This window comes from Streptomyces sp. NPDC029151, assembly GCF_055564315.1.
Window position 1 is genome coordinate 1 of record NZ_JBVHWQ010000009.1, and the last position, 57,671, is coordinate 57,671.

The following is a 57,671-nucleotide window of genomic DNA, read 5'->3' on the forward strand; positions in this document are numbered from 1 at the left end:
GTACTGCAGGGGGGACCCTGTGGGAGAGTAGGACGCCGCCGAACAATCTTTGGGAAAACCCCCGCATCGGGTCGATGCGGGGGTTTTCTGCGTTCAGGGCTCCTTGAGGCCGTAGAGGCGTAGAGGGCATGAGACGGCGGACCGCGCCTTTTCAGAGGCGGCCCGCCGCTTTCAGTGCCAGATAGGCATCCGCGAGTGCCGGCGCCAGATCCTCCGGAGTCGCGTCCACCACTGTCACCCCGTGACGGCGGAGTTGTTCCGCAGTACGACGGCGCTCGATGTCGGCCTGGGCCGCAGCCGCCGCCTCGTACACCGCCTCCGCGGTGCCCCTGGCCTGTGCCATGCGGGCAATGTGCGGATCCGCTACCGAGGCGACCAGAACGGTGTGGCGTTGAGTGAGTTGAGGGAGCACCGGGAGCAGGCCCTGCTCGACCGGAGCGGCGTCCAGAGTGGTGAGGAGCACGATCAGCGAACGCCGCGGGGCGGTCCTGAGGGCGGTGGCGGTCAGGCCGCGGGCGTCGGTCTCCAGCAGTTCCGGTTCGAGCGACGCCATCGCGTGGACCAGGGAGGGCAGCACGTCGCCTGCTGAGCGGCCCTGGACCAGGGCGCGTACCCGGCGGTCGTAGGCGAGCAGGGCCACGCGGTCGCCTGCGCGGGAGGCGAGGGCGGCCAGCAGCAGGGCAGCGTCCATCGAGGCGTCCAGGCGTGGAGCGTCGCCCACGCGGCCGGCCGAGGTGCGGCCGGTGTCCAGGACCAGGAGGATGTGCCGGTCGCGCTCGGGCCGCCAGGTGCGGACGGCGACGGAGGACTGCCGGGCCGTGGCGCGCCAGTCGATCGAACGGGTGTCGTCTCCGGCAACGTACTCGCGCAGGCTGTCGAACTCCGTTCCCTCGCCGCGGGTCAGCACGCTCGTGCGGCCGTCGAGTTCACGCAATCGTGCGAGTTTCGACGGAAGGTGCTTTCGGCTGGTGAACGGGGGCAGAACTCGTACGGTCCAAGGCACCTTGTGGGCGCCCTGGCGGGAGAACAGGCCGAGGGGACCGTAGGAACGGACGGTGACACGGTCGGCCTGCCGGTCGCCGCGGCGGGTGGGGCGAAGGCGGGTCGTCACGCGCCGGCGTTCCCCCGGGGGGACGGACAGCCGGTGCCGGGAGGATTCGATCTCGGTACCCGGTTGCCAACTGCTCGGTGGCCACGCGTCCCGCACCTGGGCACGCAGCGGGCGGCGGGACGGGTTGGTGATCGTGAGCGTGACGTCGGCGGTGTCACCGAGACGGGTGGAGGTGTCGCCGGAGCGGGTCAGTAGGAGACGGCGTACCGGGGCGGCCAGTGCGTAGTCGCAGGCATAGGCCAGCGCCAGGGGGCCGTTGACCGCGAGGAGTCCCGTCCAGCCCGGTTCGAGGATGCCGACGGGGATCGAGCCGAGGGCCGCGAGGAGGGCGGCGCGTCCGGTGAGTGCCATCAGCGGGGGACCGGGACGTGAGCCAGGATCGCGTTGATGACCGAGTCGGCGGTCACGCCTTCCATCTCGGCCTCCGGTCGCAGTTGGACGCGGTGACGCAGGGTGGGCAGAGCGAGGGCCTTCACATCGTCGGGGATGACGTAGTCGCGGCCGGTCAGCCAGGCCCAGGCACGTGAGGTGGCCAGCAGGGCGGTGGCGCCGCGCGGGGAGACGCCGAGGGTGAGGGAGGGCGACTCGCGCGTGGCGCGGCAGATGTCGACGACGTAGGCGGTGATCTCGGGAGACACGGTCGTCCTGGCGACCGCGGCGCGGGCTGCTTCGAGGTCCGCGGGGCCGGCGACCGGGCGTACGCCGGCGGCGCGCAGGTCGCGCGGGTTGAAGCCCGAGGCGTGCCGGGTGAGGATGTCGATCTCGTCCTGCCGGGACGGCAGAGGGATCGTCAGTTTCAGCAGGAACCGGTCCAGTTGGGCTTCGGGCAGGGGGTAGGTGCCCTCGTATTCGACCGGGTTCTGCGTCGCGGCGACGAGGAACGGTTCGGGGAGTGGGCGCGGGGTGCCGTCGACCGTGACCTGGCGTTCCTCCATGGCCTCCAGGAGGGACGACTGCGTCTTGGGCGGGGTGCGGTTGATCTCGTCCGCCAGGAGCAGGTTGGTGAACACCGGGCCCGGCTGGAAGGAGAACTCCGCGGTGCGGGCGTCGTAGACGAGGGAGCCGGTGACGTCGCTCGGCATCAGGTCGGGAGTGAACTGGACCCGCTTGGTGTCGAGTTCGAGTGCGGACGCGAGAGTGCGGACGAGCAACGTTTTGGCGACCCCGGGGACTCCTTCTAGTAGTACGTGTCCGCGGCAGAGGAGGGCGACGACGAGGCCGGTCACGGCGGGGTCCTGGCCGACCACGGCTTTGGCGATCTCGGCGCGCAGGGCTTCCAGGGAGGCCCGGGCGGCGCCGGGGTCTCCGCTCTGCCCGGCGGTGTCGGTGGTCGGGTCCATCATGAACGGCGTACCTCTCTTTCGAGGGCGTCGAGTTGGTCGGTGAGTGCGATGAGGGCCGCGTCGTCGCCGGGCGGCGGTCCGAAGAGGAGGGAGTGCGGGGTCTGTCCGACACCGGAGAGGTGGGCGGGCAGGGCGGGAAGCAGCGCCTCGGGCGTGTGTGCCTGTGCGGCGGGGACGCCGACGAGGGGGGCCAGGCGGGTGCGGGTGGCGGCGCGGAGAGCGGCGGCGGCGCGGTCGCGGGCGTCGGCTTTGCGGTAGAGGCGGGCGCGTCCCTCGGCGGTCTCCGAGGCGCGGATCGCGACGGGGAGTCTCTCGGGCACGAGGGGGCCGAAGCGGCGTGCCCGCCAGAACGCGGCGAGGACCGCCGCGATGAAGAGTTGCAGGGTGGCCCAGAGCCAGCTCGAGGGGAGCAGCTCAAGGACGCTCTTCCGCTCACCGGGATCGGTGGCGGCGGAGTCGGACAGCGAGGGGAGGTACCAGACCAGATGGTGGCGGGAGCCGAGGAGTTGGAGGGCGAGCGACGCGTTGCCCTGCTCGTCGAGGCGGTCGTTGTAGAGGATGTCGGGCGCGCCCAGGACGACGGTGTCACCGCCTCCGGAGGACGCGGGGACGCGCAGCAGGGTGGCGAGGCGTGCGCTGGGGTAGCAGGAGTCGGCGTCGAGGCGGGTGGTGGTGTAGCGGATGCCGCCGGTGTCGGCGGTGCCGGCCCGCCGGGCCTCGGGCAGGGTGCAGCCCGGGGCGAGTGTGTCCGCGCCACTGGTGGCGGGGTCCGCGGTGACCCCGGGGGCGAGCCGTTCGACGGACCAGCTGCCGGGCGCGACGAGGACGGTGCGTCCGCCGGAGGAGGCCGTTGCCGCGTGCAGGTCGGTCTGCTGACGGCGGCTCAGCAGGTCCGGTACGGCGACCAGGAGCGTGGTGTCGGGGCCGGCGGCGGCCCGGGCCGCCCCGAGTGTGGTGACCACGCGGGTGGAGACGCCGCGTTCGCCGAGGAGGTGGGCGACGGCGCGGCTGCCGTAGGGGTCGGCGGAGCGCGGGTCCAGTTCGCCGTGCCGGGCGGTGGAACGTACGGCGGCCATGGCGACGGCCGCGGCCAGGAGCAGTACGGCGGCGAACGCGATGCCGCGTGTGCGGGTCCAGAACCGGCGGCCGGCGGGCGCGAGGGAGGTGCCGGCCGACGTGGCCTCGGTGGTCACTCGGCTGCCCCCTGGCGGGTGCTGCGGTCCGTGCCGGTGGTACCGGCAGGGTGGTTGGCGAGGGTCGGCTTGGTGCGTTCCACGTCGCGGTCGAGTTCGGCGAGCCGGTGGTACGCCTGCTCGCCGGCCCGGCGCCCGCCGTATGTGACGTCGTCGAACGCGCCGGCGGCGGCGCGGAGCCGGTCCGCGTGCGCGGGCAGGACGCGGCCGGCCTCGGCGGCTGCCTCGTCGGCGGTGCGGCCGGGGCGTACGTCGAGGAGGGCGCGTTCCTCCAGGGAGCGAACGAGGGCGCGCATGCGCTCCTGGACGGCCTGGTTCCAGTGGCCCTGGGCCGCGTGTGCCTCGCTGGCGGCCCGGTGTTCGGCGGCGCTGCGGGGGCGTTCGCCGAAGAGGGGGGCGGCCGAGGAGGGCCGGCGGCGGGGCGTGCCGAGGCGCCACCACAGGGCGGCGAGCACGGCGACGACGAACAGGATGACGACGAGCAGGCCGACCGTGCCGCCCGGGGTCGCCGAGGCCGCCGTGCCGAACAGCCGGTCGACCCAGTTCCAGAAGGCGTTCAGGGCGCGCTGGAGCAGGCTGGGGTCGTTCTCGTGGTACATCCGCTTGGACAGCTCGCGCCGGGCCGCCTCCCTGGCGGGATCCCGCGGGATGGTCACCGGCGGTTCGTCTCCGGAGCCGCCGGCCGCCAGGAAGGCCTGGTCCGATACGTGCAGCAGCCCTCGTACGACGGTGGCGGCGGCGCCCGACGAGGACGCCGCCGTGAGAACTTCCCCCGTGAGGCTCACCGCATCAGCTCCCGGGGACGGGCCCGGTGGCGCCGGTGCCGTAGTCCTGGACGCCGGCGGCGCGGGCCAGTTCGAGGTCGAGGGCCTCGCGGCGGATGCGCTGGTCGATGTAGAGGAGCACGGTGACGCCGGCGCTGATCGGAAGGGTGAGTGTGGTGCCGATCAGGGAGCCGATGCCCCGGATGATCAGGAAGCTCCAGCCGACGGGTTCGCCGCTGGTGCCGAGGAAGTTGCCCATGCTGTCGCCGCTCACGGCCGTCCCGATCAGGGCGAACGGGATGGTGATGATCGCGGAGATGATGTTGGCGATGAGCCAGGCCAGCAGCTGGATGCCGAAGACCCGCCACCAGGCCCCGCGCACCAGCTTGGCGGAGCGGCTCATGGACTTGGTGATGCCCTGGCGTTCCAGCATGAGGGCGGGGGCGGCCAGGTAGTAGCGGATGGCCAGCCACACCGCGACGATGACGCCTGCGAGGATGCCCAGCGCGAACAGCGCGGCTCCGCCGGCGTCGCTTCCGCCGGACAGCAGGACCAGGAAGCCGGGCAGGGCGCCGGCGAGGACCACGCCGACGGTGATCAGGCCGAGCAGGACCAGCAGACCGGCCAGCTTCGGGATCTGCGGGCGTGCCTCCCGCCAGGCCTCGCCGGTGCTGACCGGCTTGCCGAGCACGGCGCGGCTGGTGATGGTCGTGAGCAGGGCGGTGGCGACGATGACGGCGGCTGCGGAGATCACCGTGACGATCCCGCTGCCGATCATGGACTCGCGCAGGGCGCGGTACACGTCGTCGGGGGTGGCGGTCCGGCTGTCGAGCTGCGCGGTGCTGAGGGCGTCGTTGAGGAAGAGGCCCTGCACGAGGACGAGGCAGGTGTCCGTGACCACGGCGACGGCCAGCGCGATGCCGAGGACCGTCCGCCAGTAGGTGCGCATGGTGGACACGGCGCCGTCGAGGATCTCACCGACGCCGAGCGGACGCAGCGGGATGACACCGGGCTTGGCCGCGGGCGGCGGGCCGCCCCAGCCGCCCCAGCCGGGGTGGCCGTAGCCGCCGTGGCCGGGCGGAGGTCCGCCGTAGCCGCCGGGAGGGCCGTATCCGCCGCCGTAGCCGCCGGGGCCTGGGCCGCCGGGGTGCGGGCCGCCCCAACCCGGGCCGGGCGGTGGGGGCGGCGGGGCGTGGTGGGGGCCGGGGGCACCGGTGGGCGCCGACCACTGGCCGGGTGGCGGCTGCTCCTTGGACCACTTCCCGCCTGGGTTCTGCGGTTCCGTGCCCGGCTGCGGCGCGGGCTCGGTGGGGCCGGGGCGGTCGGCGGGTTCGGCGGGGCCGGACGCACCGGTTTCCCGACCCTCGGACGACGGGTCGGATCCGGGCGAGGCCCAGCCCGGAGTGTCTGTCATCGAAGCTCCTTCACGGTGCCCGTCCGCGGTCGCGGCGGCAGGTTGGCAGCCATCGTGCCATGGGCTGGTGGCCCGGTGATCGGCCGCGGTGGGCGGCGGCCACCTTCAATTGTCCGCCGTATCCGGGGCAGACTGACGGCATGGCTGATCAGCAGGCGCGAACCAGCAGCGGGGACAAGCGGCCGACCGACATACCTGCGATCCGATGGGAGGAACCACCAGAAGGTCCCGTACTGGTCCTTCTTGATCAGACGAGGCTCCCGGCCGAAGAGGTCGAGTTGGTGTGTACGGACGCGGCGGCGCTGGTGGAGGCGATCCGTTCGCTCGCCGTGCGCGGGGCGCCGCTGCTCGGGATCGCGGGCGCGTACGGCGTCGCGCTCGCCGCCGCGCGCGGCTTCGACGTGGCCGAGGCGGCGCGGGCGCTGGAGGAGGCCAGGCCCACCGCGGTGAACCTGTCCGTGGGGGTCCGCCGGGCCGAGGCCGCCTACCAGGCGGCGCTGGCCGGGACCGGTGACCCCACGGCCGGCGCCGTGGCGGCACTGGCCGCGGCGCGGGCGCTGCACCGGGAGGACGCCGAGGCCAGTGCCCGGATGGCGGCGCACGGTCTGGCGCTGCTGGACGAGCTGCTGCCGGGCGGCGGGCACCGGATCCTGACGCACTGCAACACCGGTGCGCTGGTGTCGGGCGGGGAGGGCACGGCCTTCGCGGTGGCTCTCGCGACGCACCGGGCGGGCCGGCTGCGACGGCTGTGGGTGGACGAGACGCGGCCGCTGCTGCAGGGCGCCCGTCTCACGGCGTACGAGGCGGCCCGCAACGGCATGGCGTTCAGCCTGCTCACCGACAACGCGGCGGGTTCGCTGTTCGCGGCGGGCGAGGTGGACGCGGTGCTGATCGGGGCGGACCGGATCGCGGCCGACGGTTCGGTGGCGAACAAGGTCGGGAGTTATCCGCTCGCCGTGCTCGCCCGGTACCACCATGTGCCGTTCATCGTGGTGGCGCCGGTGACGACGGTGGACCTGGACACGCCGGACGGGGCGTCCATCGAGGTCGAGCAGCGTCCCGGCTTCGAGGTGACCGAGGTGATGGCGCCGCAGGTGCCGGTGGCGGGGCCCGGCGGCGGGGTTCCGGTGGCGCCGCTGGGGACGCAGGCGTACAACCCGGCGTTCGATGTGACGCCGCCCGAGCTGGTGACGGCGATCGTCACCGAGGAGGGAGCGGCCTCACCCGTGACGGCGGAGTCCCTCGCGGAACTGTGCGCCACCTCGCGCCGGGTGACGACGACCTGATCGACGAGGTCCTGATCCCATTCGCAGACAGCGGGGCGGGGAGGGGGGACGGGCGGGGGCGCGGCTGTCGGGCCTGCCCGTCACGCTCTGCCGCCCTGCCGGCCGGAGCCCGAGGAGTCCGGTGATCGTCGGGGAGGGGCAGACAGTGACGGCCCCGTACGACTATCGTCACCGGCCAGTGACCTCGCTCACCAGCGCCTCTGTCACTGTTACGAGAATGGGATGATGTCGTTTATGAAGGGACGAGTCCTTGTCGTCGACGACGACACCGCACTGGCCGAGATGCTCGGCATTGTGCTGCGTGGTGAAGGTTTTGAGCCGTCTTTCGTAGCCGACGGCGACAAGGCGCTGGCCGCTTTCCGTGAGAGCAAGCCCGATCTGGTGCTGCTCGACCTGATGCTGCCCGGACGGGACGGCATCGAGGTGTGCCGGCTGATCCGGGCGGAGTCCGGTGTGCCGATCGTGATGCTCACGGCCAAGAGCGACACCGTCGACGTGGTCGTGGGCCTGGAGTCGGGCGCCGACGACTACATCGTCAAGCCGTTCAAGCCGAAGGAGCTGGTGGCCCGGATCCGGGCGCGGCTGCGGAGGTCCGAGGAGCCGGCGCCGGAGCAGCTGACCATCGGTGACCTGGTCATCGATGTCGCCGGGCACTCGGTGAAGCGGGACGGGCAGTCCATCGCGCTGACGCCGCTGGAGTTCGACCTGCTGGTCGCGCTCGCGCGCAAGCCGTGGCAGGTGTTCACCCGCGAGGTGCTCCTGGAGCAGGTGTGGGGTTACCGGCACGCGGCCGACACGCGGCTGGTCAACGTGCACGTCCAGCGGCTGCGCTCCAAGGTCGAGAAGGACCCGGAGCGGCCGGAGATCGTGGTGACCGTCCGTGGTGTCGGTTACAAGGCCGGACCGAGCTGACATGTCCGGGGACAGTGCCGCTTCGGCCCCCGGCGGTTCCGGGGCCCGTCCGGGGCGGCCTGTCGGCCGGCCGGCGGCGGGTGCGCGCCTGCGGGGCCTGTTCGACGGCGGCCTGCTGGAGGGCGGGGTCCAGGGCAGCCCGGTGCTGCGCCTGTTCCTGCGCTGGGTGCGCCGTCCGCTGCTGCCGGTGATGCGGCTGTGGCGGCGCAACATCCAGCTGCGGGTCGTGGCGACCACCCTGTTGATGTCGCTGGGGGTCGTCCTGCTGCTGGGCTTCGTCGTGATCGGGCAGGTGCGCAACGGCCTGCTGGACGCGAAGGTGAGGGCGTCGCAGAGTCAGGCCACGGGCGGGTTCGCGGTGGCCAAGCAGAAGGCCGACGAGGCGGCGAGCGGTACCGGTGGCACCGGTGACGGCGCGTCGACCGAGGACGGGCGGCAGTCGCAGAACGTCATCCCGTGGATGAGCGACCTCGTGGAGTCGCTGTCCAGCGGGGGTGCGGGCGCCTTCGACGTCGTGACGCTGCCGGTGGGCGACGACAGCGGCGGCGGCCGCAGCCCGCGCGGCTCCGGGAACGTCAACCCGACCTCCAGCGTGCCCGCGGCCCTGCGCGAGCGGGTGAACAGCGGTACGACGGCCGTCCAGAGCAACACGCGGATCGTCTACTACGGCGGCAAGGAGTCGCAGCCGGGGCTCGCCATCGGCAAGCAGGTCAACGACCCCAACGGCCGCCCGTACGAGTTGTACTACCTCTTCCCGCTCACGCAGGAGGAGAAATCCCTCAGCCTGGTCAAGGGCACCCTCGCCACGGCCGGGCTGTTCGTCGTCGTCCTGCTCGGAGCCATCGCCTGGCTGGTGGTGCGGCAGGTCGTCACGCCGGTCCGGATGGCGGCCGGGATCGCGGAGCGGCTGTCCGCGGGGCGGCTCCAGGAGCGGATGAAGGTCACCGGCGAGGACGACATCGCGCGTCTGGGCGAGGCCTTCAACAAGATGGCGCAGAACCTTCAGGTCAAGATCCAGCAGCTGGAGGACCTGTCGCGGATGCAGCGGCGGTTCGTCTCCGATGTCTCGCACGAGTTGCGCACCCCGCTGACGACCGTCCGGATGGCCGCCGACGTCATCCATGAGGCGCGGGAGGACTTCGACCCGGTGACCGCGCGGTCGGCCGAGTTGCTCGCCGACCAGCTGGACCGGTTCGAGTCGCTGCTCGCGGACCTGCTGGAGATCAGCCGTTTCGACGCCGGCGCGGCGGCGCTGGAGGCCGAGCCGATCGACCTCAGGGAGGTCGTCCGGCGGGTGGTGAGCGGTGCCGAGCCGCTCGCCGAGCGCAAGGGCACGCACGTACGGGTGGTCGGCGACCAGCAGCCCGTCGTCGCCGAGGCGGACGCCCGGCGTGTGGAGCGCGTCCTGCGCAACCTCGTGGTCAACGCGGTCGAGCACGGCGAGGGCAAGGACGTCGTGGTCAAGCTGGCCGCGGCGGGCGGGGCCGTGGCCATCGCGGTACGGGACTACGGCGTCGGGCTGAAGCCCGGCGAGGCGACCCGGGTCTTCAGCCGCTTCTGGCGGGCGGATCCGGCACGCGCGCGTACCACCGGCGGTACGGGCCTCGGGCTGTCGATCGCCCTGGAGGACGCGCGGCTGCACGGGGGCTGGTTGCAGGCCTGGGGCGAGCCGGGCGGCGGTTCCCAGTTCCGGCTGACGCTGCCCAGGACCGCGGACGAGCCGCTGCGGGGCTCGCCGATACCGCTGGAGCCCAAGGACTCGCGCCGCAACCGCGGCCTCGACGACACCGGCGCGTCCCGCGACGGCGGGGAGAAACGGGCGACCGTTCCGGTGCAGCAGGCCGGCGCCCAGACGCCCGCGCTGCCGCCGCGGACCCCGATCGCGCCGCGGCCGGCCGCGACACCGGCCGCCGACCCGACCGCCCTGCCCGGCAACGGCAACGGCGCGCGCGTGGTGCCCCGGCCCACCGGTGGCGCCCGGCGCACGGGCGAGGGGCCCGCCGCTCCCGCCTCGTCCGCGGCACCGGCGGCACCGCAGGCGCCCGGGGCGGACTCGGGCCGGCCCGGTGCGCAGGGGCCGCAGGACTCGACAGCGGCGCAGGACTCGACAGCGGCGCAGGACTCGAACGAGCCAGGGGAGGCATTTCGTGGCCGCTGACCGCAAGGGGGGCGCACGGCGGCGGTCGGGGCGCGTGGCGGCGTACGCCGCCTTGGGTGTCGTACTGCTGGCCGGTTGTGCCTCGATGCCCGACAGCGGGGATCTGCAGGACGTGGAGTCCACACCGCGGCAGGACACCGGGGTCCGGGTGTTCGCCATGCCGCCGGCCGACGGCGCCGGACCGGGCGAGATCATGCAGGGCTTCCTGGAGGCTTTGACCAGCGACGACCCCGGGTACGACACGGCGCGCAAGTACCTGACGGCCGACGCGGCGGGCAGGTGGCGGCCGGAGCAGTCGACCACCGTCCTCGCGAACGGGCCGACCATCGAGACCGACTGCCGCCCGGGCGGCCGGGAGGAGACCAACAGCGTCACCTGCCTGCTGGCCGGCACCCGGGTCGCGACGGTCGACGCGCAGCAGGCTTACCAGCCCGCCGACGGCTCCTACCGCAAGAAGCTCCACCTGACGAAGGACGCCAAGAGCGGGCAGTGGCGCATCGACGGGCTGCCCGACGGGGTCGTCATGGGCAAGTCGGACTTCCAGCGGAACTACACCTCCGTCGACAAGTACTACTTCGCCTCCGACGCGTCGGCCGGAGCGGGCGGGCAGCCGGTGGCGGTCGCCGATCCGGTGTTCGTGCGCAGCAAGGTCGACCCGATGACCCAGATGGTCCGCTCGCTGCTGCACGGGCCCACCGACTGGCTCCGTCCGGTGGTCAGGTCCAGCTTCCCGACCGGTACGGCGCTGCGTAAGGGTGTGTCCGATCTGGCGCCGGACGACCAGAACAAGCTGACGGTGCCGCTGAACCTGAAGGCGTCCCGGGTCGCCGCGGGCAAGTGCACCGAGATGGCGACGCAGGTGCTGTTCACGCTGCGGAACCTGGCGCCGACGCTGGAGTCCGTCGAACTGCGCGGGAGCGGCGACGACCGGCTGTGCGAACTGACCGAGGAACGCGCGGAGTCCGGCGCCTGGCGCGGGTCGACCAAGCACCCGGAGTACCTGTACTTCCTCGACGGCAAGCGCCGGGTGGTGCGCATGCCGACCGGGAGCACCGGCACCGGATCCGTACCGGTGCCGGGGCCGCTGGGCGAGGGCGGCAAGGCGCTGCAGTCGGTGGCGGTGTCGCGGGACGAGCACACCGCGGCCGGGATCGGCGACGAGGGCAGGTCGCTGTACGTGACGGCGCTGGCGTCGGGCGGTTCGCTCGGTGATCCCAAGGTGACCAGTGTCGGTCCGGTTCCCGAGCAGCGGCTGACCACGCCGAGCTGGGACGCCCGAGGTGACCTGTGGGTGGCCGACCGCGACCCGCACCGGCCGCGGCTGTTCGTCCTGGACCAGGGCGTCGGGAAACCGGAGCAGGTCGCCGTCCCCGGCCTGCCCGGCCAGATCACGGACGCCCGGGTGGCCGCGGACGGCGCACGCATCGCGCTGGTCGTGGCCGCGAAGGACGGCAGGCAGTCCCTGTACATCGGCCGGATCCAGCGCGACGACGGGACCGGCCAGGGCATCTCGGTGGACGGACTGCGGTCGGCGGCACCGGACCTGGAGCAGGTCAGCGCCATCTCCTGGGCCGGGGACAGCAGGCTGCTCGTCGTGGGCCAGGAGCAGGGCGGTGTGCAGCAGATGCGGTACGTCCAGGTCGACGGCTCCACGCTCGACGGCCCGGCTCCGGGCGCGCTGACCAGCGTGAAGGCGATCGCCGCGGCCGAGGACGAGCGGGTGCCGCTGGTGGCCTTCTCGGAGGACGGGATCGTACGGCTGCCGTCCGGGGCGCAGTGGCAGAAGGTCGACAAGGACGGGACGGCGCCGGTCTATCCGGGCTGACGGGCCTGGACTGGTGGCTTGGGGCCGGCGGGGCTGACGGGCCGGGTCGAGGCCGGGGTTGCCGCGTCCGGGGTTGCGGGCCGGTTCGCGGGCCGGGGACGAGGGACCGGAGGGGCCTTCGCCGTACCCGTGACGCGCGGCGCGCCGGGTTGTCCACAGGGCGTTGTCCACAGGGGTGGCCGTCCGGCCCCGGCGTCGGCACAGTGGTGGTCATGCGGGGGTGGTGGCAGGACCTCACCGACCTGGTGCTGCCGGCCGACTGCGCGGGCTGTGGTGCACCTCGTACGGCGCTCTGCCCGCGGTGCCGGGCCACGCTGGACGCGGGTGTGCCCCGGAGGGTGCGGCCGGTGCCGGAGCCGGCCGGGCTGCCGGTGGTCAACGCGGTGGCTCCGTACGCGACGGAGGTGCGGGCTCTGCTGCTGGCGCACAAGGAGCGGGGCGCGCTGCTCCTCGCCGGAGTGCTGGGCAAGGCCCTGGCGGGGGCCGTTCGGGTGGGCCTCGGTGAGGGCGGAGCAGGCTCCGCCGCCGGTGCCCGGCCGGCCGGGGCGCCGGGGTGGGAACCCGTGCTGCTGGTTCCGGTGCCGTCCAGCCGGTGGGCCGTTCGGGCGCGTGGGCACGATCCGGTGCGGCGGATGGCGCTCGCGGCGGCCGCGGAGCTGCGGCGCGGCGGGACACCGGCCCGGGTGGCGGCCGTGCTGCGCCAGCGGCGGGCCGTGGCGGACCAGGCCGGGCTGGACGCGCGGCGGCGCCTGGAGAACCTCGCAGGGGCGCTGGAGGTGAGCCCGGGCGGTGGTCGGCTGCTCGGCTCGGGCCGTGTCGTGGTCGTCGACGACCTGATGACGACAGGTGCCTCTCTCGCGGAGGCCGCGCGTGCGCTGCGGGAGGCGGCGGTATCCCGTCGGAAGGGTGGATCGGCCGTGTATGAGGCCTTAACTCGGGAAGGAAGGGAGGAACGACGGATCGGTGAACGGCGGGAGCGGAGGGAGTGGGTGCACGATGCACCGGGAAAGACGGCCCCGAACGACCTCGGCGGGTTGCTCCGTGCCGCAGTGATCGCCGCTCCGCGCGATTCTTTCGAAATGAACAGGAACTGACCGCCGACCTGCATCGTTGCAGGTCGTGAGAGGACTAATTCATCTGAACGGAGGTACGCCGCAGTAGAGGGTGACGACATCCGTCCGGGCGAGATATGTTCGGGTGTGAGGAAAGGCGCAGGCCACACCTCGCATATCCGAATGCCGTGCAGCGGGTTTTTCTGCAATCACCCGCGCCGGTGGGGTGGAGCTCTCGCCCATGGGGGAGGAGGAGGTGGAAGTCACCGAGTCCGAGGTCCGGTGATCACCGGACCTGGTGCAAAAGGGAGATGCTCCGCCGATGCAGCGGAGCGATCCGGGAACGGAGTTCTGCGTGGACATCGTCGTCAAAGGCCGCAAGACCGAGGTGCCCGAGCGGTTCCGCAAGCACGTGGCCGAGAAGCTGAAGCTGGAGAAGATCCAGAGGCTCGATGCCAAGGTGATCAGCCTCGACGTCGAGGTGTCCAAGGAGCCGAACCCCCGTCAGGCGGACCGCTGTGACCGAGTGGAGATCACGCTCCGCTCCCGCGGTCCGGTGATCCGGGCGGAGGCGGCGGCCAGCGACCCGTACGCGGCACTCGACCTGGCGGCGGAGAAACTGGACGCCAGGCTGCGCAAGCAGCACGACAAGCGGTTCTCGCGCCGAGGCGCGCGCCGGATCTCGGCGGCGGAGGTCCCCGACCACGTCCCCGACGCGGCGACGCTGAACGGCAGCGGCCTCCCCGTCCACGAGGAGGAGACCGACGGTGTGCCGACCAAGAAGATCGGCTCGCTGGAGATCAAGGGCGAAGGCCCCCTCGTCGTCCGCGAGAAGACCCACGTCGCCTCCCCGATGACTCTCGACCAGGCCCTCTACGAGATGGAACTGGTCGGCCACGACTTCTACCTCTTCGTCGACTCCGAGACGAAGGAACCCAGCGTCGTCTACCGGCGACACGCCTACGACTACGGCGTGATCCACCTCAGCACGGACCCGATGGTCGCCGAGGCGCAACCCCCCGCGGCGGGTGGCACGCTGGGCGGCTGACCCACCCGGCTGAAGCTGAGCCGGTGCCCCTGGAGCGCGCGTGCGCCCCCAGGGGCACCGGTGTGCGACCACTTCGCGCCCCGCACGTCGCCTCGGTGCCGTCCGAGCATGAAATCATGGCCGTACCGGCCCAACCGGTGGGCCGCTGCCTTGGGTTGGCGATGGCACAGGACCACAGGCCACAGCCTTCAGGGGGAGGAACGATGGCGGACACCTTCGGACCGATGCGGGACGGGGACGCCGACGACGAAGTCATCGGCAGGGGCCCGGACGCGGGCTCGTCGCGCGACGAGCCGATCAGGGTCCTGGTCGTGGACGACCACGCCCTCTTCCGGCGCGGCCTGGAGATCGTGCTCGCGGCCGAGGAGGACATCCAGGTCGTCGGCGAGGCGGGCGACGGGGCCGAGGCGGTCGACAAGGCCGCCGATCTGCTGCCCGACATCGTGCTGATGGACGTCCGCATGCCCAAGCGCGGCGGGATCGAGGCCTGCACCTCCATCAAGGAGGTCGCCCCCAGCGCCAAGATCATCATGCTGACGATCAGCGACGAGGAGGCCGACCTCTACGACGCGATCAAGGCGGGGGCGACCGGATACCTCCTCAAGGAGATCTCGACCGACGAGGTGGCCACCGCCATCCGCGCGGTCGCCGACGGGCAGTCGCAGATCAGTCCGAGCATGGCGTCGAAGCTCCTCACGGAGTTCAAGTCGATGATCCAGCGGACCGACGAGCGCCGGCTGGTGCCCGCGCCCCGGCTGACCGACCGTGAGCTGGAGGTCCTCAAGCTCGTCGCCACGGGGATGAACAACCGGGACATCGCCAAGGAGTTGTTCATCTCCGAGAACACCGTGAAGAACCACGTGCGCAACATCCTGGAGAAACTGCAGCTGCACTCCCGGATGGAAGCCGTGGTCTACGCGATGCGCGAGAAGATCCTGGAGATCCGCTAGGGGCTATCCGAGCAGCCCGGCGAGCTCCCTGCCGAGGGGCTCGCGCAGCCCGGGGGCGTCCACGCGCTCCACGCGGACGTTCGTGCAGTTCACCCAGGTCGCCGCCTCGGCCAGGGCCTGGGCGACCGCCGGGACCGCCTTCGGACCGTCCAGGGTGACCTGCCGGGCCACCAGCGTGCGGCCCTCCCGGGCCGGATCGACACGCCCGACCAGCCGGCCGCCCGCCAGCACCGGCATCGCGAAGTATCCGTGGACCCGCTTGGGCTTCGGGACGTACGCCTCCAGCCGGTGGGTGAAGCCGAAGATCCGCTCCGTGCGCGCCCGCTCCCAGATCAGCGAGTCGAACGGCGACAGCAGCGTGGTGCGGTGCCGGCCCCGCGGCGGCGTCGCCAGGGCCGCCGGGTCCGCCCAGGCCGGCCTGCCCCAGCCCTCGACCTCGACCGGCACCAGACCCGAGTCCGCGATCACCGCGTCGACCTGCTCGGCCTTGAGACGGTGGTAGTCGGCGATGTCCGCGCGCGTGCCGACCCCGAGCGACTCGCCCGCCAGCCGCACCAGACGACGCAGGCACTCGGTGTCGTCCAGCTCGTCGTGCAGCAACGCGTCCGGAACCGCGCGCTCGGCGAGGTCGTACACCCGCTTCCAGCCGCGCCGCTCGACGCACACCACCTCGCCGTACATCAGCGCACGCTCCACGGCGACCTTCGTGCCCGACCAGTCCCACCAGTCGTTCGTCTTCTTCGCCCCGCCCAGTTCCGTGGCGGTCAGCGGGCCCTCGGAGCGGAGCTGCTTGATGACCTGGTCGTAGGCGCCGTCGGGGAGGTCGTGGTGCCAGTGCGGGCGGTCGCGGTAGGCACGGCGGCGGAACGCGAAGTGCGGCCACTCCTCGATGGGCAGGATGCAGGCCGCGTGCGACCAGTACTCGAAGGCGTGGGTGTCCGTCCAGTACGCGGCCTCCACGGTCTGGCGGCCGACCGCGCCCAGCCGGGCGTAGGGCACCAGCTCGTGGGAGCGGGCGAGGACCGAGATGGTGTCGAGCTGTACCGCGCCGAGGTGGCGCAGCACCCCGCGGACGCCCGCCCGCCGGTCGGGCGCGCCGAGCAGGCCCTGGGCCTTCAGAGCGATCCGGCGGGCTTCGTCCGCGGTGAGCGTGGTGATGGGGCGCGGCTGGGTCGTCATGTGCCGGACGATAGAGGGTGCCACTGACAGCCCGCGAGGACCTGCGCGTTCACCAGGACCGTCCCGGGTGCCGTGGGCGGGGGCTCACGAACGCGCGGGCAGGTAGGGGGCCGTGGAGGGCAGGCCGAGGTCCGAGGGGAGCAGGGAGCCGACCCAGCAATCCCGGCGCACCCCCTTGTTGTTGACGCCCGAGCGCAGGGTGCCCTCGACGGTGAAACCCGCGCGCCGTGCCACCGCGCGGGAGGCGTGGTTGCCGACCTCGGCCCGCCACTCGACACGGTCGACACCGACCTCGGTGAAGACCCACCGGCAGGCGGCGAGGGCGGCCTCCGCCACGTACCCGTGGCCGCGGTGCTCCTTGGCCGCCCAGAAGCCGATCTCGGCCGTGCCCAGCGAGCGCATGGTGAGTGCGAGCATGCCGGCCAGCTCCCCGCCGCCGAGGAAGAGGCCGAAGGTGAACATCGACCCCTGCGCCCAGCCGTCGGGGACGATCTGCTCCGTGAAGCCGATCGCGTGTTCCGGCAGATAGGGAGAGGGGACCGTCGTCCAGCGCTGGATGTCGGGATCCTGCACCGCCGCGTACACCGCGTCGGTGTCGGCGGGGCCGACCGGGCGCAGAAGGAGACGGTCCGTGGTGAGCGTGACGGGTTCCATCGGCCGATTCTGCTCGCGACGTCCGCCGGGAGCCATGGATTTTCGCTATGCGTGAGCGCGTGATCACATTTCGCGTAATTCCGTGCTTCGATGCGGCACTATCCGGATGCGCCGTCCGTTGTCCTGGGTGAAGCAGCCGTCGGGCCGCCAGGCCTCCCGGCGCGGCCGGGTCCTCGCATACGATGGCCGTTGCTCAGTACGTCAGAAGGAAAACCGACCGTCCCAGGCCCGACCGGCAAGGAGACCAGCCCCCGTGTCCGTCCTCTCGAAGATCATGCGTGCAGGCGAAGGCAAGATCCTGCGCAAGCTGCACCGCATCGCGGACCAGGTCAACTCCATCGAAGAGGACTTCGTCGACCTCTCCGACGCCGAGCTGCGCGCCCTCACCGCGGAGTACAAGCAGCGGTACGCCGACGGCGAGAGCCTGGACGACCTGCTCCCCGAGGCGTTCGCCACCGTGCGCGAGGCCGCCAAGCGCGTCCTCGGCCAGCGGCACTACGACGTGCAGCTGATGGGTGGCGCCGCGCTCCACCTCGGCTATGTGGCGGAGATGAAGACCGGTGAGGGCAAGACCCTCGTCGGCACGCTGCCCGCGTACCTGAACGCCCTGTCCGGGGACGGCGTCCACCTCATCACGGTCAACGACTACCTGGCCGAGCGCGACTCCGAGATGATGGGCCGCGTCCACAGGTTCCTGGGCCTGTCCGTCGGCTGCATCCTCGCCAACATGACGCCGGCCCAGCGCCGCGAGCAGTACGCGTGCGACATCACCTACGGCACGAACAACGAGTTCGGCTTCGACTACCTGCGCGACAACATGGCGTGGTCGAAGGACGAACTGGTGCAGCGCGGCCACAACTTCGCCATCGTGGACGAGGTCGACTCCATCCTCATCGACGAGGCCCGTACGCCGCTGATCATCTCCGGCCCGGCCGACCAGGCCACCAAGTGGTACGGCGACTTCGCCAAGCTGGTCACGCGCCTCAAGCGCGGCGAGGCCGGCAACCCGCTCAAGGGCATCGAGGAGACCGGCGACTACGACGTCGACGAGAAGAAGCGCACGGTCGCCATCCACGAGTCCGGCGTCAGCAAGGTCGAGGACTGGCTGGGCATCGACAACCTCTACGAGTCGGTGAACACCCCCCTCGTCGGCTACCTGAACAACGCCATCAAGGCCAAGGAACTGTTCAAGCGCGACAAGGACTACGTCGTCATCGACGGCGAAGTCATGATCGTCGACGAGCACACCGGCCGTATCCTCGCCGGCCGCCGCTACAACGAGGGCATGCACCAGGCGATCGAGGCGAAGGAAGGGGTGGACATCAAGGACGAGAACCAGACGCTCGCCACGATCACCCTGCAGAACTTCTTCCGCCTCTACAAGAAGCTCTCCGGCATGACCGGTACGGCGATGACCGAGGCCGCCGAGTTCCACCAGATCTACAAGCTCGGCGTGGTCCCGATCCCGACCAACAAGCCGATGGTCCGCAAGGACCAGTCGGACCTGATCTACCGCACCGAGGTGGCGAAGTTCGAGGCGGTCGTCGACGACATCGCCGAGAAGCACGAGAAGGGCCAGCCGATCCTCGTCGGCACCACCTCCGTCGAGAAGTCGGAGTACCTCTCGCAGCAGCTCAGCAAGCGCGGCATCCAGCACGAGGTGCTGAACGCCAAGCACCACGAGCGCGAGGCGCAGATCGTCGCCCAGGCCGGCCGCAAGGGCGCCGTGACGGTGGCCACGAACATGGCCGGCCGTGGTACCGACATCAAGCTCGGCGGCAACCCCGAGGACCTCGCCGAGGCGGAGCTGCGCCAGCGCGGCCTCGACCCGGAGGAGCACATCGAGGAGTGGGCCGCGGCCCTGCCCGCCGCTCTGGAGAAGGCCGCGCAGGCCGTCAAGGCGGAGAAGGAGGAGGTCGAGGAGCTGGGCGGCCTCTACGTCCTCGGTACCGAGCGGCACGAGTCGCGGCGCATCGACAACCAGCTGCGCGGCCGTTCCGGCCGTCAGGGCGACCCGGGCGAGTCCCGCTTCTACCTCTCCCTCGGCGACGACCTGATGCGCCTGTTCAAGGCCCAGATGGTCGAGCGCGTGATGTCGATGGCCAACGTGCCCGACGACGTGCCGATCGAGAACAAGATGGTCACGCGCGCGATCGCGTCCGCTCAGTCGCAGGTCGAGACCCAGAACTTCGAGACCCGCAAGAACGTCCTGAAGTACGACGAGGTGCTCAACCGGCAGCGTGAGGTCATCTACGGCGAGCGCCGGCGCGTCCTGGAGGGCGAGGACCTGCACGAGCAGATCCGGCACTTCATGGACGACACGATCGAGGCGTACGTCCGCGCGGAGACCTCCGAGGGCTTCCCGGAGGACTGGGACCTGGACCGGCTGTGGGGTGCCTTCCGGCAGCTGTACCCGGTGAAGATCACCATCGACGAGCTGGAGGAGGCGGCCGGCGACCGGGCCGGGCTGACCGCCGAGTTCATCGAGGAGTCCATCAAGGAGGACATCCACGAGCAGTACGAGGCCCGCGAGGCGCAGCTCGGCTCCGAGATCATGCGGGAGCTGGAGCGCCGGGTCGTGCTGTCGGTCCTGGACCGCAAGTGGCGCGAGCACCTCTACGAGATGGACTACCTCCAGGAGGGCATCGGCCTGCGCGCGATGGCGCAGAAGGACCCGCTGGTCGAGTACCAGCGCGAGGGCTTCGACATGTTCGGCGCGATGATGGACGGCATCAAGGAGGAGTCCGTCGGCTACCTGTTCAACCTGGAGGTCCAGGTCGAGCAGCAGGTCGAGGAGGTCCCGGTCGAGGAGGCCCAGCCGGTGGGCGAGGGCGTGCAGGACACGGTCCCGGCTCAGGCCGGCGCGCGTCCCGAGATCCGCGCGAAGGGGCTGGACGTTCCGCAGCGGCGGGATCTGCACTTCTCCGCGCCCACGGTGGACGGTGAGGGCGGCGTCGTCGAGCGTGACCTGGAGGACGAGGAGCCGGTGCGGTCCGAGTCGGACGGGCTGACGCGGGCGGAGCGGCGGCGGCAGGCCAAGGGCGGCCGGCGCCGGAAGAAGTAGCGCCGACGTCTGAGGACGGGCCGGGTCTCCTTCGGGACCCGGCCCTTCCGCGTTCCGGCACGGGAGTCTCGCGGGGTGGGGCGGCGTGTGCCCGCGCTCGCGGGGCGCCGCTGCGCCCACCCCTACGGCCCCGACGGCCGGGTCGGCGCCCTACGGCGCCGACGGCCGGGCCGGCGCCCTACGGCGCCGACGGCCGGGCCGGCCGCTATGGCGTGCCCGTTTCCACCGCTGTGCAGCGCCAGCGGAGGTCCTTGCCGCGTTCCAGGCGGAAGGCCATCGCGCGGAGCCGGCCGCCGGCGGCGATGCGGGCGAAGACCTCCAGGGCGCCGTCGCTGGGCACGTAGTAGCCGATGTCGTGGACGACGGGCAGGGGGCCCCGGGTGCGCAGGGGGCTGTGCTCGGCCAGGCGGGCCAGTTCGTCGTAGGCGCGGCCCGCGGTGTACCGGAGCATCCAGTGGACGGGGCGCTGGCCGCTCAGGACGGCCAGCAGACGCTCGGCGAAGACGTCGGTGGGCCGTGGCTGCCCCGCGGCCGCCCTGGGCGGCCTGGGCGCCGTCTCGGCCCGTGCGGCCGCCGGACGGCTGGGTGTGCGGGGCGGGCTCCCGCCGGGCCGGCGGGAGTCGCGGCGGGTCGGCGGGCGGTGCCGCGGCCGGGGCTGGGCGGTACGGCTCATGACCTTGTTCATGGGGGTCCCCGTTCGGCGGGGCCCGGGGATACCGGGCGGTAACAACGCTGGTGGGGGATCTTGTACGGGGGTGCTGGAGGGGCCGGCAAGGAGACGGGGACGGGTGGGAGGGGGGCCGGGAGGTTCACCTATCCGAGTGACACGGGGAACCCGGAACCCCGTGGGCACGCGGCGGCGGAGGGTGAAACCCCGGAGCGCAGTGGACGCCTCCACGGGGGCGGGCAGGCGCCCGAAAGGGGACGGGCGCACGTATCCTGAAGGCCCTTCGGGAGACGCGCCAGCGGCCCTCCCCAAGGCCCCAGCGGAGCCTTCACCAGGAACAGGAAAGAGCGGCCAGCATGCGCGTCTACGTCCCCCTGACCCTCCCCGCTCTCGCCGAGGCGCACAAGACGGGGGAGCTGGGGAGCGGTCCCCTCGTCGCGTACGCCGTCACGCCCGGGCTCCGCGAGTGGTACCTCTCCGAGGACATCGAGGAGCTGGAGTACGCGGCGCTCAGCCGGGCCGCGCTGGCCTCGCTGCGGCTGCTGGCCGCGGACCCGGCGGCGGCACGGCGCCGGGTCGTGGTCGCCGTGGACGTGTCCGACGGCGCCGTGAGCGCCGGCCCCGGCCGCGGTCCCGGACCGTCCGCCCTGGGCGAGGTCACCGTGACGGTGGCGGTGCCGCTCGCGAAGGCGGCCTCGGTGCACGTCGACGCCGAGGACGCGGAGCCGGACGTCGCCGCGGCGGCGGACGCTCTGGAGGCGGCGGACGGCGGGGACGACGACGCGCAGTTCGTCGTGGACGAGGCGGAGGACCACGAGCTGCTGTGGTTCGCCACGCAGGAGATCCCCAACCTGGTCGGGCAGGGCTGAGCTGCACCGATGCCGGGTGACGCCGTGACTGTCAGTGGCGGCGGGTACGGTCTTGGACATGGGGATGCACGGAAGCGCGCACATCGTCTGGGACTGGAACGGGACGCTGTTCCACGACAATGACGCGATCATCGGAGCGACGAACGCGGCCTTCGCCGAGCTGGGTCTCGCGCCGATCACGCTGGAGCAGTACCGGTCGCTGTACTGCGTACCGGTGCCGAAGTTCTACGAGCGGCTGCTCGGCCGGCTGCCGACCGACGCCGAGTGGGAGCTGATGGACGGGGTCTTCCACCGGCACTACGCCGAGCACCGGGTGCGGTGCTCGCTGACCGCGGGTGTCGAGGAGCTGCTCGCCGGGTGGCGGTCGGACGGGCACAGCCAGTCGCTGCTGAGCATGTACGGGCACGAGGAACTGGTGCCGCTGGTGCGGGGGTTCGGGATCGAGGCGCACTTCATACGGGTGGACGGGCGGACGGGGCCGTCAGGCGGCAGCAAGGCCGAGCACATGGTGCGGCACCTGGAGGCGGTGACGGCGCTGACGGGGGTGGCGGCGCCGGAGCGGACCGTGGTGATCGGGGACGCGGCGGACGACGCGGTCGCCGCGCGGTACGTGGGGGCGCGGGCCGTGCTGTACAGCGGGGGGTCGCACAGCCGGGAGAGCCTGGAGGGAGTGGGGGTTCCGGTGGTGGACACGTTGGCCGAGGCGGTGGCGGAGGCGCGGCGGATAGCGGCGTAGTCGAAAGCGAGGGGCCGAGCGAGCGGCCCGGAGGGTGGCGGCGCGGCCGGAGGCGGGGGGATCGCTCGACGTCCCGCGCCGGGGCACCCCCAGGGGCGTGGGGAACTGCGCGGGCGACCGCGTCGGCCCGGCACCCGGTGTCGCACCGAGTGCACGAGGGACCAGCCCCGGTGTCGCACCGCGTGCACGACGGTCCGGCACCCGGCGACGCACCGCGCGCACGTCGGCCCGGAACCCGGTGTCGCACCGTGTGCACGACGGTCCGGCATCCGGCGACGCACCCCGTGCACGACGGCCCAGCCCCGGCGACGCACCGCGCGCACGACGGTCCGGCATCCGGCGACGCACCCTATGCACGACGGTCCGGCACCCGGTGTCGCACCGCGCGCACGACGGCCGGCACCCGGCGACGCACCGCGCGCACGACGGCCGGCACCCGGCGACGCACCCCGTGCACGGCGGAGCGCCCCGGCCCCCGCTTCCTGCCCCGCTCCCTCAGTTCACCGGTGCCTTCGTCCGCAGGACGTTCAGGAACTCCCGCATCCACGCCGGATGGTCCGGCCACGCGCGGGAGGAGACCAGCGTCCCGTCGACGACCGCCTCGGTGTCCTGGAAGCCCGCTCCGGCGGCCTGCATGTCCGGCTCCAGCGCGGGGTACGCCGTGACGCGGCGGCCCCGGAGGGAGTCGATCGCGGCGGTGAGCAGCGGGCCGTGACAGATCTGGGCGACCGGCTTGTCCGCGTCGAAGAAGGCCTTGAGGATCTTGCGGAGTTCGGCGTCGTTGCGCAGGTACTCGGGGGCCCGGCCGCCGGGGATGACGAGGGCCGCGTAGTCCCCGGGGTCGACCTCGGAGAAGGCCAGGTCGGCGGGCCAGGTGTAGCCGGGCTTCTCGGTGTAGGTGTCGTAGCCGGGTTCGAAGTCGTGGACGACGAAACGGAGGGTCTTGCGGGTGGGGGCGGCGATGTGGACCTCGTACCCTTCCTCCAGCAGCCGCTGGTAGGGGTAGAGCACCTCCAGGGACTCCGCTGCGTCGCCGGTGACGATGAGGATCTTCGTGGGCATGTCGGCTCCTCCGGTCGTACTCCGGGCTCTGCGGGGACGGGACTCAGGGCACCGTGCCCCCGCCGGGCGCGCTTGCCAAGAGGGCCCGGTCCTTTTCAGAGTGCGACCGGGGGCGTGGCGGCGCGACCGGTTACGCCACACACCCCCACCCCGCCGCTGTGCAGAACGTCAAACTTCACCCCCCGGTTTTGTACACATACGGCTCATGACGGGCCCCGGGTAAGTGGCGATAGCCTTGTGGCGTGATCAGCGCGATAGCTCGCGGGGGCGATCCTGCCCCTGCCCTGCGCCCGGGTTGCACGGAGCACCTCCGTGACCGGGCGGCGGTCGCTGGTCTTCGCGGGCGGGACGGGGGCGCGGACGCCCCCAGGACGCCGAGGACGCTCCGGGACACGGCGGTGCCGAGCGTGGCGTCGCAGTCGACGGGTGTGCCGAGAATGGCCGAATACCCCCCGCTCATCTCACCTCGCGGCATAGCGTCGGACCGGACCGGAAACCCCGGGCCGTGGCGTCGAGCCGGAGGGAAAGAGACCGTACTTCCTTCTACGTCACGCAACGGCGCGCGACAGGAGCCAGAGGACAATGCAGACCAAGCTGGACGAAGCCAAGGCCGAGCTGCTCGAACGGGCCGCCCGGGTAGCTGAGAACAGCCCGGTCGGGGGGCACCTACCGACCGGGACGACGAGCGAGGGCACCCCCGGCACCCCGGACAGCGAATCCCTGCTCGCGTTCCTCCAGCGTTACTACCTGCACACCGCCCCGGAAGACCTCGCCGACCGCGACCCGGTCGACGTCTTCGGCGCAGCGGTCTCGCACCACCGTCTCGCGGAGAACCGCCCGCAGGGCACCGCGAACGTCCGGGTGCACACCCCCACCGTGGAGGAGAACGGGTGGACGTGCAGCCACACCGTGGTGGAGGTCGTCACCGACGACATGCCCTTCCTCGTCGACTCGGTCACCAATGAGCTGACCCGGCAGGGACGCGGCATCCACGTCGTCATCCACCCGCAGTTCGTCGTCCGGCGCGACCTGACCGGCAAGCTGATCGAGGTGCTGCCGACCCAGTCCGCCGGGTTCACCGGCGACCTCCCGCACGACGCGCACGTCGAGTCCTGGATCCACGTCGAGATCGACCGGGAGACCGACCGCGCCGACCTCAAGCAGATCACCGCGGACCTGCTGCGCGTCCTGAACGACGTCCGCGAGGCCGTCGAGGACTGGGAGAAGATGCGGGACGCGGCGACCCGGATCGCCGACGGCCTGGAGAGCGAGCCCGTCCCCGGCGACCTGCCCGGGCCGGAGGTCGAGGAGGCCCGCGAGCTGCTGCACTGGCTGGCCGCGGACCACTTCACCTTCCTCGGCTACCGCGAGTACCAGCTGCGCGACGACGACACGCTCGCCGCCGTGCCCGGCACCGGTCTCGGCATACTGCGCTCGGACCCGCACCACGCCGAGGACGACCAGCACCCGGTCAGCCCCTCCTTCGAGCGGCTCCCGGCCGACGCCCGCGCCAAGGCCCGCGAGCACAAGCTGCTGGTGCTGACCAAGGCCAACAGCCGGGCCACCGTGCACCGGCCGTCGTACCTGGACTACATCGGCGTCAAGAAGTTCGACACGGACGGCAACGTCGTCGGTGAGCGCCGCTTCCTCGGCCTGTTCTCCTCCGCGGCCTACACCGAGTCGGTGCGCCGCGTGCCCGTCATCCGCCGCAAGGTGGACGAGGTGCTGGAGCGCGCCGGATTCTCGCCCAACAGCCACGACGGCCGCGACCTGCTCCAGATCCTGGAGACCTATCCGCGCGACGAGCTGTTCCAGACCCCGGCCGCCGAACTGCAGTCGATCGTCACCAGCGTGCTCTACCTGCAGGAGCGCCGCCGGCTGCGGCTGTACCTGCGCCAGGACGAGTACGGCCGCTACTACTCGGCCCTCGTCTACCTGCCGCGCGACCGCTACACGACCGGCGTCCGCCTGAGGATCATCGACATCCTGAAGGAGGAGCTGGGCGGCATCAGCGTCGACTTCACCGCCTGGAACACCGAGTCGATCCTGTCCCGGCTGCACTTCGTCGTCCGGGTCCCGCAGGGCACCGAGCTGCCCGAACTGTCGGACACAGACAAGGAGCGCATCGAGGCCCGCCTGGTCGAGGCGGCCCGCTCCTGGGCCGACGCGTTCGCCGAGGCGCTGACCGCCGAGTGCGGCGAGGAGCGCGCGGCGGAGATGCTGCGCCGCTACAGCCACGCCTTCCCGGAGGGCTACAAGGCCGACCACAGCCCGCGCGCGGCGGTCGCCGACCTGGTCCACATGGAGCAGCTCGGCGACGACAAGACGTTCTCGCTGAGCCTGTACGAGCCGGTGGGCGCCGCGCCCGACGAGCGCCGCTTCAAGATCTACCAGAAGGGCGGCTCGGTCTCCCTCTCCAAGGTGCTGCCGGTGCTGAGCCGGCTCGGCGTCGAGGTCACCGACGAGCGGCCGTACGAACTGCGCTGCACGGACCGCACCACCGCGTGGATCTACGACTTCGGTCTGCGGATGCCGAAGCTGTCCGGCGGCCACAACGGCGACCACCTGGGCGACGACGCCCGCGAGCGGTTCCAGGACGCGTTCGCCGCGACCTGGACCGGCAAGGCCGAGAACGACGGCTTCAACGCGCTCGTGCTGAGCGCCGGGCTGACCTGGCGGCAGGCGATGGTGCTGCGCGCCTACGCCAAGTACCTGCGGCAGGCCGGCTCGACCTTCTCGCAGGACTACATGGAGGACACCCTCCGCAACAACGTCCACACCACCCGGCTCCTCGTCTCCCTCTTCGAGGCACGGATGTCCCCGGACCGGCAGCGGGCCGGCCTGGAGATCACCGACGCCCTGCTGGAGGAGCTCGACGCGGCCCTGGAGCAGGTGGCCAGCCTGGACGAGGACCGCATCCTGCGCTCCTTCCTGACCGTCATCAAGGCGACCCTGCGCACCAACTTCTTCCAGGAGGCGCTCGGCGGACAGCCGCACGACTACGTCTCCATGAAGTTCGACCCGCAGGCCATCCCGGACCTGCCCGCGCCGCGCCCGGCGTACGAGATCTGGGTGTACTCGCCGCGCGTGGAGGGCGTGCACCTGCGCTTCGGCAAGGTCGCCCGCGGCGGTCTGCGCTGGTCCGACCGGCGTGAGGACTTCCGCACCGAGATCCTCGGCCTGGTCAAGGCGCAGATGGTGAAGAACACCGTCATCGTGCCGGTCGGCGCCAAGGGCGGCTTCGTCGCCAAGCAGCTGCCGGACCCGGGCGTGGACCGCGACGCGTGGCTGGCCGAGGGCATCGCCAGCTACAAGACGTTCATCTCGGCGCTGCTGGACATCACCGACAACATGGTGGCCGGCGAGGTCGTGCCGCCGCAGGACGTGGTCCGGCACGACGGTGACGACACCTACCTGGTGGTCGCCGCCGACAAGGGCACCGCGACCTTCTCGGACATCGCCAACGGCGTCGCCGACACCTACAACTTCTGGCTCGGTGACGCCTTCGCCTCCGGCGGCTCGGCCGGCTACGACCACAAGGGCATGGGCATCACCGCGCGCGGCGCCTGGGAGTCCGTGAAGCGGCACTTCCGCGAGCTGGGCGTGGACACGCAGAGCGAGGACTTCACGGTCGTCGGCATCGGTGACATGTCCGGTGACGTGTTCGGCAACGGCATGCTGCTCTCCGAGCACATCCGCCTGGTCGCCGCCTTCGACCACCGGCACATCTTCATCGACCCCACCCCGGACGCGGCCGTCGGCTACGCCGAGCGCCGCCGCCTGTTCGAGCTGCCCCGCTCCAGCTGGGCCGACTACAACACCGACCTGCTGTCGGCGGGCGGCGGGATCTTCCCGCGCACGGCCAAGTCGATCCCGCTCAACAGCCACATCCGCGAGGCCCTCGGCATCGAGGGCAAGGTCACCAAGATGACCCCGGCGGACCTGATGAAGACGATCCTCAAGGCGCCGGTCGACCTGCTGTGGAACGGCGGCATCGGCACGTACGTGAAGGCGTCGTCGGAGTCGAACGCCGACGTCGGCGACAAGGCCAACGACGCCATCCGCGTCGACGGCGCGGACCTCAGGGTCAAGGTCGTCGGCGAGGGCGGCAACCTGGGCCTGACCCAGCTCGGCCGGATCGAGTTCGCGCTGCACGGCGGCCGGATCAACACCGACGCGATCGACAACAGCGCCGGTGTGGACACCTCGGACCACGAGGTGAACATCAAGATCCTGCTGAACGGCCTGGTCGCGGACGGCGACATGACCGTCAAGCAGCGCAACAAGCTGCTCGCCGAGATGACCGACGAGGTCGGCGCGCTGGTCCTGCGCAACAACTACGCGCAGAACACCGCCCTGGCCAACGCCCTGTTCCAGGCCAACGACATGCTCCACGCCCAGCAGCGGTTCATCCGCCACCTGGTGCGCGAGGGCCACCTGGACCGGGCGCTGGAGTTCCTGCCCACCGACCGCCAGATCCGCGAGCGCCTCGCCGGGAGCCAGGGCCTGACCGGCCCGGAGACGGCCGTCGTCCTGGCGTACACGAAGATCACGGTGGCCGAGGAGCTGCTGCACACCTCGCTGCCGGACGACCCGTACCTGCGCGGCCTGCTGCACGCCTACTTCCCGACGGCCCTGCGCGAGCGGTTCGCCGAGGCGATCGACAACCACCCGCTGCGGCGTGAGATCACCACGACCGTGCTGGTCAACGACACGGTCAACACGGGTGGTACGACGTACCTGCACCGGCTGCGCGAGGAGACCGGGGCCTCCCTGGAGGAGATCGTCCGGGCCCAGACCGCGGCCCGCGCGATCTTCAGCTCGGCACCGGTGTGGGACGCGGTGGAGGCCCTGGACAACAGGGTCGACGCCGCCGTCCAGACCCGCATCCGCCTCCACTCGCGCCGGCTGGTCGAGCGCGGCACCCGCTGGCTGCTCAACAACCGGCCGCAGCCGCTGCAGCTCGCCGAGACGGTCGAGTTCTTCGCCGAGCGGGTCGAGCGGGTCTGGCAGGAGCTGCCGAAGCTGCTGCGCGGCGCGGACCTGGAGTGGTACCAGCACGTGTACGACGAGCTGTCCGAGGCCGGTGTCCCGGACGAAGTCGCCACGCGCGTGGCCGGCTTCTCCTCCGCCTTCCCGACGCTCGACATCGTGTCGGTGGCCGACCGCACGGGCAAGGAACCGCTGGACGTCGCCGAGATCTACTACGACCTCGCCGACCGGCTCAACATCACCCAGCTCATGGACCGCATCATCGAGCTGCCCCGCGCCGACCGCTGGCAGTCCATGGCCCGCGCCTCCATCCGCGAGGACCTGTACGCGGCGCACGCGGCGCTCACCGCGGACGTCCTGGCCGTCGGGAACGGCACCTCGACGCCCGAGCAGCGCTTCAAGGCCTGGGAGCAGAAGAACGCGGCGATCCTGAGCCGCGCCCGCACCACGCTGGACGAGATCCGCAGCTCCGACTCCTTCGACCTCGCCAACCTGTCGGTGGCGATGCGGACGATGCGGACGCTGCTGCGCACGCACTCGTAGGCGTACGACACGACAGGCGCCCCCGGCAGTACGCCGGGGGCGCCTGCTTTAGGGTCGACGGTGTGCACACCGCGCCGTCTGACACCGAACAGGTGAGCCCTGCGGCACCGCCGGGCGGTTCCGCGTCACGCGTCGGCCGGAAGCTGCCGCCGATCGCCGCCGCGCTCGTCGTGCTGCTCATGCTGGGGGTCGTCCTCCGCCTGCCCTGGGCGGGCGACCTCGGCATGCACGCGGCCACCGTCCAGCGCCTGAGCCACAACCTGCCGCACCCCGGCAACCCGCTGGTCGACGCCGACACGCCGAGCCCGTACTACTCGCCCTGGATGGTGCTGCTCGGCACCGTCGCCAAGGTGACGGGCCTGTCGGTCTTCGTGGTCCTGCGCCTGGCCGCACTCGCCGGGCTGGGCCTGCTGACGACCGGCGTACGGCGCTACGTCCGCACCCTGACCGACCACCGCTCCGCCCCCGCGCTGGCCTTCCTGGCCCTGCTGCTCCTGTGGGGCCCGGTGCTGTTCAACTGGAGCGGCTTCCTCGGGCTGAACTCCCTGGCGCTCACCGTCTCGTACCCGAGCGTGTTCGCGCTGGGTCTCGCCTTCCACTTCTGGGCCTGGCTGACGCGGACGGTCCGCGAGGGTGCCGGGGCGTGGAGGGCGTGCCTGGGCCTGGGGGCGATGTGGGCGCTGATCCTGCTGTGCCACCAGTTCACGGGTGTCGTGGCCTCGTTGGGCGGGCTGGCCATGGTGCTCGCGGCACGGCCGGCGCGCGCGGTGCTGCTGCGGCTCGGCGCCGGGCTGCTGCTGGGGCTGGGGGTGCTGTGGCTCTGGCCGTACTACGACTTCTTCGCGCTGTTCTCCGCCGGCGCGGATCTGGAGGCCATCCACCGGCCGCTCTACGACGACCTGGCCGGGAGGTTCGGGCTCGTCCTGCCCGGGGTGGTGGCGCTGGGGTTCCGCGGGCGCCGGGACCCTCGCGATCCGCTGGTCCTCTTCTTCCTCCTGGGCGCGCTGGTGTTCGCCGCGGGGGGTCTGACCGGCCACTACTCCTGGGGGCGTGCCCTGCCCGCCGTGCTCGTCCCGGCGCAGCTCGCGGCCGCGGTCGAGGTGGTGTCGGCGGGACGGGCCGTGGCGCGGAGGGTGCGGGCGTGCGTGCTGCTCGCCGCGCTGGCGGTGGGTGCGTGGACGCAGGCCGGGACGCTCGGGTACGTGGTGCCGCGGGACGCGCTGCCGGGGGTGGTCGCGGAGAAGTACCGGACGCCGTGGGTGGGGTACCAGTGGATCGTGCGGGCGGGGGTGCGGTACGGGGACGTGGTGATGGCTCGTACGTTTCCGGCCCGGCAGATCCCGGCGTACGGGGCGTACACCGTGGCGCCCGGGTATCCCGACGTGTTCCTTCCGGATGCGGGGCGCAGGGAGGCGGCGGTGGAGCGGTACTTCTCGGCCTCTGCGGGGGGTGCGGAGCGGCGGCGGATCCTGCGGGAGTACGGGGTGAAGTGGGTCGTCGGAGGTGCGTCGGCGAAGGCACCGTGGCTCCGGGAGGCCGCGGTGGGTCCGGGCGGCCAGATCCTGTACCGGGTGGTGCCCTGAGCCGCACGGCCGCCCGCGGCCGCGTCCTCACCTCAGCGCACTCGCCACCAGCCGTGCCGCGTTGCGTACCCGGGGCCGGGCGATCCGGCGGACCAGAGGCCGGGTGACGCGGGCCGTGACTCCCACCGGGGTCCAGCGCAGCTGGAGCCGGCCGGGATTGTGGCCCTCCGGCTCGACGGTGAGGTCGTGGGGGGCGGCGCCGGAGTGGTAGGGGACGCGGATCGTGCGGGTGGGGAAGTCCAGCGGGGCCAGGAGCAGGGCGGAGTTCGACAGGCCCTGCTGGTCCAGGCGGATCAGGGGGTGGCGTACCCCCGCGAAGCCGTGCAACGGGACCGGCGCGGAGGAGAGGTCGAGACGGACCGTGCCCTCGAAGACGCCGGGGCGGACCGGGTCCAGGCGGAAGGGGATCGTCATGCGGCGCCGGCCGGGGGTGAGGAGCAGGGACGCGCGCTGCGGGCCGACGGGCAGGCGCAGGCCCGGGTCGTACGTGCGGACCGTCAGGGTCAGGGCCGCGCCCGGTCCCGGGTCCAGGTGCACGATCTCGTGGCGGAACTGCGCCGTCGGGAACGGGCGCGTGTCCAGCTCCAGTTCGCTCACGTCCAGTTCGCGGCGGGCCCGGTCCGTGGACGGGACGGTGTCCCCCCAGTACGGGACGCCCGTCTCGTCCGCCGTCACCCGCCGCGGCGCCACCGCGTGCCCCAGACCGCGTGCCGCCAGCCGGGCCTCGGCCGTGCGGCCGTCCCTCAGCAGCTCCAGCACCACCCGTTCGGCGCGGGGCAGCCGGGCGTAGGCGTCGGGGGAGAGCGTGTCCAGGTAGGGATTCATGAGGTCCGCGAAGGACGCCAGCCACTCCTCGTCCCGGTACGGCAGGTCGCCCGCGTACATCCGGAAGTCGTGCTTGAGGAACTTGTAGTCCTTGTCCTCCCGCAGGGCCGCGTGTCCGCTGCTCACCAGGAAGTCGTCGATCAGCCGCTGCACGTGCACCCGGTCGCGCACGTTGGAGATCTTGTGCCGCTGGTTGGAGATGGAGGCGGAGGCCGCCGCGGCGAACGGCTCGATGTACCAGACGTACACCGGGTCCGGGATGATCGTGAACGCCTTCGCCAGGCAGTACGCCTGCGCCGAGAACAGCTGGTCCTCGTAGTGGATGCCCTCGGGGAAGCGCAGCTGGTGGCGGTCGAGGAAGGCGCGGGCGTACATCTTGCTGGTCGACAGGTGCTCGAAGAGGAGGCGGGGGTCCTGCTCGATGCCCTCGACCGTGCGGCGCTCGGCGACCAGGTGCGGCATCCACGTCGAGCGGCGGCCGTTGTCCACCCGGATCCGGCGGACCGCGCCCATGGTGAAGTCCACCTCGCGCTCCCGGTGCGCGGCGAGCAGCAGTTCCACGGCGCGCGGCGGGAGTTCGTCGTCGCTGTCGAGGAACATCAGGTACGGCGCCCGGGCGATCTCGACGGCCCGGTTGCGCGGGGCGCTGCACCCGCCGCTGTTCTCCGGCAGGCGGATGTAGCGGATCCGGTGGTCCTGGGCGGCGAGTCGCCGGGCCACCGCGGGGGTGTCGTCCGTCGAGTGGTCGTCGCTGATGACGATCTCGATGTTCGTGTGCGTCTGGGCGCGCAGCGAGGCGACCGCGCGGGGCAGGCGGGCCGCGTCGTTGAAGACGATGACCGTGACCGTGACGTCGGGGGTGGTCATGCGGTGGCCTCCTCGGGCGTCGGGGCGGGGGTGCGGTCCTCGAGGGGGAGCACCGGTGGCAGCGCCTCCTCCGGTTCGCCGAGGAACACCCGGCGTACGACCCGTTCGGCGGCGCGTCCGTCGTCGTACTCGCAGAACCGGCGCCGGAACGCGGCCCGTGCCTTGGCCGCGCTGTCGTCGCGCCAGGCCCCCGAGACGAAGATCTCGGCGAGTTCCTCCTGGGTGCGGGCGACGTGGCCGGGGTGTTCGGCCGTCAGGTCGAAGTAGACACCGCGGGTGGTGCGGTACGTCTCCCAGTCGTCGGCGTAGACGACGATCGGGCGGTCCAGGTTGGCGTAGTCGAACATGATCGAGGAGTAGTCCGTGACCAGCGCGTCGGCCGCCAGGCAGAGTTCCTCGACGGGGTCGTAGGAGGAGACGTCGATGATCCGGCCGGAGCGGCGCAGGCCGGTCAGCGGGGAGGCGGCGCCGCCGTAGAAGTAGTGGGCGCGGACGAGGAGGACGGTGTTCTCGCCGAGGCGGTCGGCGAGGGCGGCGAGGTCGAGGCGCGGGGTGAAGCCGGCCTCGTAGTCGCGGTGGGTGGGGGCGTACAGGACGGCGGTCCTGCCGGGGGCGATGCCGAGGCGCTCGCGGGCGGCGCGGACGTCGGCGGCGGTGGCCGTGTAGAAGACGTCGTTGCGCGGATAGCCGTAGTCCAGCGAGGTGTAGCGGGACGGGTAGGCGCGCTCCCACATGCGGGTGGAGTGGCTGTTGGCGCTGACGCTGTAGTCCCACTTGTCGACCCGGGCCAGCAGGGCGGCGAAGTCCAGGCCCTTGGCGGCGGCCGGGTGGTCCATCTGGTCCATGCCCATGCGTTTGAGCGGGGTGCCGTGGTGGGTCTGGAGGTGGACGGAGCCCGGGCGTTTGACCACGGCGTTCGGGAAGTTGACGTTGTTCGTCAGGTACGTGGCGGTGGCCAGGGTCTCCCAGTAACGGCGGGTGCCGGGGACGACGTGGTCGGTGCCGGGCGGCAGCAGGGCCGCGTTCTCCTTGTTCACCACCCACACCGGGTGGATGTGCGGGGCGAGTTCGGCGAGCTTCGCGGCGATCGCGGCCGGGTTGCAGGCGACCCCGCGGTCCCAGTAGGCGGCGAACACGGCGAGGTTCGGGTCCAGGGGGCGGCCGAGGGCGCGCTGGTACTGGTGGTCGCGGACCTTTGCGCCCAGGCGCCGTTTGCGGGTCCGTACGGCCTTGCGGGCGGCGCGGCGGGTGCGGTTGGCCGCCTGGAACGCGCGGTACTTGGTGTAGGCGCCCTCCTCCAGCAGGGCGTGCCGGACGCCCTCCAGGCCCGCCGGGCGCCGGTGGCCCTCCGGGCGCCAGCGGACCGCGGCGAGGGAGGCGCGGCGGAAGAACTCGCGGGCCACCGGGTCGGGCATGTCCTCGCGGGCGAAGGTGCGCACCAGGTCGCGCACCATGAGGTCGTACAGCACCGTGCGGGGGGCGCGGCGGTCCCGGGTGAGCGGGAGCAGGGACTCGTAGCGGTCGACGAGCGCGAGCCGGTCCCCGGGGGTGCGCGGCGGGAGGCTCTCGGGGCGCAGCACACGGTGGTCGTACGCCGTCTGGTTCAGGCAGGCGACGCGCTCGGCGTGCAGCAGGGCCGTGTGGGCGGCGCGCGGCTCGTCGTCGGTGTTCAGCTGCTCCTCGTGGGCCCGCCAGAAGTCGGCGCGCAGGGCGCGGTTGCCGAGCAGCGGGGTGAGCCGCAGCAGGTCGGCGGCCTCGTGCAGGGGCAGGGCGGCGCGGCCGACGGCGGCGAGGTGGCGGCCGTCGCGGGAGGGCCGGGCGGCGGTCTGCCAGGTGGTGGTGACGTGGTCGAAGAGGAGGACGTCAACGGGGCCGGGGCCGGAGGAACCGGTGTCGAGTTCGGCGGTGCGCTCGGCGATCAGGCGGGGCGCGCCGGCCGGCAGGCCGTCCTTGGCGTGGACGAAGTGCAGCCAGCGGCCGCGGGCGCGGGCGGCGCCGGCCGCCCGTGCCTCCGGGTCACCCGTGCCGTCGGGCAGCGGTACGACGATCGTCTCGGGGGCGTGGCCCTCGGCCGTCTCCCGGGCCCAGTCGCCGACCGCGGCGACGATCACCTCGGCGTCGGCGAGCGGATGGGCCTCCAGGGAGTCCAGCAGCTCGGTCAGATGCCCCTGTGCGTTCGGCCCGTAGACGATCACACTCAGCTGGGGCATCGCAGTGGACTCCTTCGGATCGCGGTCTCCGGGCGCACCCTTCATAACATACTGTCATTAAGCGGATGAAAGGGATAACTGCGCTGGGCGTACGGGGTGGACTCAGGAAGGTAGAGCGACTTTCCGCGCGTCCGGTTGCGGTGTGCCCGAATTTGTGGCCTCCGCTTTCGCTTTCGTGGCATCCGGCTTCGGCGCGGGCTTCTTCGGGGCGGGTTTCTTGTCGCCGGTGAAGGCCTCGTACTCCTTCATGACGTCTTCGGTCGGCCCGTCCATGCGCAGTTCTCCGCGCTCCAGCCACAGGACCCGCTCGCAGGTGTCGCGGATGGACTTGTTGTTGTGGCTGACCAGGAAGACCGTGCCCGCGTGCTGACGCAGTTCGCGGATGCGGGCCTCGGAGCGCTTCTGGAAGGAGCGGTCGCCGGTGGCCAGCGCCTCGTCGATGAGCAGGACGTCGTGGTCCTTGGCGGCGGCGATGGAGAAGCGGAGCCGGGCGGCCATGCCGGAGGAGTAGGTGCGCATCGGAAGGGTGATGAAGTCGCCCTTCTCGTTGATCCCGGAGAAGTCGACGATGTCCTGGTAGCGCTCCTTGATCTGCTCCCGGGGCATGCCCATGGCGAGGCCGCCGAGGAAGACGTTCCGCTCGCCCGTCAGGTCGTTCATCAGGGCCGCGTTCACGCCCAGCAGGGACGGCTGGCCGTCGGTGTAGATGTGTCCGCTCTCCACGGGGAGCAGACCCGCGACCGCCTTCAGCAGGGTCGACTTGCCCGAACCGTTGGTCCCGATGAGTCCGATCGCCTCACCCTTGTAGGCGACGAACGACACCTTCCGCACCGCGTGCACCCGGCGTACGCCGGACGCCTGCTCGGTCTGCCTGCGGCGCAGGATGCGGTTGAGGGCGGCGGTGGCGGAGCCGCGGCCCGCGCCGGTGCCGTTGACCCGGTAGACGATGTCGACGCGGTCGGCGACGACGGTGGGGACCTTGTCGTTCACGTTCTCAGCCACGGCCGTACGTCTCCTCAGCCTTCCAGAAGTAGATGAAGCCGCCGATGCCGGCGAGCAGGGCCCAGCCGGTGGCCGCCGCCCACACGTGCGGAGGCAGGGACTTGGCGTGGAAGCTGTCGATCAGCGCGAACCGCATGAGGTCGATGTAGACGGCGGCCGGGTTCAGCTCCAGCAGGACGGTGACGATGTGCGGCAGGTCGTCCTTCCTGGCCAGCTTGTCGATGCTCCACATCACGCCGGACACGTACATCCAGGTGCGCAGCAGGAACGGCATCAGCTGGGCGATGTCCGGGGTCTTGGCGCCCAGCCGGGCCACGATCATCGACACGCCGGCGTTGAACGTGAACTGCAGCACGAGCGCCGGGAGCGCCAGCACCCAGGACGCGGCGACCGGAACGCCGAAGCAGAGCAGGATGACGACCAGGGCGGCCATCGAGAACAGCAGCTGCTGGAGCTGCTGGAGCGCGAAGGAGATCGGCAGGGCGGCCCGCGGGAAGTGCAGGGCGCGGACCAGGCCGAGGTTGCCGGAGATGGCCCGGGTGCCGGCCATGATCGAGCTCTGCGTGAACGTCCAGATGAACACGCCCGTGACCAGGAACGGCACGTAGTCGGGCACGTTGTGCTTGGTGCCGAGCAGCACGCCGAAGATGAAGTAGTAGACCGCCGCGTTCAGCAGCGGGGTCATGACCTGCCAGACCTGGCCGAGCTTCGCCTGGCTGTACTGCGCGGTGAGCTTGGCGGTGGCGAAGGCGCTGATGAAGTGGCGGCGGGCCCACAGCCGGCGGACGTACTCCGACAGGGAGGGGCGGGCCCCGCTGACCGACAGGCCGTGCCGGGCGGCCAGCGCCGCGAGGTCGTCGTCGGCCGGCGCCTGGGTGGAGGGCGGTGTGTGGAGGACCTGGCTCACATCCGCTGCTTTCGCTCGGGGGGAGGGGGTGCTGCGTCCGACTTTCGCCGGGATCGTCGGGTTCGCGGCCGTCGCCCGGCGTTTCCTTACGCTTCTCTTCACGTTCTCTTACGTCGGGACGGGACCGTATCGTCGCAACGTGAGCGTAGGGGCAATCGACGTCGGAACGCAACCGTTTCGTCGTCACGCCCTATGCTGTGCGGTATGACGACGAACGCCGCCGGGTCCGCCGACGAGCCGTCCGTGCGCGCGCCCCGCAGGGCACCCGCCGGGGCGGCCGTGCTCCGGGAGGACGTGACCGAGGCCATCCGGGCGGCCGTCTTCGAGGAACTGGCCTCCGTCGGCTACGCCCGCATGTCCATCGAGGGGATCGCCCGGCGGGCCGGGGTCGGCAAGACGGCGGTGTACCGGCGGTGGCGTTCGAAGCTGCACCTGGTGCTGGACGTGGTGTCGGCGCTCGCGGTGACCGGGTTCCCGGTGCCGGACACGGGCTCCCTGGAGGGCGACCTGCGCCTGCTGTACGAGGTCACCTCCCGCGCCCTGCGCCACCCCGTCGCGTCCCAGATCATCCCCGACCTCCAGGCCGAGGCGGCCCGCAACCCCGACCTCGCGGACGCCTTCCAGAAGGCCCTGCGGGACGGTCAGGAGGGGGTGGCCAGCCGGATCGTGGCGGCGGCGGAGGAGCGCGGCGAACTCCCCGCGGGGCTCGATCCCGAACTGGCCCTGGACCTGATCTCCGGCCCGCTGTACTGGCGCTCGGTGGTCATCCGGTCCCCGAAGCTGCCCAAGGGCTACCTGGAGAAGCTGGCGCGGGCCACGGCGGGGGCGCTCAAGGCGTTGTGAGGGCCCCCGCGTGCGCCCCCGCCCGCGGACTTCCTACGACCGTGCCGCCTCCGGGTGGACCCGCACCCAGCCCTCCCACGCCGACGCGACCATGTCCTGGACGTCGTACTTGGCGTGCCAGCCCAGTTCCGTGGCGATGCGGGCGGGCGAGGCGACCACGCGGGCGGGGTCGCCGGGGCGGCGCGGGGCGACGGCCGGGGGGCGGTCGTGGCCGGTGACCGCGTTGACGCGGTCGATCATCTCGCGTACCGACACGCCCTCCCCGCGGCCGATGTTGAAGGTCAGGCCGGCACCCGGCGCGGAGCGCAGCGCGCGGGCGACGGTCACGTGGGCCTCGGCCAGGTCGACGACGTGGATGTAGTCGCGGACGCACGTGCCGTCGGGCGTCGGGTAGTCGTCGCCGAAGATGCGCGGTGCCGTGCCCTCGGTGAGCCGCTCGAACACCATCGGGATCAGGTTGGACACGCCGGTGTCGGCGAGCTCGGGACCGGCCGCGCCCGCCACGTTGAAGTAGCGCAGCGCCGCCGTGGCCATGCCGGTCGCCCGGCCCGCGGCCCGCACGAGCCATTCGCCGGCCAGCTTGGTCTCGCCGTAGGGGGACAGCGGCCGGCAGGGGGTCTCCTCGGTCACCAGGTCCACGTCGGGCATGCCGTAGACGGCCGCGGAGGAGGAGAACAGGAAGGACGGGATCTGCGCCGCCGTCACCGCTTCCAGCAGGACGCGCAGGCCCTCGACGTTCTCCCGGTAGTAGTGCAGCGGGCGCTCCACCGACTCGCCCACCTGCTTCTTCGCCGCCAGGTGGACGACGCCGGTGATCTCGTGCTCGGCGAGGGCGCGGGCCAGCCGGTCCGCGTCCAGGACCGAGCCGCGCACCAGCGGGACCTCGGCCGGCACGCGCGCGGCGACCCCCGTGGACAGGTCGTCGTAGACGACCGTGCGCTCGCCCGCCCCGGTCATCGCCCGTACGACGTGCGCCCCGATGTATCCGGCGCCGCCGGTGATCAGCCAGGTCATTGCGGCCATCCCTTCGTCAGCTCGTCGCTCGGCCCGTGTTCAGCGCAGCAGGCGGCGGAGCCGGCTGCGGACCACCCGCAGCACCCCGCCCAGACCGGTCGCCACCCGCAGGGCGAGTGCGCCGGAGTGCGTGGCGTACGGCTGGACCAGGAGCACGCCGTGCACGGCGCTCGGGACGGCGCGCCGGCGCAGCCGACCGGCGCCCGTGAGGGCGTGCGCCGCCATCTCGCGCTGCGTGCCGTCCGCGAAGCGCAGGGTCAGCCGCAGGTCCCAGGTGCCCGAGCCGAGCCGCGCCAGGTCCACGGGAACCTCGGCCGACCAGGTGTCCGCGCCGGAGGGCGTGAGCGCCGCCGTCGTGCGTCCGCGCGGGCGCCCGTCCTCGCGCGCCTGCCACTCCAGCTCCGCCTCGCGCGGGTCCGCCTCGGCAACCCGGCCGTACAGCTCGTGCAGACGCAGGCGCAGCACCGACGTCCGCGCGCGGGGATGCAGTTCCGCGTCCACCGCCAGCGGGAGCGTGGGGACGGGACGGGCGAGGAGGGGGGCCAGGGAGACCTGGGGCAGGTCGGGGGACCAGACCGGGGTCCCGTCGGACGCGCGGGCGTACGGCGGGAGCAGGCGCGCCGGGCGGGACGCGAGTTCCCGCAGGCGGGGCAGGTCGCGCGGCTCGGGCGACTCCAGCACGACCCGCCCGATCAGGCGGCCGGGGGCGGCGGGGTTCAGCTCCCAGTCGGCCGCGTCGTAGCGCGCGAGGTGCTCCTGGGTACGCGCCCACCACGCACGCCGGTAGTGCGCGTCGCGCAATCCCAGTTCGCGCACGTACATCCGCACCTCGTGGTCGAGGAACTTGGCGCGCGCCCCCCGCGCCAGCTCCTTCTGCCCGGCGCCCAGCAGGATGTCGTACGCCAGTGCGCACGCCTCGACACGCGCCGTCCAGTTGTCGACGTGCCCCCGGTCCAGCGAGAGCGACAGCCGCTCGGCCGACCGGCGCACCTGCCACACGTACACCCGGTCCGGTACGAGCGCGACGCGCGGGCCGGTGGCCAGCACGCGCGCGGTGAAGACGATGTCCTCGTAGAGGAAGCGGCCCTCGGGGAAACGGATGCCGTGGTCGCGCAGGAAGTCGGTGCGGTACAGCTTGTTGACGCACAGCGTGTCGTGGACCAGGCGGGGGCGCTGGGCGGGCCGGTCCAGGACGGTGTGCTCCGCGTACAGGGGCGCCTGCCAGGGCTGTTCACGCCCCGAGGGCAGTTCCCGGCGCACGCACAGACCGCTCGCCACCTCGGCGCGCGCCGCTTCGGCCGCCGTCAGCAGGGCGTCCACCGCGCCGGGAGGCAGCACGTCGTCGCTGTCCAGGAACATCACGTACGGGGCGGTCACCGCGTCGATGCCGGTGTTGCGCGGACTGCCGCAGCCACCGCTGTTCACGTTCCGGCGCACCACGCGCAGCCGCGGTTCGCCGGCGGCCAGCCGGGCGAGCAGCGCCTCGCTGCCGTCGGTGGAGCAGTCGTCGACGGCGATCACCTCGGCGACCGACGCCCCCTGCGCCAGCGCCGAACGCACCGCGTCGCCCACGTGGGCACGGTCGTTGTAGCCGATCACGACGACGGCGACCCGGGGCACCGGTGTCGGTGCCGGTTCCGCGTGCGGCTCTGGCGGTTCTGACGGTACTGACGGTTGCGGAGGCATGGGGTCCATGGGCCGGGAGCGTACGAATATTCGGTAATACCCCGTTAGGAGAGGCTTAGTGCTCGCTCCGGAAGACGGTTGGAACCCGGCCGGGGTTGCGTCGCGAGCGCGGACTTTCCGGCCGGCGGCCGCGCGGCCCGCCACAGCCGCGTGAAGGACAGCACGGCGGCGGCCGTCAGCAGCCCGTTGCGGGCCAGCATCAACGAGACCCCGGCCCAGGTGCCGTCGATCACCTCGCGGTAGTACATCGGGTACACCACGGTGCTCAGCGCGGACGCCGCGACGACCAGCACCGCCACCGGACGCTGGCTGGTGTGCCGCGAGGTCAGGCACACGGCGGCCAGCCCGATCAGCCAGATCATGTACTGCGGGCTGATCACCCGGCTGGTGACCGTGAACAGCAGCACCGCGCTCAGCGCCGCGTCGTACGGCGTGGCCTCGGTCCAGTGCCGCGCCCGCACTCGCCACAGCACCAGCAGCCCGAAGCAGACCGCCGTCAGGACGAGGGAGGCCGTGGCGACGGTGTGCACGTGCGGGCCGGTCATCTCGATCGCGCCGTACCGGTAGCGGGCCCGGCCCGGCCAGCCGGCCCGCCGGGCCAGGTTGAGCGCCGTGCCGCCGAGCGACTCGATCTGCACACCCCGGCCGCCCTGCTCGCGCAGGAAGGACAGCGGGTTCGTGAAGCGGGCCGCGAGCAGGGCCAGGCACACGCCCCCGCTCCCCGCCGCCCACGCCCATGCCCTGCGCGTCGGCCGTCCGCGGGGCGTGCCCAGCAGCACGAGCGCCGGCCACACCTTCACCAGGGCGCCCAGCGCCCCGAACACGCCGCCCGCGCGCGGGGAGCGCGCCGACGCCAGCAGGGACAGCACGGCCAGGGCGGTGACCTGGACGTCGTACCGGGCGAGCGGCAGGTGCAGCAGCAGCGGCAGGCCGCCGGTCCACAGGGCCGCGCCGAGCAGGCTGCGCCCGGGGCGGGTGCCCGCGCGGAGCAGCGCCGCCACGGTCAGCGCGTCCATGGCCAGCGTGAGCAGCACGAACGCCTCGAAGTACGTCAGGCCCGGCAGCAGGCCCGGTGCCAGCAGCACCGCGCCGGCGCCCGGCGGGTACTGCCACAGCGTGTCGTGCACCGGGAACGAGCCGTGCGCGAGGACGCCGTACCAGTGGAAGTACAGCCGCCACACCTCCCGGTTCACCGATCCGCCGCCGAGCAGCCGTGCGCCGGCGTGCGCGAGCAGCCAGAGCATCAGGGCACGGGTGGTGAGCCAGACGGCGGTGACAGCGAGGACCGGGCCGGGGGTGACGCGCAGACGGTTCATCACATGGGAGCCTAAGTCGTGCGGATGGTGTATTCCTGCTGATACGCCGTCAACAACCGCAAATATTGGCTAATCGCAAGAGATCGGGCCATGGTGAACGTCGGGCTTCCTGCGAAACCCCAGTCGCGCCGGTCGGCTGGAGCGACCACTGGCGTACCGACCGGTGCAACGAGCCACCCCCCGCAGGGGGCACCGGCGCCCGCCGGGACGCGGCCGGCCCGGGCCGCCGTCATGGGCGTGCCCGCCCTGGTGATGCTCGCGCTCGGGCTCTGGGGGCTGGACCGGGGCGGCATGTGGCGCGACGAGGCCGTCAGCCTCCAGGTCGGGCGGCGTACCGTCCCGCAGATCTGGCACCTGCTGCACGACGTGGACGCGGTGCACGGCCTGTACTACCTCCTGCTGCACGCCGTCCTCGCCGTCCACCCCGGCGAGGTCGCGCTCCGGCTGCCGTCGGTGTGCGCGGCGGCCGGCACGGCGGCGCTGGTGGCCGCGCTCGGCACCCGGCTGGCCCGGCCGCGGGTGGGACTGTGGGCCGGACTGCTGTACGCCGTCACGCCGATGGCCGGTCACTACGCCCAGGAGGGCCGCTCCTACGCGCTGGTCGCGGCCGGGGCCACGGCGGCGACGCTGCTGTTCGTGCGGGGCGTCGGCGGCGGCTCCTGGTGGCCCTACGGCCTCGTGCTCGGACTCACCTGCTGGCTCCACGAGTTCGCGGTGCTGCTGCTCCTCGCCCACGCGGGGTCGCTCGCGCTGGCGCGTGCGGGACGGCGGGTGTGGCGGGGGTGGGGGTGTGCGGCGGGGGCGGTCGTCCTCGCCCTGGTGCCGATGGTGGTGGTGTCGCGGGGGCAGGCGGCGCAGGTGGCGTGGCTGCGGACGCCTACGGCGGAGACGGCGGAAAGGTTGCTGCGGGGGTTTCTCGGGCCGACGGACGAGGTGTTCTGGGTGTGCCTCGGGCTCGCTGTGCTGGGACTCGCGGGGCTGGTGGGGCCGCGGGGGGAGGTCACGTGCGCGGGGGTGGGGGTGCCGCTGATGGTGGTGCCGCCGGTGGTGCTGATGCTGGCGTCCCAGGTGTCGCCGCTGTACGTGGACCGCTATGTGCTGTACGCCCTTTCGGGGGCGCCGCTGGTGGTGGCGGTCGGGGCGGAGCGGCTGGCGGGGGTGGTGGGACGGCTGCGGCCCGGTGGGCGCCGCGTGCCCGGACCCGTCACCGCGCGGAGCGGCCGCCCGCGGGCCGGCGCTCGGCCGGGAAGATCCCCCCTGGTGCGGCCGGCCTGTCTCACCCTCACCGGTGTCGTCGCCCTCGCCCTCTCCCTCCTCCACCAGGCCCCCCTCCTCCTAAGGGACCGGGATCCCGGGCGGAGGCCCGACGACCTCGCCGCCGTGTCCCGTGTCGCCGCGCGCAGGCTGGGCCCCGGCGACCCCGTGCTGTACCTGCCGGTGCAGATGCGGAACGTGGCGCTCACGTATCCGGGGGCGTTCGGCGGGACGCGGGACGTGGCGTTGGCGGCGGGGGCCGGCGCGTCGGGGACGCTGTACGGGCGGGAGGCCGGGGCGGCCGAGGTGCGGCGCCGGCTGGCGGGGGTGGCCCGGGTGTGGGTCGTCGCGGACCGCAGGGTGCTCGCCGGGCACTGGGCACCGCGCGACCCCGTGGAGCGGGCGAAGGCGGCCGTGCTCCGGGAAGAGTTCGTGGTCCGGAGCGAAGAGGTGCGGGGCGGGGCGGCCGTACGGCTCTACGTCCGCCCGGTCAGCGCGCCGCCCGTGCCTCCGCCTCCGCCGCCGCGTCCAGAGCGGTGGTGAGCTGGTCCAGCCGGGCGCGCAGGTCGACGATCTCGGCCAGGTCGAAACCGGTCGCCGACATGATCCGGCGGGGCACCTCCCGTGCCCGTTCGCGCAGCGCCGCGCCGTCCCCGGTGAGCCGGACCAGGACCGAGCGCTCGTCCTCGGCGCTGCGCTCGCGCCGGACGAGACCCGCCCCCTCCAGCCGCTTGACCAGCGGGGACAGCGTGCCGGAGTCGAGCCGCAGCTGCTCGCCGAGCTTCTTGACCGGCAGGTCGCCCTCTTCCCACAGCACGAGCATCACCAGGTACTGGGGGTAGGTGAGCCCGAGGTCCTTGAGGATGACGCGGTAGACGCCGTTGAAGGCGCGGGACGCCGCGTGCAGCGAGAAGCAGATCTGGCGGTCCAGGCGCAGCCACTCCGTGTCGTTCATGGCTCCAGGGTAGCTCTCGCGGGCTATTTAGTTGTGCACAATTTAATTGTGTGCTCTACTTGTGGGCACAGCGAACCCCACAACCCCCAAGGGATGGTCTCCATGGACGCGCTCTACACCGCCGTCGCCACCGCCACCCACGGCCGCGAGGGCCGTGCCGTCTCCTCCGACGGCACGATCGACCTCGCCCTGGCCATGCCGGTGGAGCTGGGCGGCAACGGTCAGGGCACCAACCCCGAGCAGCTCTTCGCCGCCGGGTACGCCGCCTGCTTCGGCAGCGCCCTCGGTCTCGTCGGCCGCCAGGCCAAGGTCGACGTCAGCGACGCGGCCGTGACCGCCGAGGTCGGCATAGGCAAGCAGGGCGAGGGCTTCGGGCTGAAGGTCACCCTCCGCGTCGAGCTGCCCGAGACCCTGGACCAGGAGACCGGGCGCAAGCTGGTCGAGACCGCCCACCAGGTCTGCCCGTACTCCAACGCCACCCGCGGCAACATCGACGTCGACCTGGTCATCGAGTAGTCACCGGGTACGTCGTGAGGGGGCCGGTCCCGGCGGGGCCGGCCCCCTCCGCGTCCCGCCCTACGCCGACGTCAGCGCGTCCGGTGCCGACGCCTGTCCCGGGATCCGCGCCGGCTCCGGGCCGGGCAGCGGCTCGCCCAGCAGCAGCGTCCGTACCACCCGTTCGGCGGCCCGCCCGTCCTCGTACGCGCAGAACCGGGCCCGGAAGTCCGCGCGCAGCCGCGCCGACTCCTCGTCCCGCCACGCCCCCGAGGTGAACAGCCAGGCCAGCTCCCGGTACGAGGTCGAGACATGACCGGGCGGCTCGGCCGTGATGTCGAGATAGGCGCCCCGGCTCGCCGTGAACGCGGGCCAGTCGTCGGCGTGCACTACGATCGGCCGGTCCAGGACGGCGTAGTCGAACACCACCGACGAGTAGTCGGTGACCAGCGCGTCCGCCGCGAGCAGCACCTCGGCGAGATCGGGCTCGTCGGTCGCGTCGACCACGGTCCCGCGCCGGGCCAGCTCCGCCAGACCCATGCCCCGCGCGGGACCGCTCGCCAGCGACGGGTGCAGCCGGACCACGAGCGTGTGTCCCTCGCCGAGGTCGGCCGCGAACCGGGCCGGGTCGAACCGCTCCACGTGCCCGCCCCGGCGGTAGTCCCGGCGGGTCGGCGCGTACAGCACCACCGTGTGGTCCGCCGGGATGCCGTGCCGTTCCCGGAACGCGCCGGCACCGCCCTCCACCAGCACGTCGTTGCGCGGGCTGCCGGTGCGCACCGAGGTGAAGTGACACGGGTAGGCCCGCTCCCAGACCAGCTCGGAGTGGGGGTTGGCGACCAGGCTGTAGTCCCAGCGGTCGGCGCGGCGCAGCATCTGCGGCACGTCGAAGCCGAGCCGGGCACCCGGCTTGTCGAGCAGGTCGGCGCCCACGTACTTCAGCGGGGTGCCCTGGTGGGTGTGGATGTGGACACTGCCGGGGCGCTTGACCAGCGCGCCGGGCCAGTTGACGTCGTTCACGAAGAACTTCGCGCGCGCGGTGACCTCCAGGTAGCGCCGCGAGCCGACGATCACGTGCTCCACACCGGGCGGCAGCTGCGCGGCCGTCTCCGCGTCCCGCACCACCCACACCCCGCGCAGCTGCGGGGCGATCTCACGGGCCTTCCGGTAGATCGCCGCCGGGTCGCCGAGCAGGCCCCGGTGCGAGGACGCCGAGTAGACCACGAGCCGCGGGTCGAGCGGCCGGTGCGCGTGCAGGGCCGTCCAGCCCGAGCGGGCCCGCCGGGCGGCGGCCGCGCGGGCCCGCTCCGCCCGCCGGGCCGCCTCCCGCCCGGCCCGCGCCGCCTGCCGCTTCACCCGGTACGCGGTCCAGGAGCCGGTCAGCACGGCGAGCTCCCCGTCCACCCGGGCGCCCTCGGGCCGGTGCCTGCGGAACATCTCCGCCGTACGCCGGAAGAACTCGGCCTTGTCGGCGGGCGGCAGCCGGTCCGGCTTGGCCAGGATGTCCAGACAGTGCTCGCCCATCTTGCGGTGCAGGTACGGCCGCCAGTCCGCCAGCTCCGGCCGCCCGGCCACGAACGCGAAGACCCGCTCGTACTGGTCGTGGACGTCGAAGTGCTTGCGGCTGGTGGTGGACAGGATGTTGCCCTGCCGGCGCTGCCGGTAGTTCAGGCAGATCCGGTCCAGGGCGGCGATCCGGCGGGCGCTGAGCATGACCGGGAAGGTCCAGGGGGTGTCCTCGTAGTAGCCGGGCGGGAACGCGAAGCCGCCCGCCGTGACGAAGTCCCGCCGGTAGACCTTGTTCCAGACCACCATCAGCAGGTCGAGGATCTCCGGGTACTCCGAGGCGCTGAACGTGCCCTCGCGCGTGAGGAGGTGCGCGAGGACGTTGCGGCGGGTGCCGCCCCACCAGTAGGTGCGCGCGTAGTCGAAGACCAGCACGTCCGGGTCCTCGGCCTCGGCGAGCCGGTCGGCGACGGCCCGCAGCGCCCCCGGGGTGAGGGTGTCGTCGCTGTCCAGGAAGAACAGGTAGTCGCCGGTGGCGTGCGGCATCCCCGCGTTGCGGGCCCGGCCCAGGCCCACGTTCTCCGGCAGGTGCAGCACCTTCACGCGCGGGTCGCGCTCGGCGTACTCGTCGAGGATCGCGCCGGAGCCGTCCGGGGAGCAGTCGTCCACGGCGATCAGCTCGAAGTCGCCGAAGGACTGGCCGAGCACCGAGTCCAGGCACTCGCGCAGGAAGCCCTGCACCTTGAAACAGGGCACGATCACACTGAAGCGGGGCACGGCGGGTCAGCTCCTCACGAGGGTCGCGGCGGCGGGGGCGGGGATGCGTTCCGCGAGCGGGATCACCGGCGGCACCGCCTCCGGCGGCTCCCCGAGCAGCACCCTGCGCACCACCCGCTCGGCGGCCCGCCCGTCGTCGAACTGGCAGAACCGCTCCCGGAACGCGGCCCTGAGCGCCCGCGACTCCGGACCCGCGTACGAGCCGTCGCGGAAGACGGCGGCCAGCTCGCGAGGGGTCCGGGCGACCGGCCCGGGCGGCTCGGCCATCAGGTCGAAGTACACGCCCCGGGTCTCCCGGTAGACGTCCCAGTCGTCGGCGTACACGACGATCGGCCGGTCCAGGTTGGCGTAGTCGAACATGATGGAGGAGTAGTCGGTGACCAGCGCGTCCGCGGCCAGGCAGACGTCCTCCGTGGAGCGGTGCGCGGTGACGTCGATGATGCGGTCCGAGCCCCGGGAGCCGCCCCGGTCGTAGAAGTAGTGGGCGCGCAGCAGGACCACGACGTCCTCGCCGGCCGCCGCGCAGAACGCCTCCAGGTTCAGGCCGGGCTCGAAACCGGTGTGGTGGTCGCGGTGGGTCGGCGCGTACAGCACGGCCGTCGCGCCCTCCGGGACGCCCAGCTCCCGCCGGATCCGGGCGACGTCGGCAGCGGTCGCCGTGTAGTAGACGTCGTTGCGCGGATAGCCGTACTCCAGGTGCTCGTAGGAGCCGGGGAAGGCGCGCTCCCACATCTGGGTGGAGTGGCGGTTGGACGACAGGTTGAAGTCCCAGCGGTCGACCCGGCCGAGCAGCCTGGTGAAGCTGCCGGACTGGGCGGCGACCACCGGGTACGTCGACTGGTCCACGCCCATCGTCTTCAGCGGGGTGCCGTGCTGGGTCTGCAGGTGCACACTGCCCGGCCGCTTGACGACGCCCTCGGCGAAGTTCGCGTTGTTGACCAGGTACGTGGCGCGGGCCAGCAGCTCCCAGGAGCGCCGGGAGCCGATCACCGCGTACTCGACGCCCTCCGGTACGGCGTGTTCCTGGCCGGCCTCGACCAGGAACACGGAGCGCAGCCGCGGGGCGAGTTCGCGGGCCTTGGCGTGGATCGCCGCCGGGTTGCAGGCGTAGCCGCGGCCCCAGTAGGCGCAGAACACGGCGAGGTCGGGATCGAGCGGGCGGCGCAGGTCGCGGGCGTAGCGCAGCCGGGTGCGCAGCATCCGCGGGCGCGGCAGCCGTTCGACGGCGCCGCCGGCCGCCCGGTTGGCGCCGCGCAGCGCACGGAACGCGGTGTAGGCGCCGGCCGCCAGCAGGCGGTGCTGCACCCCGAGGCTGCCGCCCGGCACCCGGTGGCCGGCCGGCCGGTGCGCCCGGTACAGGCGGGCCGCGCGGCGGAAGAACGCCCGGCGCCCGCGAGACAGCCGCTCCGGCCGGGACGCCGTCCTCAGCACCACGGCGAACAGCTGGTCGAACAGGGGTCCGGTGCGCTCGGCGGGCAGGGACCGCTCGGCCGCCCGTGTCAGCACCCGCTCCACCTGGTCCAGCAGGGTGTGCTGGTGCGGGCCCGGCGCATTGAGCCGGCTGCCCTGGCGGCGCAGCCGGTGCCGTACGACGGTCCGGCGCAGCACCGCGATCCGCTCGGCGGCGACGGACACCAGCCCGCCCCAGCCCAGGTCCGTGAAGTGGGCTTCGGGAAAGGCGAGGTCGTGCTCGGCGAGGAAGGCGCGGCGGTGGACGGCGCTCCACGCCGGCAGGGGTACGCCGGTCAGCGCGGGCCGGTCGGCGGGGGCGAAGGCGCCCTTCGGGGCCCCCGCGAGCAGGGGCGCGGCCGGGTTCGCCGGCTCGCCCTCCCACCAGGGGACGCGCTCGTGCTCGAAGTACAGCACGTCCACACCGCCGGTCTCGGACAACCGGGCGTCCAGCGCCGCGAGCGCGCCCGGCAACAGCAGGTCGTCGCCGTCCAGGAACAGCAGGTACGTGCCGGTCGCCGCCCGGATCCCGGCGTTGCGCGCCCCGCTGAGCCCGGCGGACGGCGGCGAGTGGACGGGGGTCACCCGGGAGTCCCGCCCGGCGTACCCGGCCGCCACCTCGGCGGCCGGGGCGTCGGGGGCGTCGCAGACCGGGATCAGCTGGAGGTCGCCGAAGGACTGGCCGAGGACCGAGTCCAGCGCCTGGGACAACCGGCCGGCGACCCCGTGGGACGGAACGATGATGCTGAAGCGGGGCATTCTGTTCTTTCTGTCGTCTTGCGGACGCGGCCGGGCCGTCCCGCCGGACGCCAGGTGGACGGCCGGCTCGGAGTGGGCCGCGTCGAGCCGTGGGGCATGGGAACTCCCGGAAGGACCAACGGTGTTCAGCGGCCCTCGGTGACGGGGAGGGGACCGGAAGGTTGCGGCACGGTGGCCAGCGGGGGCCGCACACAGGCCGCCGGGGCCGGGGAGCGGTCCGCGAGCGGTACCACCGGGCCCGGCGCGGTCTCGCCCAGCACCACCCGCCGTACGACCCGTTCCGCGGCCCGCCCGTCGTCCCACGGGCAGAACCGCTCCCGGAACGCCGCCCGCAGCTGCTCCGAGCGCGAACCGCACCAGTGACCGGTGGCGAAGATGTCGATCAGCTCGTCCTCGCTGCGCGCCACCGCGCCCGGCGGGAACTCCCGCAGGTCGACGTAGGCGCCGTGGACCGCCTCGTACGCCGCCCAGTCCTCGGTGTGCACCACGATCGGCCGGTCGAGGCCCGCGTAGTCGAACACGACCGGCGCGTGGTCGGTGAGCAGCACGTCCGAGGCGAGGCACAGCGCGGCCGTGTCCGGGTGCCCGGAGACGTCGATGATCCGGGTGCCCCGGACGGGGACGGGGGTGCGGGCCAGGACCACGAAGCGCGGGCCGAGGCGGCGCAGGACCCGCTCCAGGTCGAGCAACGGGTGCTGGGTGCGCCGGTGGTCGCGTCGGGCGGGCGCGTACAGGATCGCGACCGCCCCCTCCGGGACGCCCAGCGACGAGCGCACCCGGGCCACGTCCGCCGCGGTCGCCCGCTGGAGGGCGTCGTTGCGGGGCAGCCCGTACTCCAGCGTGGTGTAGCCGCCCGGGTGGACCCGCTCCCAGGTCAGGGTGGCGTGCCGGTTCCCGGACAGCACGTAGTCCCACTGGTCGACGCCGCGCAGCAGCTCCGCGAAGTCCAGGCCGCGGGCCGCCGCCGGGCGCTCCAGCAGGTCGAGGCCCGCGTACCCGAGCGGGGTGCCCTGCTGCGTCTGGACGAAGACCTGCCCGGGCCGCTTGCGCAGCCGCCGCTCGAAGGCCGTGTCGGCGACCAGGTAGCGGGAGCGGGCCAGCGCCGACCAGTAACCGGCCGTGCCGGGCCGCAGCCGGCGCGGGCCCGGAGGCACCGCCCGCTCCTGGCCGGGCCGGGCGATCCACGCCGTGCCCACCCGCGGCACGAGCGCCCGGAACGCCTCCTCCAGCGCGGCCGGATCGCCGTACCCCTCCTCGGCGGTGAACACCGCCCGGTCCGGGCGCAGCGGCAGCCGCAGCTGGATGCCGTAGTGCAGCCGGAGCACGCCGGCGCGCAGGGCGCGGACCAGCCGCACCCCGGCCTTCGCCGTCCGCCGGCGGACGGCCGCGGCCAGCCGGAGCGCCCGGAAGGTCCGGTGCAGCCCGAAGCGGACCAGCGCGTGCCGCGGCCGCAGGCGCACCCCCGGCACCCGGTAGCGGCGGTAGTGGGCGCGGGCCCGGCGCAGGAACTCGCCGTGGCTGCCGCGCGGCAGCCGGCCGCGCCTGGTGAACACCGTCACGTAGTGGTCGACCATGCGGCGGAACAACTCCGGACGCCACCGGGCCAGTTCCGGCCGCTCCTCGACGTACGCGAACACCCGGTCGTACTGCTCGAACAGGTCGAAGTGCCTGCGGCTGGTGGTGCCGAGGATGCTGCCCTGCCGGCGCTGCCGGTAGTGCACGCACACCCGGTCCAGGGTGGCCAGCGAACCGGCGGTCAGCAGCACCGGGAAGGTCCAGGGGGTGTCCTCGTAGTAGCCCGGCGGGAACCGGAAGCCGTGCTCTGCGACGAACTCCCGCCGGTACGCTTTGTTCCAGGCCACCATCAGCACCCGCAGCAGCCCCGGCCGGTCCTCCAGCCGGAACGGCGCCGGGCCCTGCTCGGTGAGCTGGGCGGCGAGCTGGTTGCGCACCTCGCGGCCGTCCCAGTAGGTGCGCGCGTAGTCGAAGACCAGCACGTCCGGGTCGCCGGTCTCCTTGAGCCGGTCGGCGACGGCCCGCAGCGCGTCCGGGGTGAGCGTGTCGTCGCTGTCGAGGAAGACCAGGTAGTCGCCGCTCGCCTCGGCGATCCCCGCGTTCCGGGCACGGCCGAGCCCCTGGTTCTCGGCCAGGTGCACGGGCTTCACCCGGGCGTCCCGGGCCGCGTACTCGTCGATGACGGCACCGCAGGCGTCGGGGGAGCAGTCGTCCACGGCGATCAGTTCCAGATCGGGGTAGGACTGCGAGAGCACCGAGTCCAGGCACTCGGGGAGATACGCCTGGACCTTGTACGCGGGGACAATGACACTGAACCTGGGCAAGGGACATCCATGGGTCGGTCGGCGCGGGCGTTCTGCCCGGCAACGGCCGGTGGAGTGAATTGGTTACGGCCCGTACGGCATTCGGGGGACACCCAGTGAACGACGAGGGGCGGGCCGCCGCGGGCCCGCCCCTCGGAAAACGCTCTTGCCGACGGCTACTTGACCGCGCCCGCCATCACCCCGGACACGAACTGCCGCTGGAAGGCGAAGAACACGGCCAGCGGGATCACCATGGAGATGAACGCGCCGGGCGCCAGGACGTCGATGTTGTTGCCGAACTGCCGTACCTGCGTCTGCAGCGCGACCGTGATCGGCTGCGTGCCCGACTTGGTGAACACCAGCGCCACCAGCATGTCGTTCCACACCCACAGGAACTGGAAGATGCCGAGGCTCGCGATCGCCGGGCCGCCGAGCGGCATCACCACCCGTGCGAACAGCCGGAGTTCGCCGGCGCCGTCGAGCCGGGCCGCCTCCAGCAGCTCGCGCGGGATCTCCGCGAAGAAGTTCCGCAGCAGGAACACCGCGAACGGCAGACCGAACCCGGTGTGGAACAGGATCACACCGAAGATCGTCCCGAACAGGCCGAGCCTGCCGAACAGTTCGGCGATCGGGATCAGTGCCACCTGCACGGGTACCACCAGCAGGCTCACCACGCCCAGGAACCACCAGTCCCGGCCGGGGAACTCCATCCACGCGAACGCGTACCCGGCGAGCGCCCCGATCACCACGACGAGAAGCGTCGCCGGGACCGTGATCAGCACCGTGTTCACCAGGGAGTTGGTGATGTCGGAGTTCTCCAGCAGCTTCTGGTAGCTGTCCACGGTGAGCTGGGACGGCTCGGTGAACACCGTCCACCAGCCGCTGCCGCTCATGTTCTGCGGGGTGCGCAGCGAGGAGACGAGCAGCCCGATGGTCGGCACCAGCCAGAACAGGCCCACGACGATCAGGACCACCCGGACCAGCCCGCCGCCCAGCTTCTCCACGATCCGCGAGCCGACCGACCGCCTGGCCTTCACGGCCTCGACCGGGCCGGTCTTCCCGATGCTTCCGGCGGTAGCCGTCATCGCCGCACCTCCCGCCGCAGCCTGCGGATGTTGCCGTGCCGTCCCGGGGGGGCGACCCCCGGACCCCCGGCCGATCCGACGCGCGCTCGGTGTCATCGCCGCACCTCCCGCCGCAGCCTGCGGATGTTGAACAGCATCACCGGGATCACCAGCAGCAGCAGGAACACCGAGATCGCGCTCGCGATGCCCGGCTGGCCCTCCGCGAAGCCCTTGCGGTACAGCTCCAGTGCCAGCACGTTCGCGTCGTCCTGGGAGGAGCCCGGCGCGATGACGAACACCAGGTCGAACACCTTCAGCACGTTGATCATCAAGGTGACGACGACGACCGCCAGCACCGGCGCCAGCAGCGGCACCGTGACCTTGCGGAACACCTGCCACTCGGAGGCGCCGTCCACCCGGGCCGCCTCCAGCAGCTCCCGGGGCACGCCCGCGAGCCCGGCCGCGATCAGGACCATCGCGAAGCCCGCCCACATCCACACGTACGCCCCGATGATCGACGGCGTCACGAGCGCCGGGCCGAGCCAGTCGACCCCGTTGTACGGCTCCCTGAAGTTGTCCGCGGGCAGCCGGAGCCGGGCCCCGTCGGCCGCCGCGGGCAGCGTGAAGGTGCCGTCGGCGGAGGCCTCGGCGGAGGCGACCACCCTGCCGTCCTTCACCGCCTCGATCCGCATCCCCGCGTAGCCCACCTCGGACGGGTCCGGCGCGCCGAGCCTGCCGACGCCCTTGCCGCGGGTGAAGTCCTGCCAGGTGGTGCCGGTGACCTTCCCCGGCTCCGGCTTCGCGGCGACGGCCTTCTTCGCGCCGTCCGGCAGCTGGTCCGGGGCGACGCCGACGAGGGGCAGGAGGACGGGCTGCCCGGCGTGCACGGCCGCCTCGGTGACGAACCCTCCCCGGTCCGGCCGCAGGGGCGAGTCGCGGCCCGGGTGCGCCTTGGGGAACGCCGACGACTGAGCGAACGTGTCGTGCACGCCTACCCACACGGCGTTCGCGACCCCCTTGTCCGGGTCCTGGTCGTACACCAGCCGGAAGATGATCCCGGCGGCCAGCATCGAGATCGCCATCGGCATGAAGACGACCAGCTTGAACGCCGTTCCCCAGCGCACCCGTTCGGTCAGCACCGCGAAGACCAGGCCGAGCGCGGTGGAGACGGTCGGCGCGAACACCACCCACAGGACGTTGTTCTTCAGCGCCGTGCGGATGCCGTCGTCCGTGAAGAGTCTCTTGTAGTTGTCGATCCCGGCGAAACCGTCGCCGGAGGCGTTGTAGAAGCTGCGGACCAGCGAGTACCCGATCGGGTAGACCACGAGCGCACCGAGCAGCACCAGCGCGGGCAGCAGGAACAGCGCTGCCACCGTCCTGCGGGTACCGGTCACGCTCTTGCGACTGCGGGGTGCGGCGGGGCCCGGTGGGGCCCCGGCCGCCGCTGCCGACGCCATGGCCGGATCAGCTCCCGTTCCCGTACGCCGCCGCCGCGTCCTTCTCCAGCCTCGCCTGCGCACCCGCCACGTCACCCGGGTTCTTCAGGAAGTCCTGGAGGTCCTTCCACTCGCCCTTGCCGGGCGTCCCTCCGAAGGCCTGCGGGGCCTGGTCCGACATGTCGAAGCGGAAGTCGTCGCCGGACGCGATCAGCGCCTTGGCGATCTTCTGCTGCACCGCGTTCGGGTACGCCGAGACCGGCACGTTCTTGTTCGGCGAGAGGTAACCGCCGAGCTTCGCCTGGATCGTGGCCGCGTCCGGGGAGGCGAGGAAGGTGGCGAGGGCCTGCGCCGCCTTGGAGTCCTTCAGGATCACCGCCGCGTCACCGCCGGAGACCACCGGCGCGCCGGAGCCGACCGCGGGGAACGGGAACACCTTCGCGTCCGTGCCCACCTTCGCCTTGGTCTCCCCGATGTTCACCTGCACGAAGTCGCCCTCGTACACCATCGCGGACTTCGGCTGGTCGCCGCCGGTGAAGGTCTGGGTGACCGACTCCGGGAACTCCGTCTGCAGTGCGCCCTTCTGACCACCGGCCACGTAGTCCTTCCTGCCCCAGATCTGGGCGAGGGTGGTCAGCGCCTGCTTCACCGAGGGGTCGGTCCACTTGATCTTGTGCTGGGCGAGCTGGTCGTACTTCTCCGGGCCCGCCTGGGACAGGTACACGTTCTCGAACCAGTCGGTCAGCGGCCAGCCGTCCGCGCCGGCCACCGAGAAGGGGGTGACACCCGAGTCGTACACCGCCCGGGCGGAGGTCAGCAGGTCCTTCCAGGTCTTCGGCTCCTTGGCGCCCGCGTTCTCGAAGACCTTGGCGTTGTACCAGATCAGCGACTTGTTGGCGGCCTTGTAGTAGACGCCGTACTGCTTGCCGCCGACCTTGCCGATGTCCTGCCAGCCCTGCGAGTAGTTCTTGGCCAGCTCGGCCTGGACGCCGGCGTCCAGGGGCTTCGCCCAGCCCTTGTCGACCGCCTGCTTGATGGCGCCGGGCTGCGGCAGCAGCGCGACGTCCGGCGGCTGACCGCCCGCGATCTTGGAACCGAGGAAGTTGATGATCGGGTCCTGCGCGGGTACGAAGGTGACCTTGGCGCCGGTCCGCCTCTCGAACTCGGCGAGGACCTTCTTGAAGTTGGCCTGCTCGGCGCCGGTCCAGACGGCGGCCACCTCCAGATGGGCGCCGTTCAGCTTCGGCAGGGTGACGGTGGAGCCGGCGGCCCCGCTGCTCTTGTCGCCGTTGTCCTTCTTGTCGTCGTCACTGCCGGAGCAGGCGGTCAGCGCGAGGGCTCCCGCGAGCAGTGCGGCGAGTGTGGTGACGCCCCTGTGGTTCCGGAACGTGCTGCTCTTGCTGCGCATCACTTCCCCGTTCGTCGTTCTCCGTTGAACGTCGTTGAACGTGCTGATGTGCTGAACGTGCTGATGTGCTGAACGTGCTGAACGTCGGAACTCTGTCCCGTGCCGTCCGGTCTACGCCGGGCCGCTCCGGGCGGGCAAGAGCGCCTGCGGTGTCCACGGGCTCATCGTGACCGGCTCGTGACCAGCTGTGTATGCGTGCCGGGGTTCCCGGCGGCGGGCGGCGCGTCCGCGTCGCCCGCGGGGCGCAGGTTCACCTGGAGGGATGACGCGCTCGCTCAGAGAAGGGAGGGCACCTCGGCCGCCGCGACCTCCCGGGCCGCCCGCTGCACCGCGCTGGCCAGCAGCGCGAGGTCGGTCGGGCCGTTGCCCAGCTCCCGCACGGGCCGGCGGGTGGGCGGGTCGCCCATGCGCTGCCAGTCCAGCGGGACGACCGTGGGCCGCTGCGTCGCGGTCCTCGGGATGCGGCCCGTGACCCGGCCGGCCTGGAAGCCCACGGTCCGCCCGTCCGCGTACGCCAGCGTGCCCCGGCCGGGTGCCGGCTGGTCCGGTCCCGGCTGCGGATCGTCCAGCATGACCCGCAGGGCGGCCCGGCGCGCCGGCTCGGACTCCGCCGTACGGCCGCCGGCCCCGGCCGCCGCCACCAGGTGCACCCCGAGCCGCTCGCCGTCCCGGGCCACCGCCTCCAGCGCGCGGATCACCGACCCGGCGGCCGGCCGGCCCGGGGAGCCGAGCGCCGGGGAGACCAGCGCGTCCAGGTCGTCGACGACCACCACCAGGCGGGGCAACGGCGGTGGCGCCGCGGCGCGCTGCCGGGCCGCCGCGCCCGGCCGCAGCCGCAGGGTGGAGCTGGGCGGCGACTCGATGTCACCGGAGGCGGCACCGGGCGCCGGGGCGCTGCGCCGGCCGGCGAGGTCGCCGAAGGCGGGGGCGCGCTGGGCCACCATCCGGCCGGCCACCGCCTGCCCGGCGTGCCACCGGGCGAAGTCCGTCCTGCCCAGCAGCTCCGTCCTGCGCTTCAGCTCGGCGGTCAACGACTGGGCGAACTCCCGCATGCGCACGGGGTCGTTGGCGATCAGGTGCGTGGTGACATGGGGTATGTCGGTGCACACGCGCAGGCCCTCGCCGCGCCCGGCGCCCGCGCCGATCCCGTCCCGGCCGTCGAGCAGCACCACGGCCAGCCGGTCCGGCCGCTCGGCGGCGGCCAGCGAGGCGACCGCGGTCCGCAGCAGTTCGGTACGGCCGCTGCCGGCCGGCCCCTCGACCAGCAGGTGAGGCCCGTCGGCCACGAGGTCCACGGCGACCGGGCCGCGCGGACCGGCACCCAGCACCGCCCGGGCCCGCCCGCCCGGCGACTCGGTGTCGTCCGCCGCGTCCGCCCAGCGCGCCATCAGCGACGCCGGGGTGGCCCGGGCCAGCCCCAGCTCGTCCAGCAGCCGCGCCGAGCGGGGCAGCGGCGTCGTCACGCGCGCGTGGTGCTCGCCGGCCGGGCCGTCGGGCCGCAGCGGCGCCAGCGCCCGCGCGAACCGCTCCGCCCAGGCGGCGGAGACGGCGTCGACCGTGGCGAGCGTTCCGGGGCCGACGGGGCCCCCGGGAGCCACCCGCAGCAACTGGATCGCGGCGGCGACGTCCCCGCTGAGCAGGGCCACGGCACCGCAGTGCCGGAACGTCGGCGTCACCGTGCACGCGGCCTCGTACGTGCGGGTCACCGGGGAGGCCGGCGAGGCGGTCTCCGTCTCGGCGAGACACACCACGTGGATCCCGGCCCGCGGCCCGGCCACCGCCAGCCGGGCGAGCCCCTCCCGCAGCGCGGAGCCCCCGGGATCGCCGTCCACGACGACCACGGTGTACGGCCCCGCGAACCCCAGGACACCGGTGTCCTCCTTGGCCCAGGAGGGGCGCCGGGCGCCGGCCTCGGCCGGGACACCGGGGGAGTGGGAGGCCGTGGCGTGGGGGGTGCCCGGCGGAATCCGGGGGTCGGCCGGGGCCGCGGAAGGCACCTGGGCCGTTGCGGCTGCCGGGGCCGTGTCGCGGGTGCGGCCGGGGTGGGCCGTGGTGCGGCCCGTCGCCGCGTGGTCCTCCAGTCGGCGCAGCAGCTCCTCCGTGCGGGCCGCCGCCTGCTCGCGGTCGTAGGCCAGCAGCAGCCGGCAGTCCTGGCCGTGGCCCGGCCGGACGTGCGGCAGCCAGCCCAGCCAGGCCCACTCGGCCGTGCGGTCCGCCTCCGGCCGCGAGTGGTCCGCGCTGATCAGCACGATCTCCAGCAGGTCGGGCGAGTGCAGTGCGGCGAGCTGGGCCAGTACCGCGCGGGCCAGCCCGGACAGCCGGGGGCGCGGGCCGGCCAGGCCCAGCGCGCCCGCCTCGCGCAGCGCGGCGGTCACCGGCACCGCCGGCAGCAGACCCGAGCCGTCCGGCGTGCTCCGGTCGGCCGTGCCCAGCCGGACGGTCAGCGCCTCGGGGTGTCCGGGCCCGCGCTCCCACAGCCGGGGCCCGGGGGCCAGCGCGGTCAGCAGCAGGGCGGCCGGGTCCGGCCAGGTCTCCGGGCGCCGTGGGGCGCCGGACGCCGGGGTGCGGGGCACATCGGCGGGCGTGCCGTCGTACGCCTCGGGGCCGGCCGGCTGCTCCGCGCGCCCGCCGGCCAGCCGGCGCGCCCAGGCGCCGAGCCCGCGCCGCCGGGCGCCCTGCGGGGAGTCGGCGCCCCCGAGCGCGCCGCCCCTGAGGGTCCTGTCGTCGAGGGAGGCGTCCCTGAGGGAGGCGTCCCGGGGCGGGGCGTCGTCGAGAGGGGTGTCCTCGCGTCCGTACGCCCGGGCGTCCTCGCCGCCGTACGCGGCGGTTCCGGGCAGTCCACCCGGACCGCCGACCCCGAAGCGCCCCGCGTGGGTGTCCCCGCCGGCCGCCGGACCGGAAGCGCCGCCCCGGCTCTCCAGGTCCGGGGCCCCGCCCTGCCCGGGCACCACGGCCGAGGGCCCCCGCCGGTGCTCCTGCGCCCCCGCGCGCCGGCCGGCGGCACCCTGGGCGTCGTAGGCGTGCTGCACCCCCGCGGCGCCGGCACCCCCGGTGGGCGCCGGGGCACCGGACGCGGGGCTGTGGGGGCGGGTCCCGGGCTCCGGCGCCTGCGGCGCGGCCGGTCCGGACGGGAAAGCGGAACCGTCCCCGCCCACGGCGACCCGTACGCACCCCT

At 72.9% G+C, this 57,671-nt stretch carries 39 protein-coding genes (1 of these 39 running past the window's edge); 15 read left to right on the plus strand and 24 right to left on the minus strand.

The window, feature by feature from the left end:
• Positions 1–151 precede the first annotated feature (151 nt).
• Genes ACZ4VF_RS29115 through ACZ4VF_RS29135 form a run of 5 tightly spaced genes read right to left on the minus strand, consistent with a single transcriptional unit; the run spans position 152 to position 5,825 of the window.
• Positions 152–1,462, minus strand: a complete 1,311-nt coding sequence (locus tag ACZ4VF_RS29115; protein WP_467929673.1) for a DUF58 domain-containing protein — start codon at positions 1,460–1,462, stop codon at positions 152–154.
• On the minus strand, positions 1,462–2,451 hold the full coding sequence (locus ACZ4VF_RS29120; RefSeq protein WP_467930053.1) for an AAA family ATPase: 990 nt from the start codon (positions 2,449–2,451) through the stop codon (positions 1,462–1,464). The genes ACZ4VF_RS29115 and ACZ4VF_RS29120 overlap by 1 nt, the downstream gene beginning before the upstream one ends.
• Positions 2,451–3,647, minus strand: a complete 1,197-nt coding sequence (locus ACZ4VF_RS29125) for a DUF4350 domain-containing protein (protein WP_467929674.1) — start codon at positions 3,645–3,647, stop codon at positions 2,451–2,453. The genes ACZ4VF_RS29120 and ACZ4VF_RS29125 overlap by 1 nt, the downstream gene beginning before the upstream one ends.
• A complete protein-coding gene (locus ACZ4VF_RS29130) occupies positions 3,644–4,432 on the minus strand; it encodes a DUF4129 domain-containing protein (RefSeq protein ID WP_467929676.1) in 789 nt (262 codons plus the stop codon). The genes ACZ4VF_RS29125 and ACZ4VF_RS29130 overlap by 4 nt, the downstream gene beginning before the upstream one ends.
• A gap of 4 nt (positions 4,433–4,436) precedes the next feature.
• Positions 4,437–5,825, minus strand: a complete 1,389-nt coding sequence (locus ACZ4VF_RS29135) for a glycerophosphoryl diester phosphodiesterase membrane domain-containing protein (protein WP_467929677.1) — start codon at positions 5,823–5,825, stop codon at positions 4,437–4,439.
• 140 nt (positions 5,826–5,965) lie between these two features.
• Between ACZ4VF_RS29135 and mtnA the strand changes: the two genes are divergently transcribed.
• The 7 genes from mtnA (at position 5,966) to ACZ4VF_RS29170 (ending at position 15,056) form a co-directional block, all read left to right on the plus strand.
• Positions 5,966–7,111, plus strand: coding sequence for an S-methyl-5-thioribose-1-phosphate isomerase (gene mtnA / locus ACZ4VF_RS29140; RefSeq protein ID WP_467929678.1), 1,146 nt, complete (start codon positions 5,966–5,968; stop codon positions 7,109–7,111).
• A gap of 222 nt (positions 7,112–7,333) precedes the next feature.
• The gene (gene mtrA, locus ACZ4VF_RS29145; RefSeq protein WP_187279108.1) at positions 7,334–8,023 is read left to right on the plus strand and encodes a two-component system response regulator MtrA; all 690 of its coding nucleotides are present in this window, start codon (positions 7,334–7,336) and stop codon (positions 8,021–8,023) included.
• Position 8,024: 1 nt separating this feature from the next.
• The gene (gene mtrB, locus ACZ4VF_RS29150; RefSeq protein WP_467929679.1) at positions 8,025–10,181 is read left to right on the plus strand and encodes an MtrAB system histidine kinase MtrB; all 2,157 of its coding nucleotides are present in this window, start codon (positions 8,025–8,027) and stop codon (positions 10,179–10,181) included.
• On the plus strand, positions 10,171–12,006 hold the full coding sequence (locus ACZ4VF_RS29155) for an LpqB family beta-propeller domain-containing protein (protein WP_467929681.1): 1,836 nt from the start codon (positions 10,171–10,173) through the stop codon (positions 12,004–12,006). Before mtrB ends, ACZ4VF_RS29155 begins: the two co-directional genes overlap by 11 nt.
• Positions 12,007–12,218: 212 nt before the next feature.
• The gene (locus ACZ4VF_RS29160) at positions 12,219–13,100 is read left to right on the plus strand and encodes a ComF family protein (RefSeq protein ID WP_467929682.1); all 882 of its coding nucleotides are present in this window, start codon (positions 12,219–12,221) and stop codon (positions 13,098–13,100) included.
• A 313-nt stretch (positions 13,101–13,413) separates the two neighbouring features.
• On the plus strand, positions 13,414–14,106 hold the full coding sequence (gene hpf / locus ACZ4VF_RS29165; RefSeq protein WP_467930054.1) for a ribosome hibernation-promoting factor, HPF/YfiA family: 693 nt from the start codon (positions 13,414–13,416) through the stop codon (positions 14,104–14,106).
• 203 nt (positions 14,107–14,309) lie between these two features.
• A complete protein-coding gene (locus ACZ4VF_RS29170) occupies positions 14,310–15,056 on the plus strand; it encodes a response regulator (RefSeq protein WP_467929684.1) in 747 nt (248 codons plus the stop codon).
• 3 nt (positions 15,057–15,059) lie between these two features.
• Here the strand turns inward: ACZ4VF_RS29170 and ACZ4VF_RS29175 are convergent, their stop codons facing one another.
• Positions 15,060–16,235 carry a winged helix-turn-helix domain-containing protein gene (locus ACZ4VF_RS29175; RefSeq protein WP_467929685.1) on the minus strand — a complete coding sequence of 392 codons (1,176 nt, stop codon included), beginning with the start codon at positions 16,233–16,235 and terminating at the stop codon, positions 15,060–15,062.
• Between the two features lie 84 nt (positions 16,236–16,319).
• Complete coding sequence (locus tag ACZ4VF_RS29180) at positions 16,320–16,889, minus strand: GNAT family N-acetyltransferase (RefSeq protein ID WP_467929686.1); 570 nt, start codon at positions 16,887–16,889, stop codon at positions 16,320–16,322.
• Between the two features lie 253 nt (positions 16,890–17,142).
• On the opposite strand from ACZ4VF_RS29180, the gene secA reads away from it, so the two are divergent.
• Positions 17,143–19,953 (plus strand): preprotein translocase subunit SecA, encoded by a 2,811-nt coding sequence (secA, locus tag ACZ4VF_RS29185; RefSeq protein ID WP_467929688.1) that lies wholly within the window; start codon positions 17,143–17,145, stop codon positions 19,951–19,953.
• Between the two features lie 205 nt (positions 19,954–20,158).
• Here secA and ACZ4VF_RS29190 read toward each other — a convergent pair whose 3' ends face one another.
• Positions 20,159–20,638, minus strand: coding sequence for an Rv3235 family protein (locus ACZ4VF_RS29190; protein WP_467929689.1), 480 nt, complete (start codon positions 20,636–20,638; stop codon positions 20,159–20,161).
• Positions 20,639–20,976: 338 nt separating this feature from the next.
• Here ACZ4VF_RS29190 and ACZ4VF_RS29195 point away from each other — a divergent pair, with 338 nt between their 5' ends.
• Positions 20,977–21,489, plus strand: a complete 513-nt coding sequence (locus ACZ4VF_RS29195) for a DUF6912 family protein (RefSeq protein WP_467929690.1) — start codon at positions 20,977–20,979, stop codon at positions 21,487–21,489.
• A 58-nt stretch (positions 21,490–21,547) separates the two neighbouring features.
• Positions 21,548–22,225, plus strand: a complete 678-nt coding sequence (locus tag ACZ4VF_RS29200; RefSeq protein WP_467929692.1) for an HAD family hydrolase — start codon at positions 21,548–21,550, stop codon at positions 22,223–22,225.
• Between the two features lie 495 nt (positions 22,226–22,720).
• Here the strand turns inward: ACZ4VF_RS29200 and ACZ4VF_RS29205 are convergent, their stop codons facing one another.
• Entirely contained in the window at positions 22,721–23,287 is a 567-nt protein-coding gene (locus tag ACZ4VF_RS29205; protein WP_467929694.1) for a DJ-1/PfpI family protein, read from the minus strand.
• 582 nt (positions 23,288–23,869) lie between these two features.
• Between ACZ4VF_RS29205 and ACZ4VF_RS29210 the strand changes: the two genes are divergently transcribed.
• Positions 23,870–28,822, plus strand: coding sequence for an NAD-glutamate dehydrogenase (locus tag ACZ4VF_RS29210; RefSeq protein ID WP_467929695.1), 4,953 nt, complete (start codon positions 23,870–23,872; stop codon positions 28,820–28,822).
• Positions 28,823–29,001: 179 nt separating this feature from the next.
• Entirely contained in the window at positions 29,002–30,405 is a 1,404-nt protein-coding gene (locus ACZ4VF_RS29215; protein WP_467930056.1) for a hypothetical protein, read from the plus strand.
• 27 nt (positions 30,406–30,432) lie between these two features.
• Here ACZ4VF_RS29215 and ACZ4VF_RS29220 read toward each other — a convergent pair whose 3' ends face one another.
• The 4 genes from ACZ4VF_RS29220 to ACZ4VF_RS29235 form a co-directional block, all read right to left on the minus strand.
• Positions 30,433–32,097 carry a glycosyltransferase family 2 protein gene (locus tag ACZ4VF_RS29220; RefSeq protein WP_467929697.1) on the minus strand — a complete coding sequence of 555 codons (1,665 nt, stop codon included), beginning with the start codon at positions 32,095–32,097 and terminating at the stop codon, positions 30,433–30,435.
• Positions 32,094–34,307, minus strand: coding sequence for a CDP-glycerol glycerophosphotransferase family protein (locus ACZ4VF_RS29225; protein ID WP_467929698.1), 2,214 nt, complete (start codon positions 34,305–34,307; stop codon positions 32,094–32,096). Before ACZ4VF_RS29225 ends, ACZ4VF_RS29220 begins: the two co-directional genes overlap by 4 nt.
• Before the next feature lie 102 nt (positions 34,308–34,409).
• The gene (locus ACZ4VF_RS29230) at positions 34,410–35,309 is read right to left on the minus strand and encodes an ABC transporter ATP-binding protein (RefSeq protein ID WP_467929699.1); all 900 of its coding nucleotides are present in this window, start codon (positions 35,307–35,309) and stop codon (positions 34,410–34,412) included.
• A complete protein-coding gene (locus ACZ4VF_RS29235) occupies positions 35,302–36,216 on the minus strand; it encodes an ABC transporter permease (protein WP_467929701.1) in 915 nt (304 codons plus the stop codon). The genes ACZ4VF_RS29230 and ACZ4VF_RS29235 overlap by 8 nt, the downstream gene beginning before the upstream one ends.
• A gap of 204 nt (positions 36,217–36,420) precedes the next feature.
• Between ACZ4VF_RS29235 and ACZ4VF_RS29240 the strand changes: the two genes are divergently transcribed.
• On the plus strand, positions 36,421–37,059 hold the full coding sequence (locus ACZ4VF_RS29240) for a TetR/AcrR family transcriptional regulator (protein WP_467929702.1): 639 nt from the start codon (positions 36,421–36,423) through the stop codon (positions 37,057–37,059).
• Between the two features lie 33 nt (positions 37,060–37,092).
• Here the strand turns inward: ACZ4VF_RS29240 and galE are convergent, their stop codons facing one another.
• The 3 genes from galE to ACZ4VF_RS29255 form a co-directional block, all read right to left on the minus strand.
• Positions 37,093–38,073 (minus strand): UDP-glucose 4-epimerase GalE, encoded by a 981-nt coding sequence (gene galE / locus ACZ4VF_RS29245; RefSeq protein WP_467929703.1) that lies wholly within the window; start codon positions 38,071–38,073, stop codon positions 37,093–37,095.
• 39 nt (positions 38,074–38,112) lie between these two features.
• Positions 38,113–39,693, minus strand: a complete 1,581-nt coding sequence (locus tag ACZ4VF_RS29250; protein WP_467929704.1) for a glycosyltransferase family 2 protein — start codon at positions 39,691–39,693, stop codon at positions 38,113–38,115.
• A gap of 110 nt (positions 39,694–39,803) precedes the next feature.
• Complete coding sequence (locus ACZ4VF_RS29255; protein ID WP_467929706.1) at positions 39,804–41,075, minus strand: glycosyltransferase 87 family protein; 1,272 nt, start codon at positions 41,073–41,075, stop codon at positions 39,804–39,806.
• Between the two features lie 231 nt (positions 41,076–41,306).
• On the opposite strand from ACZ4VF_RS29255, the gene ACZ4VF_RS29260 reads away from it, so the two are divergent.
• Positions 41,307–42,872 carry a glycosyltransferase family 39 protein gene (locus ACZ4VF_RS29260; RefSeq protein ID WP_467929707.1) on the plus strand — a complete coding sequence of 522 codons (1,566 nt, stop codon included), beginning with the start codon at positions 41,307–41,309 and terminating at the stop codon, positions 42,870–42,872.
• Here ACZ4VF_RS29260 and ACZ4VF_RS29265 read toward each other — a convergent pair.
• The gene (locus tag ACZ4VF_RS29265; protein WP_467929709.1) at positions 42,820–43,284 is read right to left on the minus strand and encodes a MarR family winged helix-turn-helix transcriptional regulator; all 465 of its coding nucleotides are present in this window, start codon (positions 43,282–43,284) and stop codon (positions 42,820–42,822) included. The two genes, ACZ4VF_RS29260 and ACZ4VF_RS29265, sit on opposite strands and share 53 nt — an antisense overlap.
• Positions 43,285–43,386: 102 nt before the next feature.
• On the opposite strand from ACZ4VF_RS29265, the gene ACZ4VF_RS29270 reads away from it, so the two are divergent.
• Positions 43,387–43,800 (plus strand): organic hydroperoxide resistance protein, encoded by a 414-nt coding sequence (locus ACZ4VF_RS29270; RefSeq protein WP_467929710.1) that lies wholly within the window; start codon positions 43,387–43,389, stop codon positions 43,798–43,800.
• 60 nt (positions 43,801–43,860) lie between these two features.
• Here the strand turns inward: ACZ4VF_RS29270 and ACZ4VF_RS29275 are convergent, their stop codons facing one another.
• From ACZ4VF_RS29275 to ACZ4VF_RS29305, 7 genes are all read right to left on the minus strand, one after another.
• Positions 43,861–46,062: a bifunctional glycosyltransferase/CDP-glycerol:glycerophosphate glycerophosphotransferase gene (locus tag ACZ4VF_RS29275; protein ID WP_467929711.1), complete on the minus strand. Its 2,202-nt coding sequence runs from the start codon at positions 46,060–46,062 to the stop codon at positions 43,861–43,863.
• A gap of 6 nt (positions 46,063–46,068) precedes the next feature.
• On the minus strand, positions 46,069–48,270 hold the full coding sequence (locus ACZ4VF_RS29280) for a bifunctional glycosyltransferase/CDP-glycerol:glycerophosphate glycerophosphotransferase (protein WP_467929713.1): 2,202 nt from the start codon (positions 48,268–48,270) through the stop codon (positions 46,069–46,071).
• A gap of 125 nt (positions 48,271–48,395) precedes the next feature.
• Entirely contained in the window at positions 48,396–50,609 is a 2,214-nt protein-coding gene (locus ACZ4VF_RS29285; RefSeq protein WP_467929714.1) for a bifunctional glycosyltransferase/CDP-glycerol:glycerophosphate glycerophosphotransferase, read from the minus strand.
• A 155-nt stretch (positions 50,610–50,764) separates the two neighbouring features.
• Positions 50,765–51,673, minus strand: a complete 909-nt coding sequence (locus ACZ4VF_RS29290; protein WP_467929715.1) for a carbohydrate ABC transporter permease — start codon at positions 51,671–51,673, stop codon at positions 50,765–50,767.
• A gap of 92 nt (positions 51,674–51,765) precedes the next feature.
• Entirely contained in the window at positions 51,766–53,109 is a 1,344-nt protein-coding gene (locus ACZ4VF_RS29295; RefSeq protein WP_467929716.1) for a carbohydrate ABC transporter permease, read from the minus strand.
• 7 nt (positions 53,110–53,116) lie between these two features.
• Positions 53,117–54,496, minus strand: coding sequence for an ABC transporter substrate-binding protein (locus tag ACZ4VF_RS29300; protein ID WP_467929718.1), 1,380 nt, complete (start codon positions 54,494–54,496; stop codon positions 53,117–53,119).
• A gap of 275 nt (positions 54,497–54,771) precedes the next feature.
• A protein-coding gene (locus tag ACZ4VF_RS29305) for an FHA domain-containing protein (protein ID WP_467929720.1) crosses the window boundary here: on the minus strand, positions 54,772–57,671 show its 3' portion. The gene runs 649 nt beyond the window's last position; the window shows 2,900 of its 3,549 coding nt (coding positions 650–3,549); its start codon lies beyond the right edge, outside the window — the gene reads right to left on this strand; it ends in the stop codon at positions 54,772–54,774.

Excerpts from the sequence above, each read along its gene's own strand:
- ACZ4VF_RS29195 (WP_467929690.1), top strand. The coding sequence starts at position 20,977 with ATGCGCGTCTACGTCCCCCTGACCCTCCCCGCTCTCGCCGAGGCGCAC.
- ACZ4VF_RS29210 (WP_467929695.1), top strand. The coding sequence starts at position 23,870 with ATGCAGACCAAGCTGGACGAAGCCAAGGCCGAGCTGCTCGAACGGGCC.
- ACZ4VF_RS29255 (WP_467929706.1), bottom strand. The coding sequence starts at position 41,075 with ATGAACCGTCTGCGCGTCACCCCCGGCCCGGTCCTCGCTGTCACCGCC.
- ACZ4VF_RS29200 (WP_467929692.1), top strand. The coding sequence starts at position 21,548 with ATGGGGATGCACGGAAGCGCGCACATCGTCTGGGACTGGAACGGGACG.
- ACZ4VF_RS29205 (WP_467929694.1), bottom strand. The coding sequence starts at position 23,287 with ATGCCCACGAAGATCCTCATCGTCACCGGCGACGCAGCGGAGTCCCTG.
- ACZ4VF_RS29175 (WP_467929685.1), bottom strand. The coding sequence starts at position 16,235 with ATGACGACCCAGCCGCGCCCCATCACCACGCTCACCGCGGACGAAGCC.
- mtnA (WP_467929678.1), top strand. The coding sequence starts at position 5,966 with ATGGCTGATCAGCAGGCGCGAACCAGCAGCGGGGACAAGCGGCCGACC.
- ACZ4VF_RS29220 (WP_467929697.1), bottom strand. The coding sequence starts at position 32,097 with ATGACCACCCCCGACGTCACGGTCACGGTCATCGTCTTCAACGACGCG.
- ACZ4VF_RS29295 (WP_467929716.1), bottom strand. The coding sequence starts at position 53,109 with ATGGCGTCGGCAGCGGCGGCCGGGGCCCCACCGGGCCCCGCCGCACCC.
- ACZ4VF_RS29280 (WP_467929713.1), bottom strand. The coding sequence starts at position 48,270 with ATGCCCCGCTTCAGCATCATCGTTCCGTCCCACGGGGTCGCCGGCCGG.
- galE (WP_467929703.1), bottom strand. The coding sequence starts at position 38,073 with ATGACCTGGCTGATCACCGGCGGCGCCGGATACATCGGGGCGCACGTC.
- ACZ4VF_RS29225 (WP_467929698.1), bottom strand. The coding sequence starts at position 34,307 with ATGCCCCAGCTGAGTGTGATCGTCTACGGGCCGAACGCACAGGGGCAT.
- ACZ4VF_RS29300 (WP_467929718.1), bottom strand. The coding sequence starts at position 54,496 with ATGCGCAGCAAGAGCAGCACGTTCCGGAACCACAGGGGCGTCACCACA.
- mtrA (WP_187279108.1), top strand. The coding sequence starts at position 7,334 with ATGATGTCGTTTATGAAGGGACGAGTCCTTGTCGTCGACGACGACACC.
- ACZ4VF_RS29260 (WP_467929707.1), top strand. The coding sequence starts at position 41,307 with ATGGGCGTGCCCGCCCTGGTGATGCTCGCGCTCGGGCTCTGGGGGCTG.
- ACZ4VF_RS29190 (WP_467929689.1), bottom strand. The coding sequence starts at position 20,638 with ATGAACAAGGTCATGAGCCGTACCGCCCAGCCCCGGCCGCGGCACCGC.
- ACZ4VF_RS29120 (WP_467930053.1), bottom strand. The coding sequence starts at position 2,451 with ATGGACCCGACCACCGACACCGCCGGGCAGAGCGGAGACCCCGGCGCC.
- ACZ4VF_RS29115 (WP_467929673.1), bottom strand. The coding sequence starts at position 1,462 with ATGGCACTCACCGGACGCGCCGCCCTCCTCGCGGCCCTCGGCTCGATC.
- ACZ4VF_RS29180 (WP_467929686.1), bottom strand. The coding sequence starts at position 16,889 with ATGGAACCCGTCACGCTCACCACGGACCGTCTCCTTCTGCGCCCGGTC.
- ACZ4VF_RS29170 (WP_467929684.1), top strand. The coding sequence starts at position 14,310 with ATGGCGGACACCTTCGGACCGATGCGGGACGGGGACGCCGACGACGAA.
- mtrB (WP_467929679.1), top strand. The coding sequence starts at position 8,025 with ATGTCCGGGGACAGTGCCGCTTCGGCCCCCGGCGGTTCCGGGGCCCGT.
- ACZ4VF_RS29160 (WP_467929682.1), top strand. The coding sequence starts at position 12,219 with ATGCGGGGGTGGTGGCAGGACCTCACCGACCTGGTGCTGCCGGCCGAC.
- ACZ4VF_RS29215 (WP_467930056.1), top strand. The coding sequence starts at position 29,002 with ATGCTGGGGGTCGTCCTCCGCCTGCCCTGGGCGGGCGACCTCGGCATG.
- ACZ4VF_RS29265 (WP_467929709.1), bottom strand. The coding sequence starts at position 43,284 with ATGAACGACACGGAGTGGCTGCGCCTGGACCGCCAGATCTGCTTCTCG.
- ACZ4VF_RS29240 (WP_467929702.1), top strand. The coding sequence starts at position 36,421 with ATGACGACGAACGCCGCCGGGTCCGCCGACGAGCCGTCCGTGCGCGCG.
- ACZ4VF_RS29270 (WP_467929710.1), top strand. The coding sequence starts at position 43,387 with ATGGACGCGCTCTACACCGCCGTCGCCACCGCCACCCACGGCCGCGAG.
- ACZ4VF_RS29135 (WP_467929677.1), bottom strand. The coding sequence starts at position 5,825 with ATGACAGACACTCCGGGCTGGGCCTCGCCCGGATCCGACCCGTCGTCC.
- ACZ4VF_RS29290 (WP_467929715.1), bottom strand. The coding sequence starts at position 51,673 with ATGACGGCTACCGCCGGAAGCATCGGGAAGACCGGCCCGGTCGAGGCC.